The following is a 44,941-nucleotide window of genomic DNA, read 5'->3' as shown; positions in this document are numbered from 1 at the left end:
GGGGGGGGGGCGCGGCGCGCCGGCGGCCCGCCCCGCGCGCCCCCCCCGCCGGCGGCCCGCCGGGGGGGGGGCCGGGGGGCGCCGGGGGGCGGCCGCCCCCCCCCCATCGTGCCCCTCCCTCACTCACCGGGTCCCTGAGCCTGTCGAAGGGTCCCACCCCGCGTCCTCACATGGGTCCCTGAGCCTGTCGAAGGGTCCCGCCGCAAGACACCGTCAGAAGTCGCCCTCAGCGACCTGAAAACAAACCAACCCCCGCGCCCGCCACATCTCGACGACGCTGCGGCGGTCATCAACGACGCCGATGACGTCATAGTGCGGCGCGATGAACGAGTCGTAGATCTCGCCCTTCACGATGTTGTCGGCGCGCTGGTCGCCGGTGCGGCGGAGTAGCAGGCGATCGAACGGGATTCCGTTGAACGTCAACCATGCTTCGGTCGCCCGGCGTGCGGTCTCATCGCGCCCGGACACGACGAGCAACGCATCGACATCCTGGTGTGCCGCGAGCGCCTGCGCCGCCATCACGACCGGACGGTGTGGGGTGTCGATCGAGACGTTCCGCATGTCGTACGGAGAGCGGTCGCCGATGAGGGCGAGGGTGCCGTCGACATCGAAGATCCAGGTGCGGGGTAGCAGTGAACTGTTTGTCATGATGCAGTCGTCATCCGGACTAGCGGCTCGCGAAAGTTTGTTTGAAGCGCGCTCGCAGCTCGGGGTCGCACACGTAGACGTAGGTCCCACGCATCCCGCGGGTCAGTAGCACCCCGTAGATGTTCCGAATGAACACCAGCAAATCGTCGTCGGAGAAAGCGTCTTTCAAGTGACCGGTGTTCTCCTTGCCCTTCTTGTCGCGGTAGGCATCACGATCAGCGATGAACTGACCGGTCTCAGCGTCAACCCGTAGGTCAGGTCCGATGATCACACCCGCGTAGTTGAGGTCATACCCCTGCACGGTGTGGATGGAACCGACTTCTTCAAGCGAACCAGGCGAGTTGATCCAATCCTTATCGGTGCCGTTCCATCGCATGCGTTCGCCATCCAGTTCGATGTCGAAGGCCTGAGGGTTTTTCCTCGAGACCCAGTCCCATGCGTACCCAGCGACCAGACGAGAGAGCCCAAAATTCGCGTCCTTCTGACGGATTGCTGCTCGCATCGCACCGAAATCGTCGAAGAAGCGCAGATCGTAGTCTCCGAGGTCGGGCAACATCGGATGCTCTCCGCGCAGCGTTGACCGAACGAACTCGACATAGTCAGCGCCCGCCTGCACGCGCATCTGCGTCGTCAGCCGGAAGAAACGATGAGCGTTCTTTGCCGCGTCTATTTCCCTAACGAGCACCGCAGGTGAGAGATCGTGAGGTCGAACGCTCTGCTCGCCGTCAACCAAGAGAAGCTGATGCTTGCTCCGCGACTTGATCCAGTCGAGTTGGGTGTACTTCGGATGGTCCAACCCATAGAGCGCGGCGTTGATCTCGCGGAACTTCTTGTTCTGTACGCCCGACGCCTGGTTCGCGCGTTGGCCGAGCCGATGTGTCTCATCCACGAGCACTAGGTCGAACTCGGTGTTCGATTCGCCTAGCTGGAAGGGTGAGAGCACCATGCTCGCGTCTAGTTTCGGAGTCTTCTTGAACACCTTCTTCACCGACTCGCGCAACGACTGCTGAGGGACGACGAGTGCCATGCGGAGCGTGCTGAGCAACTGTCGATTCTCAGGGACAAAGAACTCAGAGAACATCGAGTCTGGTTCGACGTCATCGTGATCTTGATAGTCGCGAATGTCAGCAAGAAGCTTCATCAGGAAGATTGCGATGATCGTCTTCCCCGTTCCAGGGTTGCCCTGAACCACGAGACTGGAGCGCACATCAGTGCGCCCGAGATCCTCGAGGATGCCTTCGACGATGTCCGTGACAGCGACCGCCTGATCGTCTGTGAGCGCCTTGAACGGCGACAGCTTGAACAGGTCCGAGTTTTCAATCTGAGGGATGCTTCGCGCGAACATCCCTTGCGCACGTAGAGCTTCAAAGATGTCTCGGAACGACTCGCGGTAGAGCTCGCGGTCGTAATACTGGGCGTCGGTGAGGCCGTCGTTGCCGTTGAGGATCTCGTACTGCCCGTCGCCATGGAACCAGCGGATCAGGTGGGATTCAAGATCAAGACAAGCTGACTTGTTGAAGGTGTGGTCGATGACGACCCGGATCGATTCCAGCCCGTCATGTTTCTTCGAACCCGCGAGATGCTGCCGCATGCGCGTTGCGGTACTCACAGTTTCACCGACGTACAGACCAGGAATCCGGCGGCCTGTCGCGCCATCGATCACGTAGACGACGGGCCAGTTCGTGTGGCGGACGTCATCACGAGACCAGGAGTCCACAGCCTCGCGGTTGAAGGGGAGGTGCTCGATGCTGAAAGCTGTCACTCGTGCGGCTCCTCGGCGAGCTTGGTGTACTTGGTCATTCGTCCTTTGGCCAACTCGACCGGGTACTTAGCCTTCGTGGACTCAAGTTTGCGAAGCACGATCTCATCAAGATCGACGCCAATCTTGTTCGCCAGATGGATGCAGTAGGTGATGACGTCAGCGAGTTCGGCCTCGACCTGCTCCTGGTCGAAGCCGGGTGACCACTGGAAGCACTCGAGAAGCTCGCCAGCCTCGATCGAGATGCTTTTCGCGAGGTTCTCGGGGGAGTGGAACTGATCCCAGTCGCGTTCGGCGACTAGGTCGCGGAGGGCGGCGAGAGTCTCGTCAGATGGCATGTCGCCGACGCTACCAGTGGTCTGAGACGCAGTACTTTGATCGAGGAGGCATGAATGAGAGAGCATGCGGTAATCGCGGTCGTCGCTGCTGTCATCGAGCATGAGGGCTTGATCCTCGCCTGCCGTCGAAGGCCGGAGAAAGCGGCCGGAGGGAAGTGGGAATTTCCGGGGGGCAAGGTCGAGCGTCGTGAGTCGGAAGAAGAGGCATTGATCCGAGAGATTCGAGAAGAACTGGATGTCGAGATCGTCACTTGCGCTCGCCTTCGCACTGACGACACTTCGGTTGGAAGTCAGACGATTCGCCTGAGCTGCTTCCTTGCAAAACTCTTAGGCGAACTGCCAACACTCAGCATTGACCACGACGAGTTGCGATGGCTCGGCGCTGAAGATCTGGCGCAGCTGGACTGGGCAGCTCCCGATGTGCCCATGGTCGAGCAAATCGTCAAACGAGGCCTCAACTGAGCACGATAAACCCATCGTTGTCGCGAACAATGAGTTTGATTCCAAGCTCCAGGATCAGTTCTACCAGGTGGGGCACTGGCCGGGAAGGAAGAAGGATCGCAGGCACGGCTTTACGCCCGCTTTCCCGAGCGACCCGCGCATAGTCAAGGACCTGGCCTATGGCCGTGCGAACATAGGCGCGAGCTGGGGACTTTTTCGCTTCTACAATCCACCCGCTCTCTTCGACGTACATGTCGGGCTCGATAGAGGCCCCGGCGGACTCGAGCAGCAGTCGGCGAGGAGTTTCGCCGCGCTCGCGGACCCACTGACCGAAGTCTGCTTGAAGCTTGAACTCGATGCGCGAGGCTTCGCGTTCTCCGAGGTAAGTGGACCTCCCCAGCAGGAAAGAGGACCAATCCGGCGGACTCCACGTAGACACGCGGATAGCTGATCTAAGACGCTGTGGGCCCGCATCGAGCGCTTCGATATCCCCGTCGACCGGCACCAGGTTGAAAATGATCCCCTCGCGGGGGTTTCCATCTGAATCGGGGATGGTCTCGAGTCTGTAGGAAGGTTCCCCTGTGGTGAACTCGCCTACGTAAGTGACCATGACGCCGCGCTTGGTAAACAAGCGAAGCGGACGGCCGGATTCTGCCGAGTCTCTGATCGCGGCGTTTCCACGCTCGAACTTTTGTGGGCCGTACTGACCCTCGCCGGTGTAGGAAAACGAGCCGTCTTCTTGAAGACCTTCGTACGCATCGTATCCGTGGCGTGATCCGCTTTCCTGGCTCGTAATTACGATGATGTCTGGAATGGAGATAGGAGTGCTGATGCCTCCTTGCCGTTGTCCTCCGTACGCGTCATGGATCGCGCGTCGCCGAACAGTGTCTCCGATCTCGAGAGTCCACTGCTTGGCTTCAGAGAACGGAGTATGCCCGGAGAACCTCGCCCGAACTGACGCGGCCTGGACTTCATCGAGGTTCCAGAATGTGCCGGCGGGGAGCTTCCCGTAGGTATCTCGAAGGAACTCGCGGATGCGTTTCTGATTCAGGCCGAGCTCTAATGAGAGCACTGCCGGAGTCACCCCACTCATTTGTCGCACGCGATCCCGTCGCCATCGCGGTCAAGGTCGTAGACGTCTTCTCCAACGACGCGAAGGGGCCCGCGGACGTAGGCAGGCCCATCACCGCTCCCACCTTCACAGTCAACATCCGACGCAATCGGAACACACACGCCCGCATAGCTCCCGTGGCATTCCGCGGCGGGCTGCACCAGCGGCACCGGCGCGGGCGGGGGAGGAGGCTGACGGGTCCCGTTCGATGTGACCTCGTTCACCGGTGCAACCGTCACTGCCTCGGTGACGATGTCGCGCGACACCTCGATGCCGTCGACGTAGGTCACCTTGTATGTCGTGACCTTCGTTCCATCCGCCCCCACCGTGGTGATCGGCGCCTGGCCGACATCGATGTTGGGGTCGTCGACGGCGGTGCGCTCGAACGGGATGGCCGTCGTCTCCTCGATCTCTTCGAACGTCGTGGGTTTCGGGGTGGGGGTCGGCGTCGACTTCGCCGTCGGGGTCGCTGCGAATGGCTGGGGGGCAGCAGAGGCGCCGGGCGAGCCCGCCTCGCTCGAAGTCGACCCGGGCCCACCCAGTGCAGCGTTTGCCCCAGACCCCGCCAACATCAGCACAAGCGCGATGCCGAGCGCGGCCAACGCTGCCCCGCGAGAGCGGACGCGAAAGAGCTTCGCAGAACCTCGCACGATCCCGTAGATCGCGACGAAGAAGAGGAACAGTCCGGCGAACATCATCAGCACCCCGAGGCTCCGGGTAAGGAGCGTGATCGCGAGGATGACGCCGCCGACAATCAGCCAGGTCTTGAGCTGCGATGACTTCGCCGCGGGCACGTCGGCGACGGCCGCCGCAGGGGCCTGACCGAGTGGGGCGGTGTGCTCGCTCCACTGCGCTCCGTCCCACCACCGCTGCTGCGCGGGCTGGTGCGGGTCGGCGTACCAACCTGGGGGCATATCGGGCATCGTCGCCGTCCTTCGACTCGGGTATGCGTGAACAATACCGATATTTCGGTATCTGTATCCAGATGCATCTACTCGCCCCCGTTCCTGCCAGGATGATCGCGTGAGATCTGTGAACACGGCAAGCAAGATGGGGCGAGACATCGCCCGCGCGATCCCGGATCCGTGGGTGGATGATGAGTTGCTTCGCAAGCACCTGCGCCGGACGATCGGCCCCAAGATCAACCTGCACCGTTCCGACGAAGACAGGTCGAGTGAAGCGTGGCAGGCGTGGGTCGCAATGATGGCGGTTCTGGCGATCGTCGCGGTTGTGGTCACTGTCCTCCGGCTTTTGCCCGCCGGTATCCCGGACCTGCCCGACTGGATCGAAACCCCGCGGGTATGGCTGGCAACGTACCCGCCACTCCCGTTCATCGGAGTAACGGCGTTACTCGTCACCCTGGTCGCGCTGCTTTCCATTGGCTCACGCTCTGCATCCAAGCGCGCGAGCGCAAAGCACGACCGAACGGTGGCTGAATTGCACGACGCAGCCTTCCAAGGGGCGCTTTCAGTGCTGGAGGGACGCCGCCGCAATGTCGGTATGCCCATCGAGCCGTCGCGCCATCGGACATTCCCGCCGCCGTCCGCTCGTCCGGAAGGCGTTACCCCGCGCGGTGCGGAAGAGGTTGTCGCTCAGTGGATGCGTCACCTCGGCGAGGCGGATGCCGAACTCACGAGCTACACGGGCGACGGCGGCATGGATGTCGTCGGACAGAAGAGCTTCGCGCAGGTGAAGCACTTCTCCAAGGCTGTGGGCGTCGCGCCCATTCGCGAGCTAGCTGGCGTCGCGGCCAACGATCGCCAACGCCGCCACGCCCTTTTCTTTACGAGCGTCGGCTATGCATCCGGTGCCGTGGATTTCGCTGACAACGCGGGCATCGCGCTCTTCGTCTACGACGTGGAGAACGCCGGACTCGAAGCGATGAACGCGCGCGCCAAGACGCTCATGCACAACGGGATTTCCTGAGTCGGGTGTAACCAGTTGTGGAGCGATCTCAGGCAAGGATGAGTTGATTTAGTAGCTGCCGCATCTGTTCGGCTTCTTTGTGCGAGATCCGGAATCCGATGGTCGAACTCGACGAAGTGACAGTCACAACGGTGTTGATCATGCCGTCACGTTTGGTAGTCACCCCTGTGATGGACTTCATCGGGATCATCTGAGTGCCAGCCTTACCGTTCTTCACCCCGGTGGCAAGCATTGACAACCCGCCGGTAAAGACGCCAGCGGTCACCTTTGCGCCGGAGACTCCGCGCGCCATCAGCCATTCGATGCGGTCAGAAAAGATCGCAACGTCCGCGTTCTTTCCATTGATGTGCGACTTGAACTTCAGCAGTGCGCCATCACTCGCGAACGATTCGGTAGTTGACTGAGCCGCAAAGCTTCCGCCGGTCGCGGGAGGAGCCGGCGGAGCGGGCATCCCTGCAGGGGCTACCGGCCGATGTTGATCAGTCCACTGCGTGCCATCCCAGTACGTCTCCCATTGCTCGCCGTTGGGGTACCACCCGGGCGCGGTCGAACTCATCGCAAATCGTTCCTTCCTCAAGTGCATAACTATGCAATCGCATGCTCACGCTGAGCGTATCGTCAACCGCGCGATCAGGCTTCCATCGCCGCCTCAACCTGCCCCCGCAGATCCCCCGCCGAATACCCCGGCCACCCGTGCAACACCCCCACCCACTCCCCAGGCAGCCCCGACGCACCCCACACGGCCCCGCCCAACGCCCCGGCGATCGCGGCGACGGTGTCCGTATCCGCCCCACCCCGCACGGCCCGCTCCAACGCATCCACCAGCGACGACGCCCCAACCACAGCAGCCAACGCCCCCTGGAACGCCCGCACGACCCACCCGTTCTGCGCCATGAAGTCCCGCGGATGCGCCCCGGGCGCCAGCGCCTCATCGATCAAGGCGCCCCAGCGCGCAGCATCCGCCGCCGGCAGCAATGAGAGCTGGCCCCGCACGTCGAGCTCGCCGGTGAGGATCGCCTGCCGGATCGCCGCCGACCAGAGGATGCAGGCCGATGCGCTGTCCTGCTCCCAATGCGTGAGCTTCGAGATCGCTTCGGCGGCGGCCGCGAGTTCCGTGGCGGGCCGGTCGAGATACCCGAGCGCGAGCGGACCCGTGCGCATGAGCGCCCCATTGCCTCCGCTGCGTCCGGCGCGGTCGTGCTCGGCGCGGGACGCCGCGAGCACATCGGCCTCGGTGAACGGCTGCGGAATGCGCGCGAGCACTGCGCGGGTCTGCGCGCCGACGTCTTTCGCGGTCTGCGCCCATCCGATCCAGCGGCCGACGATCTCCTCACGCGACGCGGCATCCTCCAGTCGATCACCGCGCGCGAGCACGTCGAGGATCGGCACGGCCATGCTCGTGTCATCGGTCCACTCGCCGACGCCGTGCCCGAACTGCCCGACGCCGAACGCGGGCGTCACCGCATCGTCGAGCGCCGGACCGAACTCGTACTGCGACCCGAGCGCATCCCCGGCGGCCGAGGCGAGCACGGCGCCGACCGCGCGGTCGAGCTGAGGGGTGGTGAGGGGCATGGGTGAGGCCTTCCGGTCGGCGAAAGCGGATCTCCTCAGAACGCTACTCGGGCCCGACCGAGAACATGCGGTCGTATGTATCACGTCGCGCCATCGATGCTCTTGATCACTGAGACGCCGGAGTACCTCTCCGGCGTCAAGTCTGCAAAGGAGCAATATGCGAGTCCCTGCCTATCACTCAACCAATCCCTCGGACCCGGACGTCCATCACGTCTATGACGACTGCGTGAGCGGAAAGCAGATCCCGCTGCGCAATCGCCAGTCGGGCACGAACAACTACCGGCTGTGTGATCACTGCGCGCGTCGCTGATCTCACAGGGTGGGCCGTTGATGACGGCGGCCCATCCTACGGCAGGCAGGGGGATAGGGCCGTCGAGGCGGGACGCTTCGATAAGGGTCCCAGCGCGGTGGAGATTCGGAGCTTGCGGCCTGCCCTTTGCGAAGTAGACCGGTATTCCTCGCGCCACTTTCGGCCGGTCGCGCATAGGTGTCCACGAGCATCGATACGGTGCCGAAGACATGTGTGTTCGACGAAACGGTAGGTGACGATGTTCGGTCGGTGGCGAAAGCGGAGTGAGGACGAGAAGACGTCGCAGGCTTCGACGGTTCAGCGGCCATCGGCGGCTGAGATCGATGCGGAGTACGGCGATTACACCGCACGAATCCGCAAGGTGTTGGTGTTCGGTGCGATCCTCGGGGTCTTCGGAGCGGTGGCGTTCGGTTTCGTCGCGTGGACGACGCAGACCTCTTCCGCCGGCGAACGGTCAGGTGTCACTGACGTGGGGCCAACGGTGGTCCTCGCTGCCCTGCCTGCCTCGATCCTGCTCGCCGGCTTCAGCATCCTCGCTGCGCTGGCGATCGCGTTGCAGCTCGCGGTCCGAACCCCTTCGGTGACGGAGACGCGCCCGGCGACTGCTGTCGCCCGTCGCCGCTTCCTCTGCTCGATCGCGAACCTGGTCGTGCCGAGCTCCGTTGCGCTGGCCGCATACTCGACTCCGGCTGCGCTCGCCGGGGCGCCCGAGACCCTCGACTTCGTTCGGGTTTTCGGACCGTGGTTGTGCGCTGCATTCGTCGCGGTGATCGCGGCGGATGCGGGCGTGGCTTCCGACCCTGAGTACGACCGAGCGGAGATGGGGCGCCTCTACCGGGCCCGCGTCGCGCGCCGGGTGCTCGTCGGTCTGCGGATGGTCGGGGAGCGCCGGGACGAAGTGACTTCGCGCAGCGTTGCGTGGCAATCCTTCGTGCTGGCGGGTGCGCCGGCCGCGACAGCGATCGTGTCGTTCGCCTCGGCCCCCGAACTCTTGCCGAGGCAGGCAATTGCACTCGTCATACTCGCCCTGGTCGTCGCCGGTGTCGTCTACGCCGTCGCCACCCGCGTGTACATCAACATCATCGCGCGTGACTGGGTCACCGTCTCGGGAATCATCACCGGGACGATCTTGGTCGGCGCGGTCAGCTGGCTCCTGCTTATCGGCATCTCCGCACGATGGATGGTCGCGGAACACTCCCTGGTTCCTGCGACGACAACGGTGGCGTGGGCTTTGGTGTACGTGGCCGTTCCGGCGATCGTCGCCGCCTGGTCGTTGGTCCCATTCGACGACGGCCGTCCGAAGGCGCTCGGGCTCGTCGTTCGTCGTGCGCTCGTGAAGAAGCTGAAGAATCGGAACAGTGGCGTGCAGCGGTCCGACGGCGCCACTTTCAACGGACTCGCGCTCGTCGCGCCATGGCTGAGCCCGTTCCTTCCCTTCGGCATCGTGCTCGGCGTTATCGCCAAGCAGCAGATCCGCCGATCGCGGATCGCGCGAGGTCAGCAGGAGCAGAGGGGCGAGTGGGCGGCGAATCTGGCGATCGGCCTCAGCCTGTTCTTCATGGTCGTACTCATCGTCGCGTTGCTCTGTGTCGGTGCGATCGATACGCCGGAGTGGGATGAGTTCGTCTGGGGCTGAGGGAGGCCGAGTGTCCTCGGCGCGGGGCCCTTCGACAAGCTCAGGGACCCAGTCTCGACGTGCGGCCCCTCGGCTCCTCGCTCAGGAACCGGACGTCGCTGTCAACCCTCCGCGACCCCGTCCGTCCCACCCGCTAATCTGGCCCCACCGACAACCGATCCCAACCGGAGGGGACCCGCATGTCATCCGAAGCCACCACCACGTTCCACTCGAACGCCGATGCCGCCGCCACCGCTGCAGCCGTGCAGAAGACCCTCGCCGACACGAAGGCGAAGGTGCTCGGGCAGAGCCCCGACGGCACGCAGATCGACTTTCAGACCCGCAAGACGATGCTCAACTGGGAGCTCATCGGGCGCGCGACGGTCGTGCCGGCGGCATCCGGGTCCGACGTGCATCTCTGGCTCAACGTGCACCACAACCGCCCGCCGGCACTCATGGACGGCGTCAAGAACAAGAAGGCCGTCGACAAGCTCGCTGGTCAGATCCAGGCGAACCTCGGCTGACGGCATCCGCTGTGTCGTTCGTGCGGGTCGCCGACGGTCTTGCGATCGTCGACGAGATTCAGCGCATCCGGCGGGGTGAGCGTCGAGGACCCGACGGGCGCCCCGACGTCGAGGTCGACTGGCGCGCGCTCAGCCCCTGGATCGTCGAGAACGACCGGGTGAGGATCTTCCCGCTGGCACGGTCCGAGGGCGACGACCCCGACGAACGGATGCCGGCGCTCCGACGCGAGCTCGAGATGGCGTTCGTCCACTTCTACGGAGGAGACGGGTTCCATGCGGAATCGCCGCTCGACCCCGACGAGGGATACGGCCGCGTGCTGAGTCGGGAGAAGCTCGTGTCGTTCCCGCGTGCGGTGTGGCGGGTGCAGGACTACGCGTTCACGCTCGTGCACGCCGTCGACTTGCACGCTTCCGACGCGACGACGCTCGCACTCCACATCTTCCCCGCCGAGTGGCGCTGGCCGGTGCTCGGCAACGCCGACACCAAACGCGCGGCCTCGCATCGCCGCCGCATCGAGAAGCAGGTGCGCGACGCGAACGCGAGCTGGACCTGGCCGGAGGATGCCGGTGAGTGACCGGCATCCGTGCTGCGATCTGTACCGCGACGGCGACCGCACCGACCCGAACGACGAGCAGCGCGCGGGCCGCGTGCGGATCGTCGAGACCTCCGAGCCCGGCTGGTCGATGACGTACCGCGTCGCGTGCACGACCTGCGCCCGCCGCTTCACCGTGAAGCAGATCGACGGCCCGGCGCTGCAGTGGACCTGGGTTCCGCAGGGCGAGAAGCGCCGACGCGTGCACTGATCGGTGCGCAAGCGTGCACTGATCGGTGCCGTATTCCGGTTATGGGCGCTCAGAACCGACATTTCGCACCGATCCGTGCACCCGCACCGATCCGTGCACAAGAGGCCGCAACTCCCGCACCTACGCCCGCCGCACCCGCAGCACGAACGCCACCGCCGCCAGCGTGATCACGACCACGCCGTAACCGAAGCACACCGCCTCGAGTCCGACGACGCCCACGAGCAGCCCCGCCGCCACGGCCGGCACCCCGAACGCGAGATACGCCAGCACGTAGATCACGGCGAACGTGTCGGCGCGCTCGGTCGCGGGGATCTTCGGCGCGAGCGACGCGACCACTCCCGAGAACGCCGTGCCGAAGCCCATGCCCGTGACTCCCGCGGCGACGAGATAGAAGGGGAGCGACTGCACCGAGAGCGCCGCGAGCGACAGCGCGGTTCCGACGGCCAGGGCCGCCGTGCCGAACAGGACGGTCGTGCGCGCCGGCATCCGACGCATCGCGAACGCCGTCACCGCACCGACACCCGCGAGCAGCACGACGCCCAGCCCCTGCCACACGTGCGCCTCGCCGCCGAGCTCGCCGCGCACGATGTTCGCACCGAGCGAGAGGAACAGCCCGCCGGTCGCCCAGCCCGCGATGATCGCGGGCGCACCGCGCCAGAAATCCGAACGGATGCCGGTGGGCACCGACAACCGGAAGCTCAGCGACGCCCAGACTCCGGGCCGACGCGGTGCGGTCTCGGGGATCGCGAAGAACAGGGCGGCGAGCAGCACGTACGCGGTGGTGAGCGGCGCGAAGACGTCGAGCAGGGCCTCGCCGGTCACGTCGAGCAGCACCGCCGACACGAGTGCGCCGGACGCGAGACCGATTCCGGGGCTCAGCGAGTTCCAGAGGGCCGCGGCCTTCGGGCGCCCGGCCGGGGCGAAGTCGAGCACGGTCGCCGAGAGCGCCGAGATGAGCAGACCGCTCGCCGCGCCCTGCAGGATGCGGGCGAGGAACAGGGTGGCGACGGCATCCGCATGCCAGAACAGCACCATGCTGGCGGCGAGCAGCAGGAATCCGCCGACCGCCACCGGCCGCCGGCCGATGTGGTCGGAGAGCGAACCGGCGGTGAGGAGCGTGAGCAGCAGCGCCACCGCGTACACGGCGAACACCGCGCTGATGACGATCGCGTCGAACCCGATCTGCTGCGCGAGCACCGGGTAGAACGGCGACGGCGCGCTCGCACCCATCATCATCACGATCTGTGCGACGACCGCGAGGGGGAAGCCGAGGCGGGAGCGGATGCCGGCGCCCCTGGGTCCCTGAGCCGCACCGGGTCCCGGAGCCGCACTGGGTCCCTGAGCCTGACGAAGGGCCCCACCGCGCTGCGGCGGCACGGTGATCGACTCGGTACTGGTCATGCGGCGCTCCTCAACCGTTCGAGTTTTATCGAACCATCCGACCGTACTCGCCATCCGTCGATTGTTCAACTATTCTCGAACCATGCCTGGCGATCTTCCGCACCCGGAGCGCTCCGAGATCCAGCTGACCGACGTGCTCTTCGCGCTCAGCGACCCCGAGCGCCTCGCGATCACGCGCCAGCTCGCCGACGGTCCGCTCGACATGGCCGCCTGCCACGCCACCGACCCGAACCTGCCGAAGTCGACCAAGTCGCACTTCATGAAGGTGCTGCGCGAGGCGGGCGTCATCCGCAACGAGCCCGACGGCCGGCGTCGACGCCTGACCCTGCGCCGCGACGACCTCGACGCTCTGTTCCCCGGGCTGCTGGACTCGGTGCTCGCGAAGTAGATCGGTATTTCAGCGCCAGCTCTCGCCTGTCGGCATCTCCTGTCTTGCGGCCGCCACTAGCCTCGATGAGGCCGTGCCCGTAGATAGACAGGAACTCAGCAATGCAGTGGGGATGGAATCCGGACTCGATCGCAGCGCTCACGACGGCGCTCGCTGCAGTAGCGGCCGTCGTAGCCGGCTACTTCGCGTGGAAGGCGTACCAGGCGGAAAGTGACGCTCGGGGGCTGGCGATCAAAGCCCACGACCTCGCCGAGCGTGCCCACGACGCCCGGATCGAGCGTGAGCAACTGCTCGAGAAGGAGAAGGAGCGTGCTCAGGCGGAGATGGTTTCGGCGTGGGCGGTGGTCGTCGAGGCCGGCGGGGAGAAGTGCGTCGAGGTTCATGTGCAGAACCTCTCTCCTGCGCCGGTGTACTCCGTACGGTTGGGGTTCGAGCTCGCGGGATCTCCGAACCTCTACGCCGGCTGGGCACGAGTGCTTCCGCCGACCCCGGGTGTGCCGGAGCGGCCGAAGGTCCATGACGATGCCACGAGAGATTGGCGAATCTGGGGGAGGCGCCGGGGTCGCCATGCGGCGCCCTATGTGGAGCTGACGTTCCATGACGCCTCCGGGCGATGGTGGTATCGCGACGGACATGGTGTCCTCGCTGAGACCACTGAGAAGGATGCATGGCGATACAAGAAGTCCACAGACAAGGCCCCTTCGCCAACCTGACGCTCGTCGCGGGGGAGCAAAGAGTACGAGGGCGCCTAGGGCGGCCGCTCTCCACACCTTCTCGCGCAATCCCCTCCCCGCCACTGTCGAATGTCATGATGGATCGCATGGCCACCACCTCTCTGCTCGATCGGGCGATCTACTCCTATCCGGATGTCGATCGTCTGGTCGGTCTACGAGGAGGTACCTCCCGGCGCTGGCTCGAGGGATACGCCCGTTCGGGCAAGTTCTACGACCCCGTTCTGCGCGAGAAGCCGACAGGCGCGGAAGTCGTCACGTGGGGTGAGATGGTCGAAGCGCGTCTGCTGGCGGAGTTCCGGCAGCAGGATGTCTCGGTGCAGCGCCTTCGTCCGGCGATCGACCAGCTTCGCGAGGAGTTCGGCACCTATCCGCTCGCGCAGGCTCGACCGTTCCTCGAGGTCGAGGGGCGCGAGCTCGTGCGCATCGTGCAGGACAAGGTCGGCCTCGAGCGCCCGCTGCAACTCGTCGTCGTCCGCAATGGTCAGAGCATGATGACCGAGGCCACCGAACGATTCCGCGACGCCGTCGACTACGAGGGCGGAACGGTGCACCGCTTCCGCCCAGATCCGCGCACTCCTGACGTCATCATGGACCCCGCGCGCACGTTCGGTCAGCCGGCCATCCGCAACGTGCGCACCGATGTGCTCGCCGAGGACTACCGTGCCGGCAGCTCGCGCGAAGAGCTTGCCGACCTCTACGAACTCTCCCCGGCGCAGGTCGACGCGGCCATCCGATTCGAACTGATCGCCGGCAGCGACCGGGCGGCCTGATGGGTGCGTTCTCGCCGGTGTACTTCGCCGACGAGAATGCGCTGGGCATGGCCAAGATACTGATCCGCCAGGGGCGTGACGACATCGTCCATCCGGGGCATCCTTCTCTTCCGTCGATCCCGCTCGGCACGACCGACCTCGACTGGATGCCGCAGGTCGGCGCAGCCGGATACATCGTCGTCAGCCGAGATCGACGCATCCGCACGCGCCCGGCGGAGCTCGCCTCCTACGTGTCGTACGGCATCCGCTCGGTGTGGATCGGAGCCAAGCAGGACTTGCGCCCGCTCGACCAGGCCGACCTCTTCCTGCGGCACGAGGAACGACTGCGACGCGAGATCATCAAGCGCGGCCCGGGTCCCTGGGCGCTGGCGCTGAACGTATCCGGGCTCAGACCGATCCAGCTACCCGGCGTGAGCGCTCCCAACAGCGGATAACGAACCCGCAACACCGGCATATCGGTTCTCAGCGTTCTGTCAGGATGAGCGTATGACTACACCGAACGACACCCCCGCGGGCTGGTACGACGACGGCTCCGGACGTCAGCGCTGGTGGGACGGTCAGCAGTGGGGAAACTTCGCCGACGAGGCCAGTGCTCCGGAACCCACGGCTCCCGTCGCCCCCGCTGCCCAGGCAGATTTCTCCGCGCCCGCGCCCGCGCCCGCCTTCGCCGGAGCATCCGCTCCCGCGTACCCCGGCGCGCACACCGCCGTGGCGGAAGAGCCCAAGAAGAAGCTCAACGTGCTCGCCCTGGTCGCGGCCATCGTCGGCGCTGTCGGCTTCATCTTCGCGTGCGTGCCCGGCGCGCTGATCCTCGGCTGGATCCTGCTGCCGATCGCTTTCATCCTCAGCATCGTCGCCCTCTTCCTCAAGGGTGACAAGAAGTGGCTCGCCTTCATCGGCCTCGGGCTGTCGATCGTGGGAACCATCGTCGGCTTCGTGGTGTTCTTCGCGGTCGTCGCCAACTCGTTCGAGGTCGCCTTCGGCAGCGGAGAGACCACGGTCTCCCAGCCGGCCGAGGACGAGTCGGATGCGGATGCCGACGCCGAAGAGCCCGTCGCCGAAGAGCCGGCCGATGCGGCACAGGGCACCCGCGAGAACCCGTACCCGGTGGGGTCCACGATTGACAGCAGCGACTGGACCGTCGTCATCAACTCGATCAACCCCGACGGCAACGCCACGGTCTCCGAGGCAAACCAGTTCAACGACCCGGCTCCGGCCGGTTCGCACTACGAGATCGTCAACTACACCGTCACCTACAAGGGCGACGAGTCGGGCATCGCCGCTGAGGTTCAGCTCGCCGCCGTCACGGCGTCGGGCTCGGTCATCAACAGCTACGACGCGCTGGTCGCGCTGAACGACGGCATGGGGCTCGACGAGCTCTACGCCGGCGGCTCGGCCACCGGATCCGAGGCCTTCCTCGTTCCGGACGGCGAGACCGTCGTCTATCGCATCACGCCCGGCTTCTTCGCCGACGACGTCTTCATCAAGTAACCACCAGCCCGAGTGAGGCCCCGGTTCGCGGAAGCGGCCGGGGCCTCCTCCGTATGTCCCTCCCATTGCATCTGTCCGCGACCTCGGCGAGGCTCGAAGCATGGCCATCACTGCGACTCGGATCGACGATTACTTCACCCGCTACGCCGCAACGCTGACGAACTTCGACGCCGGCGCGTGGGCGAAGCTGTGGGCCGAGCCGGGGGTGGTCGTCGACGACGCGGCGTCGATGGTGGCCGAGTCCCGTGAGGCGCTCGTGCAGGGGCTCTCGATGTCGTTCCCCCTGCACAAGCGGCTCGGTTTCGCCGCGGCGGGGCACGAGGTGCTCGACATCACCCTCGTGACGGACAAGCTCGCGCTGGTGCACGTTCGTTTCGCGTTCCGTGACGTCGAGGGTGCTCGCCTCAGCGATATCACCAGCTACTACCTGCTGCGCGACAACGGTTTCGGGCTGCAGACGGCGGTGTGCATCGAGACGGACGCCGCCGAGAAGACCCGCGAACTCGCCACCGCCCGAGGGGTCGAACTGCCGGGGTGAGCTGCGGGCACGCGAGACCTGCTGCTACGACGCCACGCGACCCGGGGCCGCGGCATCCGCGTCGATCTCGGCCCACACGGCGTCGAGGGAAAGACCCAGAACCCCCGCGATCGCGGCGATCGTCGAGAAGGCCGGTGTCGCGACGCGGCCCGACTCGATCTTGCGCAGCGTCTCGGGGGAGACGCCGGCGTCGAGCGCCACGCCCAGCATCGACCGCTCGCCCCGTGCAGCGCGCAGCAGGGCACCGAGGCGCTCGCCGCGTTCGACCTCAGCGGGGGTGAGGGGCATCCGGACCATCATGATGCCAATACTAATCCCGGGATAGGATTGCCGGGATAGTTATTGGTCGCCACCGGAAAGCATCCCATGATCGAAATCCTCACGCCCGACGAACTCGACCGCGCCCGCGCGACCGGCGCCCTCGTCGGCGACATCCTGCACGCGCTGAAGGCCCGGGCAACCGTCGGCACCAACCTGCTCGACATCGACCGCTGGGCGAAGCAGATGATCGAGGATGCCGGCGCCGAGTCCTGCTACGTCGACTACGCCCCCTCGTTCGGCGACGGACCCTTCGGCCATTACGTCTGCACCGCCGTGAACGATGCCGTGCTGCACGGCATGCCGCACGACTACACGCTCGCCGACGGCGACCTGCTCACCCTCGACCTCGCCGTCTCGCTGCGCGGGATCGCGGCCGACGCGGCGATCAGCTTCATCGTCGGCACCACCCGCGACCCCGAGGACGAGCGCCTGATCGAGACGACGGAGCGCGCGCTCGCCGCCGGCATCGCCGCCGCTCGCCCCGGCGCCCGCATCGGCGACATCTCCCGCGCGATCGGCACGGTGCTGAAGGCCGAGGGGTACCCGATCAACATGGAGTTCGGCGGCCACGGCATCGGCTCGACGATGCACCAGGACCCGCACGTCGCCAACAACGGACGCCCCGGCCGCGGCTACGTGCTGCGCCCCGGCCTGCTGCTCGCGCTCGAGCCGTGGATCATGGCCGACACCGACGAGCTCGTGACGGATGCCGACGGCTGGACCCTCCGCAGCGCGACGGGTGCCCGAACCGCCCACACCGAGCACACGGTGGCGATAACGGAGACGGGCGCGGAGATCCTGACGCTGCCGACGCGGTAGGTGGGGTACCCCGGGCGGGGCCCTTCGACAGGCTCAGGGACCCGGTCCGGACGAGGAACTCAGCCCTGGGTCGCTGAGCCTGTCGAATCGTCGCAGGGCAGCATGACCTAGCTGCGATGCAAGGCGCGACGTGCGCGTCGCGCCGACCGCCCGGCCAGGTCGCGCAGCCCCGTGCCCGGCCCCTCGCGCTGCAGCTCGACGCCGCCGCTCGAGCCGGTCGTGAGAAGCACGGCGCTGCCGGCCAGCAGCGGCGACGATCCCGCGCGCATCAGCGCACCGGCATCCGACGTCACGGGCACGTCGAACGTCCACCCGGCCCGCCGCACCTTCGCCATCAGGCGGAGGGTCGAGGAGGGGCCGTGGTCGGCGAACACCCTCAGCGGATCGATCGCGACCGAGATGCCGGAGCGCGCACGGGGTCGCTCGCTCGCGATGCGACGTTCGTCGCCCGGCTCGTCGCCGAGGAGGAACAGTTCGATCCGGTCGTTGGTGCGCTCGCGCCCGGCGATGAGCGCCTCGGGCGGCAGGTCGGTGAGCGACTCCAGCGGCAGCGACGACAGGCGGTCGGTCTCGGTGTCGAAGACGAGCGCCTCGCGCCCGTCGCGCAGGATGCTGACGTCGATCGACAGGTGCAGTCCGCCGCCGCGCGACCAGTTCGCCGAGGTCACCGCGGCCACGCACGACAGCTCCGTCTCGAACTCCGCGAAGCGCACGAGGTCGTCGCGCAGCCCGGCGCGCAACAGGGCCGCGCGGATGCGGTGGGGGAACGACAGCCCGGCGTCCACGCCCGGGCCGAAGCGCCTCTCGACGATGGGGGTCACGACGTCGATCAGTCGGTTCCGGTATTCGGCGGGGTAGCGCAGCATCTGTCTGCCGCTCAGGCGCTTGAGGATCTTGCCGCGGAACCAGTGCCGCAGCAGGCGGTCGCGCAGGGTGCCCGGCTCGGTGTTCGCCTCGACGACGTCGAGCACGCGCTCGAGATGCGGGTAGTAGGTCTCGGGATCGATGCGCGAAGCGCTCGCGCTGCCCGGATGCTTGACCCACGCGTAGCAGGGCACGCTCGCGAGGATCGAGATCCTCGACGCCGCGAAGTACGCCTGCATCACGTAGAGGTGGTCCTCGAGGCGCACGCGGCCGTCGGGGAAGCGGATGCCGTGGGCGCGCAGGAACTCCGTGCGGAACAGTTTGTGCGGTGTGAGCATCTCGAGCAGCGGGTGCTCGCCGAGCACGGCATCCGGAACATCGCGACGGAAGATGCGGCTCGGCAGGTCGCGTCCGATGCCCACCTCCTTGCCGACGACGACGTCGGAGCCGTTCGCATCGGCATAGTCGCAGAGGGCCTGGAGGGCGGTGTCGAAGAGGTAGTCGTCCTGGTCGACGAACTGCACATAGGTGCCCTGCGCGGCCGCGACGCCCTCGTTACGCGGCGTGCCCGGCCAGCCGGAATGCGGCAGATTCAGCACACGAACATGCGGACGATCCTGGGCGACGCGGTCGAGGCGCCGCTTCGTCGCCTCATCGGAGCCGTCGTCGCAGAGCAGGATCTCGAACTGATCCGGGCGCAGGCTCTGCCGGTCGAGCGAAGCGATGAGGTCGCGGAACCCGTCGCCCGGGTTGAAGACGGGCACGATCACGCTGACCCGGATGGACGGCTTCTGGATTCCGATGAACGACGACATTGCCGCCAGTAGAACACTCGTCGCTGTGACCCGCACCGGGATTGCATTTCCCCCGGGCGTGTGGTGGGCGCGATCGGGGCGGTCTCAGGGGGTCGGTGGCCCGTCCGCTTCGGGCGGCGCGTCGGACGAGGCATCCGTCTTCTTCTTGCTCTGCGCGTCGATCGCCACCCCGATCGCGATGCCGAGCGACAGCCCGAGCCCCATACCGAGGCCGAGGTTGTCGAAGAACAGCAGGCCGGCCACGACGCCGAACGGGATGCCGAGGGCGATGCCCATGACGAGGCCGGTCTGGTTCTCCTTCGCGGACTTCTCTGACTTCTCTCCGGGATCTGTCATGCATACGACGGTACGGAGGCCGGAGGGGCGGCGCATCCCCCTTGTGGGGGACCCGGATTCCCACCCCGCACCCAGGTGAACGATATATCGTTGAGTATCGTTCACCACCCCATCTGGAGGTCACCATGAACAACGCATTCCCCTTCGGCGGAACCGGCAGCAACAGCAGCAACGCCGACAACCCGCTCGGCAACATCTTCGGCACCGGCGGCCTCGGCGGCCCCAACGGTCCGGCCGGCGCGCTCTTCGACGCCTTCGACCAACTGCGCAAGTCGTTCGACCAGCAGCGTCCGTCCGGCGGCAGCCGCATGGCCCGCGGCGATGTCCGCGCGGCGGTGCTCTCGCTGCTCGCCGAGCGCCCGATGCACGGCTACCAGATCATCAACGAGATCTCCGAGCGCAGCGGCGGCTCGTGGAAGCCGAGCGCCGGCTCCGTGTACCCGACGCTCCAGCTGCTCGCCGACGAGGGCCTGATCGAGGCCGAGGAGCAGAACGGTCGCAAGACCTACTCGCTCACCGAGGCCGGTCGCGCCGTCGCCACCGAGACGACCGAGACGAAGGCTCCGTGGGAGTCGACCTCGAAGGACGGCCACCGCAACGACCCGCGCTTCCACGCGCTGCCCAAGGCCGGCGTCGACCTCGCCGCCGCCGCCGCTCAGGTCGGCCGCAGCGGATCGCCCGAGCAGGTGCAGGCCGCGATCGACGTGCTCGACGACGCCCGCCGTAAGCTGTACAGCAGCCTCGCGCAGGACTGATCCGGCCGGGATGACGCGCTTCTGCCCGCCCGGCCTCCGGGCGGGCGTTCCCGACGGCGGAGGAAGAACACGATGACGGATGCCCCGGCGCAGAGCGCCCACCGCGCTCGCTACCGTCGCATCATCTCCTTCGCCGCTCGGGAGTTCGTGAAGATCTGGTGGTTCGAGCTCGTGCTGCCGCGCTTCGGCATGAGCGGCATCTCCGAGCGCACGCGTGCTCCGCGCATGCAGAAGTTCGCCCGCCGGTTCCACGGCCTCGCGGTCGAGCTCGGCGGCCTCATGATCAAGGTCGGCCAGTTCATGTCGTCGCGTCTCGACGTGCTGCCGCCCGAGATCACCGCCGAGCTCGCCGGCCTGCAGGACGAGGTGCCGGCCGTACCGTTCGCCGATATCCGGGTGCTCGCCGAGGCCGAGCTCGGGATCCCGCTCGGGCGTGCGTTCGCGTGGGTCGACGAGACTCCGCTCGCCGCGGCATCCCTCGGTCAGGCCCACCGGGCGAAGCTGTCGGAACAGGATGCCGCCGACACCGGGCTCGACACGGTCGTGGTGAAGGTGCAGCGTCCGGGGATCGACGGCATCGTCGCGACCGACCTCGCCGCCCTGCGCCGGGTCGGGAAGTGGCTCACGCGGGTGCGCATCGTGTCGGACCGGGTGGATGCCCCCGCCCTCGTCGAGGAGTTCGCGGCCACGAGCCTCGAGGAGATCGACTACCTGCACGAAGCGGCATCCGCCGAGCGTTTCCGGGAGGCCTTCGCCGATGACCCGCGCGTCGACGCACCGGAGATCGTGTGGGAGCGATCGACCCGCCGCGTGCTGACCCTGTCGGACGTCACGGCCATCAAGATCAACGACACCGACGCGCTGCGCGCCGCTGGCATCGACCCCGCGCAGGTCGCCGAGGTGTTCGCCGAGGTCATGTTCGACCAGGTGTTCACGCACGGCTTCGTGCACGCCGACCCGCATCCCGGCAACATGTTCGTGACGCCGCGGGCGGCGGGAGCGGATGCCGGTGACCCGCCGTGGCACCTCACCTTCATCGACTTCGGCATGATGGCCGAGGTTCCGGCGAATCTGCGCGCCGGCCTGCGCACCCTCCTGATCGCGGTGACCGCGCGGGACAGCCGCGGACTCGTCGCCGCCGCGAAGGAGATCGGGGTGCTGCTGCCCTCGGCCGACACCGGCGAGCTCGAACGGGCGCTCACCGCCCTCTTCGCACGGTTCGGCGGCATGGGCTTCGCGGAGCTGTCGAAGGTCGACCCGCGCGAGTTCGCCGACTTCGCCGATGAGTTCGGCGACATGGTGCGCCGTCTGCCGCTGCAACTGCCCGAGCACCTGCTGCTGCTGATCCGCGCGGTGTCGCTCACCTCGGGCATGTGCAGTGCGCTCGACCCGACGTTCAACGTGTGGGATGCCGCCGAGCCCTACGCCAACCGGCTGCTGCGCGACGAGAGCGGCAACCTCGTGCAGGACATGGCGCAGCGCGCCATGAAGACCGCCGGCATCACGATGCGCCTGCCCGACCGCATCGACGCGATCATCACCCGCGTCGACGACGGCAACGTCACCTTCGACACCTCCCGGCTCGAACGCCGTCTCGACCGGCTCGAGGGCATCGCCCGCCGCATCGGGTCGGGCGTGCTCTTCGCCGCGATGCTCGTGGGCGGCGCACTGCTCGTCGAGCCGGTGCCCGGTCTCGGCTTCACCCTGCTCTGGGCATCCGCTCTGCCCCTGTTGCACTCGGTGTTCTCGGGCTTCTTCCGCCGGTAGCCGCGGGGCCGCCCTGCGACGCTTCGACAGGCTCAGCGACCCAGGGCGGGTGTCTTTGAACTGGGCCCCTGAGCCTGTCGAAGGGCCCCGCCACGCCCGCGAGCGGAGGAGATTTCGCGTTCGGCAGGAGCATCCGCCGCTTTTGGTCCTGCGCAGCGCGAGTTCTCCTCCCGAGCGAATGGATGCTGCCGCCCTGCGACGCTTCGACAGGCTCAGCGACCCAGGCCGGGGTGGGGCCGACGGAACCAGGCCAGGTCGGGTGGTGTCTCGAAACTGGGTCCCTGAGCTTGTCGAAGGGTCCCGCCCCGCGCAAGCCCCCGTCCCGGTGAACGCGCCGTGGGAGAATGGTTTCTCATGGAGACCCCCGAAGAGAAGCCTCCCCGCACCACCGCCACCAATATCGTCCCCAAGGCCACCGAGACGGGCCGCAAGATCGTCCGCGACATGTCGGCCGTTCCGCCGCGCGGACTGCACCCGGCGCTGATCCCTGGCGTCTCGGTCGAAGAGACCGGGCGCACCTATCGCACCGACCACCTCGTGTTCGGCGTCGCGCTCCTCGCGACCGTCGCGTTCATCGCCTGGGGCGTGTTCGCCGGCGACAACCTGTCGGGCACGGCGAGCAGTGTGCTCGCGTGGGTGGTCGAGTACTTCGGCTTCTTCTTCACGACGATCGCCACCGTGATCCTCGTGTTCATGCTGTTCGTCGGCTTCAGCCGGTACGGGCGCATCCCGCTCGGCCGCGACGACGAAGAGCCCGAGTTCTCGATGTTCTCGTGGATCTCGATGCTGTTCGCCGCCGGCATGGGCATCGGTCTGGTGTTCTGGGGCGCCGCCGAGCCGCTCACGTTCTTCGAGACGCCGCCGCCCGGCACCGTCGAGGCCAACACCCTCGAGGCGATGCACACCGCGCAGGCCCAGGTGCTCTACCACTGGGGTCCGCAGGCCTGGGCGTTCTACGCGCTCGTCGGCGGCGCGATCGCCTACGGTGCATTCCGCCGCGGTCGCACCCCGCTGATCTCCTCGATCTTCGCGCCACTGCTCGGTGAGGGCCGCACGACCGGTCCCCTCGGCCGCACGATCGACATCTTCTCGATCATCGTCACGCTCTTCGGCACGGCCGCCTCGCTCGGACTCGGCGCCCTGCAGATCGGCCACGGCGTCGAGCTCGTCACCGGCATCGGAGAGGTCGGCAACGGCATCCTGATCGCGGTCATCGCCGTGCTCACCGCCTGCTTCATCGCCTCGGCCGTCTCGGGCGTCTCGAAGGGCATCCGCGCGCTCTCCAACACCAACGCCGTGATGGCACTGGTGCTCGCGTTCTTCGTGTTCTTCGTCGGACCGTCGATGCTCATCCTCAACGTCATCCCCTCGGTGGCCGTGCAGTTCCTCGGAGACCTGCCCACCATGATCGCCCGCTCGGCGTCGCAGGGTGCAGAGGTCGAGACGTTCCTCTCGGGCTGGACGATCTTCTACTGGGCCTGGTGGATCTCGTGGTCGCCGTTCGTCGGCATGTTCATCGCGAAGATCTCGCGCGGCCGCACGCTGCGCCAGTTCGTGGCGGTCGTGATCGTCGTGCCCTCGGCCATCTCGCTCATCTGGTTCGCGATCTTCGGCACCACGGCGATCAGCCAGCAGATGGACGGCGCCGGGCTCGTGGTCGATCCGCCCGAAGAGGTGCTGTTCGGCGTGCTCGAGAACCTGCCGTTCCCGCTGATCACGAGCATCCTGCTGATCCTGTTGATCTCGATCTTCTTCATCACCGGCGCCGACTCGGCCTCGCTCGTGATGGGCACGCTGTCGCAGCAGGGTCGTCCGGAGCCCGCGCGCTGGGTCACGGTCACCTGGGGTGCCCTCGTCGGCGCGATCGCCGCGGTCGTGCTCGTGTCGGGTGACGAGGGGAGCGGGCTGCAATCGCTGCAGAACGTCACCATCATCGCCGCGCTGCCGTTCGCGGTGATCATGGCGTTCATGATGGTCGCGTTCATGATCGACCTGCGCCGCGACCCCATGATCCTGCGCGAGCGGTATGCCCGTGCGGCGGTGCGCCACAGCGTCATGGCCGGGCTCGAGGAGTACGGCGACGACTTCGCCCTCGTGCCCGTCGAGTACGACCACTCGGGTGACGACCTCGCCTGGATCGACGAGGAGACCGTCGACGAGACGCTCTCCGAGGTCTACGAGGCGGCGACCGAGGCGATCGACATCATCCCGCAGGGAGACGTCGACGCCGCGGTGGATGCCGCCGTCGACCCCGAGCAGACGGATGCTCCGGAGCGGCCGCGCGCCGACTGATCGGTGTGCGCGGGGGCCCTTCGTCTCGTCGCTTCGCTCCTCGCTCAGGAACCGGTTCCGGTTCCTGAGCGAGCGCAGCGAGACGAAGGGCCGACCCGGCGAAACCTCAGCCGAGGCGGGTCAGGCGCACGACGAGCAGGCCGACCGAGGTGATCAGCACGAAGTAGCTGAGCACGAGTCCGAGGATCGCGGCGAGCAAGAACCGCCCGCGGTCACGCAGGGCGCGGTGCCCGACGAACACCGTCGCTCCGGCGACGACGATCGAGACGAGATAGCCGATGACGCCGCTCGTGAACGTGAGGAACACGATCAGCGCCACGATCCCCGCGGCCAGCGCGATGAGGTGACGGTACGGGTTCGGTTCGGCCTCGGTCATGCCCCCGAGCCTATCCAGACGACGGGCGCGCTACTCCTCCGCACCCTCCGCCGTGGCGGTGATGCGGGCGGCCATGCCGGCGAAGATCGCGCCGTGGAACGGCAGCACGGCGAGCCAGTACAGGCGTCCGCTCAACCCGCGCGGGAAGAACACCGCCCGCTGCTCGTACCGGGCGCCCGTCCCCTCCGGCAGCGCGCGCAGTTCGAGCCAGGCCGAGCCCGGCACCTTCATCTCGGCGCGCAGCCGCAGCAGCCCTCCGCTGGCGGGTGAGGCATCCGTCGTCGTGCCCGGCGCCTCGACGGCCTCGACGCGCCAGAAATCGATCGCGTCGCCGACCCGGGCGTCGGTGCGGCTGCGGCGTCCGCGGCGCAGGCCGACCCCGCCGACGAGACGGTCCATGAGACCGCGCACCGCCCACAGGAACGGCGACGAGTACCAGCCGTTCGACCCGCCGATGCCCAGGATCACGCGCCACAGCTGATCGACGGATGCCGTCGTCTCGAGCGACCGTGCATCCGTGAACACCGTGCGCCCGGCCCAGTCGGGGTCGCTCGGCAGCGGGTCGCTCGGAGCGCCCGAGACCTCGGCATCCTGCCAGCTCGTCTCGATCGTGTCGTTGTTCGACCGGCCGATCGCGAGCGCGACGGCCCGGCGATACGGGGTCAGGCCGCCCGTCGGCCGTGGGATGAGGTCGTCGACGTCGCGGTTCTTCACGACGCACTCGTTCTGCAGCGAGGCGACGAGCGGGCGCGCGATCGAGCGCGGCACCGGCGTCACGAGGTTCACCCAGTGCGAGGCGAGTCCCGGGGTGAGCACGGGGAGGGCGGCGATCGCGCGCTGGGGGAGTCCGGCCTCCACCGCGTAGCCGTTCATCATCTGTCCGTAGCGCAACACGTCGGGGCCGCCGATGTCGACCGCCCGGTTCACGCTCTCGTCGACCCGGGCGGCGCCGAGCAGATAGTGCAGCACGTCTCGGATCGCGATCGGCTGGATGTGATTGCGCACCCACTTCGGGGCGGGCATGTACGGCAGCACCTCGGTGAGGTGTCGGATCATCTCGAACGACGCCGAGCCCGACCCGATCACGACCCCGGCCTGCAGCACGAGCGTCGGCACCCCCGATTCGAGGAACACCTCGCCCACCCGCACGCGCGAACGCAGGTGCGGCGACAGCTTCACGTCGTCGGGATGCAGTCCGCCGAGGTACACGATGCGGCGGGCCCCGGCCGTCGCCGCGGCGTCCGCCACCGTCTGCGCCGCGCGCTCGTCGGCCTCTTCGAAGTCCTTGCCGGCGCCCATCGAGTGGATCAGGTAGTAGACGACATCGACGTCGCGCATGGCCTCGGCCACGGCATCCGCATCGTCGGCCGAGCCCTCGACGATCTCGCAGTCCGGACCCCAGGGGAAGGATGCCGCGCGGGCCGCGTCGCGCGCCAGAACCCGCACGCGGTACCCGGCGTTGAGCAGGCGCGGGGTGAGGCGTCCGCCGATGTACCCGGTCGCCCCGAGGACCAGGGCGACGGGGGCGCTGCCGTCGTCTCGGGGGATCGCGCGCAGGTCGTCTTCGCGTCCGGTGGGCTGGGTGAGCTCGGTCATGTCCCGAGCGTAAGTCGGATCACCGGAGATTTCACTAGGCTGGCGTTTCACTAGTCAAACTAGTAATCTTTCTTCCGAGGAAGGTGATTCGATGTCCCCGGCAGTGGAGAAGACCCGCACGATCGGCACCCGACGCGCCCTCCGCCGGACGCCCGGGATGATCCGCGCAGACGGCGTCGACCTCGCCCCGTTGTCGGCCCGGCAGGCAGTCGGCCGCATGTCCGGCATCACCGCTCCCGTCGAGCGCCGATCCTTCTGGCGCGCCGCCGGGATCGTCGGCGGCGTCTCGCTCGTCGCCGCGGCATCCGCTCCGCTCATGGCCGGACTGCTGCTCTCCGGATGACCCGGCATCCCCGGATGCCCCCAACAGACCATCGCGAACCACCGAGAAGAAAGGAGCCCCCCATGGGACTCGACGACAAGATCAAGAACGCCGCGGAGGACATCGCCGGTAAGGCGAAGGAGGCTGCGGGCAAGGTGACCGGCAACGAGAAGCTCGAGGCCGAGGGCAAGGCCGATCAGGCCAAGGCCGACGTGAAGAAGGCCGGCGAGAACGTCAAGGACGCCTTCAACAACTGAGCGAGCCGCAGGAACTTCGGGGAGACGGTGGGTGTACCGTCTCCCCGAACTCTGTCCCGGGGCATTCGCCTCGCGACGGGAAGAAAGTGAGAACGACATGTCCGATCCCGTGAAGAGCGAATCCCTCTGGCAGCGGCTGCTCCGCCGCTTCCGACCGGCGCCCACCGAACCGCGTCGGCTCACGGTCGACGACGTGACGGTGGTCGACCGGCCCATGCTCCGACGGGCGGTCGCCGGAACCGTGGTCGGCAACCTCATGGAGTGGTACGACATCGGCGTCTACGGCTACCTGGCGGTGATCATCGGACGGGCGTTCCTGCCGGATGCCTCGGCCGGGGCGCAGTCGCTCTTCTCGCTCGGCGTGTTCGCCGTGACCTTCGTCGCGCGCCCGCTCGGCGGCATCGTGCTCGGCCAGCTCGGTGACCGGATGGGGCGCCAGCGGGTGCTCGCCTTCACGCTCATCATGATGGCCGCCGCGACGTTCCTCATCGGCGTGCTGCCCGACTTCTCGGTCATCGGGGTCTGGGCGCCCATCCTGCTGATCGTGCTCAAGCTCGCGCAGGGCTTCTCCACCGGCGGCGAGTACGCCGGCGCGACGACCTTCATCACCGAGTACGCGCCCGACAAGCGTCGCGGGTTCTACGCCTCGCTGCTCGACCTCGGCTCGTACATGGGCTTCGCGATCGGCGCGGCGTTCGTCTCGATCCTCCAGCTCACGCTGTCGGCCGACGTCATGCAGGGCTTCGCCTGGCGCATCCCGTTCCTGGTCGCGCTGCCGCTGGGACTCATCGCCATCTACTTCCGACTCAAGATCGAAGACACCCCCGCTTTCCAGGAAGCGCAGGATGCCGCGGCCCACGCCGCCGACGAAGCGCAGGCCGCGGCCGATGCGCCCAAGGGCGTCATCGCCCTCATCCGCGCGTACTGGCGCGAGCTGCTCACGGCGTTCGTGCTCGTCGCCGCGGCGAACACCGTCGGCTATGCGCTCACCTCGTACATGCCCACGTACCTCACCGGAACCCTCGGCTACGACGAGGTGCACGGCACGCTGCTGACGCTCCCGGTGCTCGTGGCGATGGCCCTCTGCATCCCGCTCACCGGTCGGCTCTCCGACCGCATCGGCCGCAAGAAGGTGCTGTTCATCGGCTCGACCTCGGCGATCGTGCTCGCGGTGCCCGCGTTCCTGTTCATGATGCACGGCGAGATCTGGTCGACCGTGCTGGGCCTCGTGCTGCTCGCGTTCCCGGTGACGTTCTACGTCGCCAATCTCGCTTCGTCGCTGCCGGCGCTCTTTCCCACGTCGTCGCGCTACGGCGGCATGGGCATCTCGTACAACCTGGCGGTGGCGCTGTTCGCCGGTACCGCGCCGGTCGTGATGGAGGCGCTCGTGCAGATGACGGGTTCGTCGCTCGCGCCAGCGTTCTACGTGATCGGCACGTCGATCGCCGGGTTCATCGCGGTGGTCGTGCTCAAGGAGTCGGCGCGCCGACCGCTGCCCGGCGCGATGCCGAGCGTGCAGACCGAGCAGGAAGCCATCGAGCTCGTCGAGGGTCAGGACGACAACCCCGACCTCGACCTCGACGAGCTTTTCCCCGAGCGGGTCGAGCAGGCGGCGGGTGACGCGGGTGACGACGACGGCGCAGAGCCGGCCGAGCCCGAGAAGGTCTGAGGCGGGCGGGCGGGTTACTCGCCCGCCTGCCCCTCTTCCTGCGACTCCTCGTGATCGCGGATCACGTCGCGCAGTTCCTGATCGAGATCGGATGCCTCTTCGATCGCCGAGGTCATCCCGGCGAGGAAGCGGGTGACCACCGCGCGCTCCTTGTCGGACATCTCGTCGACGAGCGACAGCATCCGCCGGTGCATCGCACCGAGGGTGTGGCGCACCTCGTCGTCGCTGCTGACCGTGGGGACGACGATGCCCGCGCGCCGGTCGGTCGGGTGCGCCTCGCGGCGGACGTGCCCGCCCTTCTCGAGGCGGTCGATGAGGGTCGTGGTGGATGCCGTCGAGATGTCGAGCATGCGGGCGATGTCGATCGAGCGCACGATGCGTCCGGCGCGCTGCTCGCGCAGCAGGAAGCGCAGCGCGACGAGATCGGTCTCGTTCATGCGCATGGACGAGCGCGTGCGGGCACGCATCGCGGTCTCGGCCGAGCGGTAGCGGCGCAGCAGGTTGAGCACATCGACCGTGCTGGCGGACTCGGCATCCGGGTACCAGTAGCCCGAGCGCGTGAACTCCTCGGAACTCTCCATCACGCCACCCCTTCGTTCTCGGCGCTCACGCTCTGCGACTCGCGCTCGAGCATCTCGATCGTGCCGTCCTCGACCTCGGCGGGCACGATCTGCAGCACGCCACCGGTGATCGCGTCGTGCTCGGCGGCCGCGACCTGCTCCAGCCGCCACACCGGCACGGCGGGAAAGCGCTCGCGCAGGCGCTCGACCATGTCGGAATACAGGATGTATCCCGCTTCGTCGAGGGTGAATCGCTCAGCCATGGCATCCTTTCCGGCGGGCGGTATTCCATCTTCTCACCCGATGGACGCCCTGATCGCCATTGAAAACCGCTAGGCCACCTCGTTACGTGAGCGTCTTGTAGCATGGATGGGTCAGGGGGTGACACTTGGTGAACGAAACGACGACGATCACATCCGATCTCGTGCACTGCGTCGACGAGTTCCGTCGGGTCGATGCGCAGTTCGCGCGACGCCTCGCTGCGGTGCGCGCTCCGAACGACACCGACCGCGTCGCCATGCGTTTCATCGCGGACGCGCCGGCCGACGCCCCGGTGACGCCGGGTGATCTCGCGGCGCACCTGAGCGTGAGCACGGCGGCCATCACGAGCGTGATCCGCCGTCTGCAGGAGCGCGGTCAGATCGTGGTCGCCCCGCACCCAGCCGATGCCCGGTCGAAGGTGCTGCGCCCCTCTCTGCGCGACATCAACTCGCCCGTCGACGACCTCACCCGCCGCATCGAGGCGATCGCCGAGGAGTTCACCCCGGAGCAGACCGACGTGGTCGCCCGCTTCCTGCGTCGGCTCACCGAGGAGATCGACGACCTTCCGTAGGTTCGCGTCGACCGTTATATCGGTCGATGTTCGTTCTGCTTTGAAAGTAACTAGGTAACCTAGTAATGTAAATCTCACGCAGTCTCGACCACGAGGAGAGCAGCATGGGACACCTGACCTACGGAAACACCAACGCGCCGATCGACGTGGACGACGCCCTGCTCGTTCACCTCCGTGCCGTCACCGTCACGAAGCTCCGGCGCAACGAGTCATTCGCCCTCACCGTTCCGACCTTCGACGGCACGGTCCAGACGCTCTGGATCCACGCCTCCATCCCCCTCCGGTTCTCGTTCGACGGCGACCCCCAGCTGCACCGGCCGCTGCTCGCGAAGATGATGGAGGCCGCGAACTCCGCGAACGGTCTCGACCTCTCGCGCGAAGAGTACGCCTCGTCGCTCGAGCAGGCCCGCGAACTCCAGACTGTGAGCGCCTGACATGCCCCATCGAGATCGCAAGGCGTCGCGCGCGTCACTCGCGAAACCGCGCCGCCGGTTCACTGTTGCTCTGCCTCCCCGTGGCCTCTGGGTCGAAGTCGAGCGAGGATTCCACGTCGGCAACGAGCGCGGGGTGTTCCTCGGCTCGGTGAAGGCCGCCGACCCCGAACCCGGTTACCACGCCTTCGGCCCGACCTCCGAGCACATCGGGTGGTTCGACCAGCTCGAAGCGGCGAAGGTCGCCGTGATCGCGGCCACCGGAGTGGGCTCGCTGGCCCACTGACGGCTGGGCGCCCTTCGTCTCGCTGCGCTCGCTCAGGAACCGGTAGGAAACCCGGTCCCCGAGCGAGGAGCGCAGCGACGAGACGACGGGCCCGCCCCGCGGCATCCGCTTACTGGGCGGTGTAACCGCCGTCGACGAGGTGGTAGCTGCCGGTGACGAAGCTCGCTGCGTCGCTGGCGAGGAAGGCGATGAGGTTCGCGACCTCGTCGGCCTGGCCGAGGCGGCCGATCGGGTGCTTGCTCACGAGGTACGCCTTCGCCTCTTCGCCCATGGTCGCCAGCAGCGGGGTGTCGATGAAGCCGGGGCCGACCGAGTTCACGCGCACGCCCTGCGCCGAGTACTCGAGAGCGGCCGACTTCGTCATGCCGACGACCGCGTGCTTCGCGGCGACGTAGGCGGGGGAGTTGGCGAAGCCGACGCTGCCGAGGATCGACGCGACGTTGACGACCGAACCGCCGCCGTTGGCGAGGATCGCGGGCAGCTGCGCCTTCATGTTGCGGAAGACGGCGTTGAGGTTGATCGAGATGACCTTGTCCCAGGCCTCGTCGGAGTACTCGGCGGTGGGGGCGGATGCTCCGCCGATACCCGCGTTGTTCACGCCGATACGCAGCGGGGCGAGGGAGTTCGCGAGCTCGACCGAGGAGGCGATCCAGGCCGGGTCGGTCGCGTCGCCGACGGATGCCTCGGCGACGCCGCCCGCGGCACGGATCTCTTCGACGACCGCGTTCGCGTGCTCGGCGTTCAGGTCGTTGACGACGACCGCGGCGCCGTTCTTCGCGAGGAGGAGGGCGGTGGCCTTGCCGATTCCGCTGCCTGCTCCCGTGACGATCGCCGAGCGGTCCGAAACGTCGTACTGAGCCATGGGTGGGCTTCTTCCCGGGCGGGCACTGCTTCCGGGAGATCTTCTCGGACGGTCCGTCCTTCTCTCCAGCCTACGCCCGTTCCGAGTGGGTGGATTCGCGTGAATGGACTTTTCGGGTGGTGTTCGGCATCCGTTCGGGAGGAGTTCTCATGGATGGGAGGAGGAATCTCCCGCATCCGTCCTCCCGACGCGGAGATCTCCTCCCGAACGGGTGCGGGGCGGTCCCTTCGTCTCGCTTCGCGCGCTCGGGAACCGAGGAAGCGGTCAGCGGATGCGGGCGATCTGCAGCTGGATGCGCGCGGTGTCGGGGGTGTGTGCGAGGAGCGTGTCGGCGACGCGGCGCGCGGTGGCGACGCTGCTGTCGTCGGTCGAGGTGGCGATGCGCGTCGAGACGACCGAGGTGCCATCGGGTTCGGTCGAGACGAGGATGTCGGCCACCGGGCCGTCGGAATCCTTCGCGGATGCCGCCGCGACGACCTCCGGCAGGCGGGCGAGCAGCGGCCGCGCCGTGAAGATGTTCGTGACGCCGGGAACGGTGCGCACGTGGCGGGCGAGGTCGACGGGTTCGTCGGGCGTGGTGGTGCTCATGACACATCCTTGATGTCGGTGTGGATGTCTTCGACGGAGATGTTGACGGCGACGACGTTCAGGCCGGTGTGCTTCGCGAGGGCGGCGTAGGCGACCTCGCGGAGCTCGTCGGTCAGGTGCTGGATCGACGTGCCGAAGCGCACGGATGCCGTCAGGTTGATCTCGACGGGAGCGCCGAGCGTCTCGGCGTCGCCGACGATCTCGGTGCGGCTGATGAAGACGCCCTCGATCGCGTCTCCGCTGTCACGCAGAAGCGCGCGCACGGCCCCCTCGGTGACCGTGATCTGCACACGCGGATCGGGGTGGCTGATGGGCAGGCTGCGGCCGGCGCGCAGTTCTTCCTGGATGGAGGTGAAGATGCGCTCGAACCAGGACTCGGGAGGCGCGGGCAGCTCGGCGGCATCCGCATCGATGAGGTCGCGCGACAGGCGCCCCACGCGTTCGAGCGCCTCGAGCGCGTTGAGGCAGTCCGGGCAGCTCTCGATGTGCGGGTCGCGCGGCGTGCGGTCGCGGTCGAGGTAGTCCGAGAGCTGATCGATGGTCGTGCCGCAGTCGAGCGCGTCATCGTGATCGTGCGCGGTCATCGCCAGCCTCCCATCTGGATCGTGATGCTCGAACGGGCACGGGAGAGGAGTCCTCTGACCGTGCTGGGTGAGGTTTCCATTTCCTCTGCAATCTCGGTGTAGCTGAGCTCTGCGACCTGGCGCAGCAGCCAGCACCGTCGTTGATCTTCGGGCAGCGTATCGAGAGCTTTCGACAGGGCCGCGAGCTGGGCGTTGCGGATCGCGATCTGCTCGGGTTGGGTGCTCTCGGTATGAGGGGCATCGTAGCCGGTGAGCGTGGCATCCGTGGGGCGTCTGCGGATGAAGGCGAAGGCCTCGCGGCTGGCGATGCGCATGAGCCACGACTTCACGGCATCCGGATCCCGCAGGGAGTCGAGCTGGCGCCACGCCGTGACGAGGGCGTTCTGCACGACGTCGTCGGCCTCGCTCAGAGAGCCGACGATCCGCGACACGTACGCCCGCATGGAACCCGCGTACCGCCGCACGATCTCGCGGAAGGCGGAGGAGTCGCCGTCGACGGATCGATGCACGAGGACGCGATCCGAGACGACCGTCAGATCGCCGCTGCGCGGGCCTGTCGAGCGGGCCATCGGACCTCCACCAGAACTTTCTGAAACTTTTTTGTGACGAATCGCGTGATCCGCGCCTCTTACTTGTGAGCGACGTTATCGCTCCCGATCCGGATCCCCCAGGGGTTGTGGTCGGCCGTCGAAAGAGATAGGACACGTCATGGCAACGCAGGACCAGAAGAACACGTCGACCAGCCCCGCCGAGAAGGAGCTGCCCGACACCACCGGCACCCCGACGCCGGCCGCCGTCGCTCCCCGCGTGGACCGTTCCGCCGGGTTCTCGACCTCTCGCATCCCCGCGGATGTCGACGCCGCCGGTACGACCACGATCGCCGAGGGCGTGGTGGCCAAGGTCGCCGGTATCGCCGCTCGTGAGGTGCCCGGTGTCTACGCACTGGGTGGCGGCGGAGCACGCGCCTTCGGCGCGATCCGCGACGTGATCAACGCGACCGACCTCGCACAGGGCGTCAAGGTCGAGGTCGGAGAGACCCAGGCCGCGGCCGACCTCACCATCGTCGTCGAGTACCCCGCACCCATCCAGACCGTCGCGAACAACGTCCGCGCCGCCGTCGCCGGGGCGATCACCCGTCTCGTCGGCCTCGAGGTCGTCGAGGTCAACGTCGAGGTCAACGACGTGCACGTGCCCGGTGACGACAACACCCACGAGAACGAGGAGTCGCGCGTCTCATGAGCCCCACCACCACCGGCGCCCTGATCGGCGCACTTCTCGCCCTCGCCGCCCTGCTCTTCGGCTTCTGGGGATTCCTCCTCATGGCCGTCTTCGCAGGGATCGGAGCGATCGTCGGACGCATCGCCTCCGGCAAGCTCGACGTCCGCGGTCTCGCCGACGTCATCACGGGGCGGCGAACCTCCTGATGCGCGTCGACCAGAACGTCATCGCCGGTGGCCGCCCCGCGGGGCAGGCCACCGGCGGGGAGTCCGTCCCGGGCCGCGTCGAGGTGAAGGAACGCGTCTATCGCACGGTCGCGGAACAGGCATCCGCATCGGTGATCGGCGTCTCCCGCAGTGACGTGAAGGCCGACGTCGTCGCGCGAGGTGCAGGGTTCGCCCTGCGCATCTCGTCACCGCTTCCCGTGCCCGATCTCGACGACACCGCCGCGATCGCCCAGACCACCCCGGTGCTCGACCGGGCCCGCGAGCTGCAGGAGCACCTGCAGCGGGAGCTGACCGGCCTCTTCGGCCACGAGGTCACGCGCGTCGCCCTCACCATCACCGGCGCCATCATTCCCGAAAGGAGACGAGTGCGATGAGCACCCCCGCACTTCGCCGCGTCATCCGACGCGAGACCCACTCGCCGCGCACCGTCGCGATGTTCGTCGCGGTCGTCCTCCTCATCCTCGCCCTCGCCTACGTCGCCCTCGAGATCGTGTTGAGCCTCGCCGCTCAGCCCGCGCTCCTCGTCGGCCCGGCGGCGGCCGCGGGCTGGCTGGTCGGCCTGCCGACGCAGCCCGCCGGTCTCGTCATCGCCGGCAGCGTCGGGCTCGCGCTCATCGGACTGGTGTTCGTCATCCTGGCGATCACCCCGGGGCGACTGTCGAAGCACACCCTCGATGCGGGTGACCGCGCGGTCGTCGTCGACAACGGCGTGATCGCGAGCGCCCTCGCCCAGCATCTCTCCGAGGAGACCGGGATCGCGCGCGACGCCATCACCGTCGGCGTCGGCCACCGCAGCATCGACGTGACCGTGCGCCCCGGCGCCGGAGTGCCCCTCGAGCAGAGCGAGGTTCTCGCCCTCGCCGAGTCCGAGCTGCATACGTATCGGCTGACCCGCAGCATCCGCACCCGCGTTCGCATCGAGCGCGCGACCGAGAAGGACGCCGACCTGTGAACGCCACCAACCGTGCGCTGAACCGCACCCTGCTGCTCCTCATCGGCCTGATCTTCCTGGCCCTCGGTGCCGTCGGCATCGCCCTCCTGAGCTGGCCGACCGCGGCCGACGTCTGGACGGATGCCGGCAAGAACGCCGAGACCTGGCTCGATCAGGCGGGCGCCGCGACCGCGATCGCCGGCGGGGCCGCCTCGTGGCTCGGTGTCGGAGCCGTCGTCGCGATCGTCGTCGTGATCGCGCTGCTGATCCTCGCCCTCACGAGCGTCTCGGGCCGTCGGTCGAAGACGGCGCTGCGCTCCTCCGGCGCGCAGAACCCGCTCGGACGCGTCACCGTCACGGAGTCGTTCGTGTCGGATGCCGTCAAGAAGTCGCTCGCGGGCCGCGACGAGATCCTCTCGGCGAGCGTGACCGCCAACGACGTGCGCCACGAGCCGGTGCTGCACGTGGCGGTCACCCCGCGACAGAACACGGATCCGCGCGAGCTGGTCGATCACCTCGACCGGCTGCTCACAAACCTCGCCACACTCACCGGCCGCGAGACCGCCGCCTACGTGTCGATCCACACCAGCCTGCGCGCCCGTCTCGCCCACGATCAGAGGCGGTTGTCGTGACGGCATCCGCCCGCTGACCGGACTCACAGACTCGCCGTCGGTCGCGCACCGGCCGACGGGAGGACGGCGGGGGCAGGACCCCGCCGCCAGAACCACCATCACGAAGGGAAACATCATGGGACTCGACGACAAGATCAAGAACGCCGCAGAGGACATCGCCGGTAAGGCGAAGGAGGCTGCGGGCAAGGTGACCGGCAACGAGAAGCTCGAGGCCGAGGGCAAGGCAGATCAGGCCAAGGCCGACGTGAAGAAGGCCGGCGAGAACGTCAAGGACGCGTTCAAGGGCTGACATGATTCCCAGCCGCGCGCTGGGTGAGACCTGCTGGGGACAGTGGGAGGGGGCGGGGCCATTCGACGGCCCCGCCCCTGTTTTCGTGTGCGGCCCTTCGTCTCGCTCGCTCCCTCAGGAACCGGGTTCCGGCGGTGAGCGCACCGAAGACTGTTGCGGATCGAGAATGCTAGCTAAGCTAGAGATCATGGAAAAGCACGAGAGGCTGCGGTGGGTCGGCCTGGTCTTCATCAGCATCGCGGTGTCGCTGATCATCGTCGACTCGACGATCGTGAACGTCGCGATCCCGGCGATCGTCGACGACCTCGGCATCACCTCCACCGAGGTGCAGTGGGTGCAGGAGTCCTACACCCTCGTCTTCGCCGCCCTGCTGCTGGTGTTCGGCAGTCTCGCCGACCGGTTCGGGCGACGGCGGATGCTGCTCATCGGCGTCGTGGTCTTCGCGGGGTCGTCGGTGCTGGCGTCGCTCGCCTCGGACGGCGGTGCGCTGATCCTCGCCCGACTCGCCCAGGGGGTCGGTGGAGCGATGATCCTGCCGACCACGCTGTCGATCATCAACGCCACCTTCCGCGGCCGTGAGCGCGGGATCGCCTTCGCGGTGTGGGGGTCGACCATCGGAGGCATGGCCGCCGTCGGGCCGCTGCTCGGCGGATGGCTGACGACCGCGTTCTCGTGGCGGTGGGCCTTCGGCATCAACATCCCGCTCGGCGTACTGATCATCATCGGCGTCGCACTCACCGTCGCCGAAACGCGCAGCGATCGTGCCGAGCGCATCGACGGGGTGGGGGCCCTGCTCTCGGTCGTCACGATGGGCAGCCTCGTCTTCGGTCTGATCGAGGGGCGCACCTACGGTTGGTGGGGCGTCGAGCAGCGGCCCGAGATCGGCGACTGGACCTGGCCCTTCGACATCTCGCCCATCCCGTTCGCGTTCGCGCTGGCGCTGGTCGGGCTCGTCGCCTTCATCGCCTGGGGCGTGCATCGTGAGCGCGCCGGTCGCTCGACCCTCCTCGCCCTGCGGCTCTTCTCGATCACGTCATTCCGCAACGGCAACATCGCCGCCGCGGTCGTCTCGCTCGGCGAGTTCGGGATCATCCTCGCCCTGCCGCTGTGGCTGCAGTTCGTGCTCGGCTTCGACGCGCTGCAGACGGGTCTTCTGCTGCTCTCGCTCGCCGGCGGTTCGTTCCTCGCGAGCGGCATCGCGGGGGCGACGAGCGGTCGGATCACGCCGGTATGGATCGTTCGCATCGGACTCCTCGCCGAGATCGTCGGTGTCGCCGGCGTCGGCTTCGCGATCGGTCCGGATGCCTCGTGGGTTCCGCTCATCCCTCTCCTGTTCGTCTACGGGGTGGGCGTCGGGCTCGCGACCGCCCAGCTCACCGGCGTCGTGCTGGCCGATGTTCCGGTGGCCGACAGCGGCGCCGCCTCCGGCACGCAGTCGACCTCGCGACAGCTCGGGGCGGCGCTCGGAGTGGCGATCCTCGGAACCGTTCTCTTCACCAGCACGGCCGGCATCCTCGCTGCTTCCCTCGACGACCAGGGAGTGCCGGCGGCGCAGCGCGATCAGGTGGTCTCGTCGGTGGTCGACAGTGCGGGCGCGGCGATCAGCGGACTGGCGGCGAACCCCGAGACGGCGGATGCCGCGGATGCCGCGCGCGAGGCCTTCTCGGACGGCACGCGCTACGCGGCGTGGACCGCCGCGGGCTTCCTCGCCCTCGGTCTCCTCGCGACGGTGTCGCTCGGGGGTGCGGCGGCGCGCCCGTCGGAGCGCGAGGAGAGCGGACGCGAGGCCGAGGACCCCCGATAGGTTCCCGGCCCTCGGTGCGACGTCTCCCGGTGCGACGGCGCGCCGCACCGGGAGTGACCTCGAGTCTCGATGCTGATTAGCGTCGTCGTATGCATCGACCGTTCATGAAGACGCCCGAGCAGCTCGAGTCCCTGGAAGGGCAGCAGTATCTCGTGCTGCGTCCGACGGGGGAGTTGGCGGATCGCTACAGCGCGGAACAGACCGACGCTCTGGCGCTGAGTCGACTCCCGCATCCGCACACCGGCCACGTCACGCTGCGGGGCTTCTACGAGCCGGAGCGCCGTGCAGAGCTGACCGCACTCGTGCGCGCCTGGGCGATCGAGCAGGACCCGATCGAGATCAGCGGCGAGGCCATCGACGCCTTTCCGGAACCCTGGCAGATCCTCATCCTCCGCCTGGCTCGCACCGACTCGCTCCTCTCCGCCTATGCGACTCTGACCGACAGGCTCGATGCGACGGATTTCCGGCGGCTCGGCGAACTGCCGCTCGACGAGTGGACGTTCCACATGTCCGTCGTCTACGGCGCGACGCTGTCGGGCCCGGAGTGGAAGGCGCTCGAGTCTGCGCGAGTCGCGGAGTTCGCACGCCCCGTGCGTGAGACGGCCACCCAGGTCGAGCTGGTCTCGTACTCGAACGGCGTGGAACACACCGAGGTGATCCCGCTCGGGCGCTGAGGACGGGTCCGGGGGTCGGAACCTACCCCTCGGTTTAGTTCTGTTTAGTGCCTGGTCGACATCGGCAATGTCTTTTTCGCGCGATTATTCGCTCCTTCTGTGTGCGCAGAGCACACTCTTGACGCACGCTTACAAAACCGGTTTACTTGGGTCGAGCGATCCTCCGCGATCGCCCACCACAGCAGGTAGCCGACCCGAGGCGACCGAACGAAGGAGTTTCTCGCAATGAAGCGTTATGCAGGTGTTCTCGCCCTCGCCGCCCTCGCGCTGCCCCTCGCGGCATGCGGCTCGTCCGGCGGCGACGCAGCCCCCGACGGCGGGGAGCTGACCTCCGGCCCGATCTCGATCTGGTACTCGACGAACGAGCAGGAGATCGAGTGGGCCGAAGCCGTGGTCGAGGCGTGGAACGCCGACCACCCCGACGAGCAGGTCACCGCCGCGGCCATTCCGTCGGGCAAGTCGTCGGAAGACGCGATCGGTGCCGCCATCACCGCCGGCAACACCCCGTGCCTCGTCTACAACACGGCGCCGGCCGCGGTTCCCGCCTTCCAGAAGCAGGGCGGTCTGGTCAACATCTCGAAGACGTTCGACGACGGCGAGTCCTTCATCACCGAGCGCTCCGGCGATGCGGCCGACGGCTTCCGCTCTCCCGACGGCGACCTGTACCAGGTGCCGTGGAAGGCCAACCCCTTCATGCTCTACTACAACAAGGACGTCTTCGCCGCGGCCGGACTCGATCCCGAGAACCCCGAGCTCGCGACCTACGACGACGTGCTCGCCGCCGCCGCGGCCGTGAAGGAGAGCGGCGCCGCCGACTACTCGCTGTACCCGCCGGCATCCGGCGACTACACGAACTCGCTCTTCGACTTCTACCCGTTCTTCCTCGCGAACTCGGGAGGCACCCAGCTCGTGAGCGACGGCGCCGCCGCCTTCACGAGCGAGGAGGGCCTCGAGACGCTCGAGTTCTGGAAGACCATGTACGGCGAGGGCTACTCCTCGGCCGAGGCCTACAGCGGTGACGCCTGGGCCGGTCCCTTCGCCGACGGAGTGTCGGCCATGGGCATCGCCGGGCCCTGGGGGGCCGGAGCGTTCGACGGCAAGGTCGAGTACGGCGTCGTGCCGCTGCCGACCGCCGCGGGCACGGCCGCCGCAGACACCTACACCTTCGGCGACTCGAAGAACGTCGGCCTCTACACGTCCTGCGAGAACAAGCAGACCGCGTGGGACTTCGTGAAGTTCTCGATGGATGCCGAGAACGACCTGGCCCTCCTCGAGACCACGGGGCAGTTCCCGACCCGCACCGATGTCGATGCGATCGCCGCCGACTACCTCGCGACGAACCCCGTGCTGGCGACCTTCGCCGCCTCGGTGCCCCTCACGGTCGACGTGCCGAACGTCGCGGATGCCACCGAGATGTGGCAGACGTTCCGCGACGCCTGGGGTCAGGCCGTGCAGGCGGGAGAGGGCGACCTCGAAGAGACCTTCTCGACCGCCGCGGACAAGATCGACGCCCTGATCGCCCAGGGCTGATCGATCTCGACCGGCTCCCCAGCCGGTCACCACCCCGGGGTGCGCGTGTCATGGCGCGCACCCCGGGACTCTTCGCTCCGCCGTCGTGCCGGAGCCCCGCCGCCGCACCCGCAACGGTGCCCGGCAACGCAGAAACCCGGCAAAGGAGCCCCGCCATGAAGCGCATCGCCGCGTTCATCGCCTTCACCCTCGCTCTCGTCCTCGGATCGTCCGCGCTCGCGGCTCCGGCATCCGCCGCCCCGGAGGACGACGTCGCGACCGTCATCGATCGCCTCGAGGAGTACTACCTCGGGCAGGGCGACGAGATCATCATCGCCAACGGCATCTACCTCGCCCGCACGTCGGAGGCGCTCGACTACGTCGCGTCGCAGAACGCCGACGGCTCGTGGTCCGACGTGAACTACGCCGATCGCACTAGCTCGGCCAACGGCAGCGTGTGGTCGGCGTACACCGCGCTCTACCGGATGCTCGCGATGACGCAGGCGTACAAGGACCCGAACGCCGAGGGCTTCGGAGACCCCCGCCTCGTCGACGCGGTCGGTCGGGCGCTGCTGCACTGGGATCGCGTGAACCCGGGCAACACCAACTGGTGGGAGACCGAGATCGGCGAGTCGATCGCGATGGGGCGCATCTCGATGTTCCTCGGCTCGGCGCTGAGCCCCGAAGCGTTCGACGTCGCGCTGAAGCACAACACCGGCAAGCTCGACCCGGTCGGCGCGAACGGCGCATGGCGCACCTCGAACTACATCTTCGAGGCGCTGTCGACCCGCGACATCGCGAAGGTCAAGGAGGGGTTCGCGACCATCGTCGCCACGATCGCGGTCGATCACTCCGGCACCGTGCAGGAGGCCGTGCAACCCGACGCCAGCTTCTGGGCGCACGGCGCGCAGCTCTACAGCGAGGGCTACGGCATGGTGCTCTTCACCTACGCCGCACTGTGGTCGGATGTCGCCCGCGGCACCGGTCTCGCCTTCACGCGCGACCAGCTCGACTCGATCGCGTTCTACTTCATCAGCGGAACGCGCTGGCTGATCCGCGGCGAGATCGGCATGCTCTACCTCAACTACCGTCCGCCGAAGACGGTGAACGACATCACCAGCCATGCCTCCGAGTTCATCGAACCGCTGCAGCGGATGGCGCGCACCGACGCCCTGTACGCCACCGCGTACCAGGCAGTGCTCGACGGCGTGCTCGGCAAGACCGAGACGAACGGCGTCACCGGCAACAAGTACTTCTGGCGCTCCGAGTTCTCCTCGCACCTGCGCGACGGATACGGCATCTTCACGCGCCTCAACTCGTCGCGCACCTTCGGCGCCGAGCTGCGCACCTCGTACCGCGACGAACTCGGCAACCCCGTCTACTGGAACGCGATGGGCTCGACGGCGATCCAGGTGAACAACCGCGAGTACCTCGATCTCGGACCCGCCTTCGACTGGTGGCACTACCCCGGGGTGACCGCTCCGAACGTCAAGCGCACCGAGCGCGGCTTCGAGAACCGCGGCCGCAACGGCGACGGCGGAAGCTTCACCGGCGGCACCTCGAACGGCGAGTTCGGAGCGAGCGTGCTCACCCTCGACACCGCGGGGACCGCGGCGCAGAAGAGCTACTTCTCGTTCGACGAGGGCATGGTGGCGCTCGGCGCCGGCATCGCGTCGACCAGCGACGCGGCCGTGCACACGACCATCAACCAGGCAGCCGCGAAGCCGAACGCGAGCGTGGGCGGCCGGCCCGTGGCCGGCGGCGCCGACCACCAGGGCGTCGGGTCGGCCACGTGGGCGTACAACGACGAGGTCGGGTACGTGTTCGCCGCGGGCCAGGACGTGAAGGTCTCGAACAAGACGCAGTCCGGCAGCTGGGAGGGCGAGGAGGCGATCAGCCGCGATGCGTTCTCCCTGTACGTCGACCACGGGGCGAAGCCCGCGGCCGGCACCTACGACTACACAGTCCTGCCCGCCGCCACTCCCGCGGAGGTCGAGGCGTACGCGGCGAAGCCCACGATCCGCACCCTGCGCAACGACACCGCGGTGCAGGCCGTGCGCAGCAGCGACGCGGGAATCACGATGGCCACCTTCTTCGCACCGGGATCCCTCGACCTCGGCGACGGCCGCACCCTGACGGTCGACCAGCCGTCGATCGTGCTGCTCGACGAGCGGGGTGAGACCCCGGTCGTGAGCGTCTCGAACCCCGACCGTGCCGGCCTGTCGGTCGGTGTCACCCTGGCCGGGGGCGGGGCCGAGAAGCACGCGGTGTTCCGACTCGGTTCGGGCGAGAACCTCGGTAAGACGGTGACCGCGCCGCTCGTCGACGGGACCCTCCCGGCGTCTTCGCCGTTCGCCGCCAGCAGCACCGCCGACGGCTCGTCCGTCGACGCCCTGGGCGATCGGGACGCCGCGTCGGTGTGGCGCTCGGCCGCCGGGGGGACGCAGTGGGCCGCGGCCGCGCTGCCCCGTGGATCGTGGGTGACGAAGGTCACGATCGACTGGGCGGATGCTCACGCCACCGACTACGTGGTGCAGACCTCGCCGAACGGCGTCGACTGGACCGACCGCGCGAACATCTCCGGCGGCGACGGCGGCCTCGACGAGGTGCCGATCACCCCCACCGCTGCCGAGCACGTCCGTGTGCTCCTCCTCGGCGGAGAGGGTGCGGGCTACGGCGTCCGGGAGCTCACCGTGGCGTCGAGCGTGAATCTCGCTATCGACAGTGCCACCCGGGCGTCCGGCTACGCCGGATACAACCTCGTGTTCTCCCTCGCGGACGGCGACCCCGACACGCGCTGGCGGGGCAACAACGCCGACAGCGCCTGGGCGCAGATCGACCTCGGATCCTCGAAGCCGGTCTCCACGGTGAGGTTGTCGTGGGAGGCGGCGTTCGCCAAGACCTACAAGATCCAGCTCTCCGACGACGGAAGGTCGTGGCGCGACGCGTACACGACTCCGTCGGGCGGCAGCGACGGGGGGATCGACGTCATCACGCTCGACGGGCAGACCGCGCGCTACGTGCGCATGCAGACGCTCACCCGAGCGCTCAACTACGGACCCTCGCTCTGGGAGTTCGAGGTGTTCTCCGACCGCCTGGTCGTCGAGGCCCCGGCCGTGCCCGCCGCCAACGCGAACCTCGCCCTGGGCCGACCGACCACCGTCGACAGCGTGCACCAGAACAACGCCACGATCACCGGGCCCAAGGCCACCGACGGCTCGAAGTCGACCAAATGGTCGTCGGCGCGCGCGGTCGCCGAGCACTGGCTCCAGGTCGATCTCGGGAGTGTGCGCTCGGTCTCGCGCGCCGTGGTGGCATGGGAGGCCGGTACGTCGAACGACTACCGGATCGAGGGTTCGGTCGACGGTGCGACGTGGATGCCGCTGGCCCGCGTCCAGACTGCGCAGCCCACGCTCACCCACACGCACGATTTCGCGCCCGCCGAGGTGCGGTACGTGCGCCTCGCGGGTCTCCCCTCGACGCAGTACGGACTCAACATCTGGGAGTTCGAGCTCTACGGCGGATACACCTTCGAGTGCACGGGACCGGTGACGGCGCCACGAGACTCGACGGCGGTCGTCGCCGCCACCGTGTCGCCGGTGACCCCCGACGACGTCTTCACCGCGATCTCGATGGACGAGTCCGTCGTCACCGTCGCGGGAGACGCGCGGGTGTCGCCCGACGGGCGGGTCGAGGTCGACCTCCAGGCCCGCGAACCCGGACGCACGACGGTCGGCATCCGTCATCAGGGCGGTACCGAGATCGCGTGGTGCGGGGTGACGGTCGACGCCGACACCTCGTGGCTGCAGGCGCAGATCGATGCGGCGAACGCCCTCGACAGCACCGCCTACACCCCCGAGAGCTGGGCGCCGCTGCTCCCGGCGCTCGAGGCGGCGAAGCAGGTGCGCGGCACGCCCGGCGCTCCCCAGGAGGATGCGGATGCCGCGGCCGCTGCTCTCGAGGCGGCGCTCGCCGGCCTCGTGCGGCTCGACGCCGTGTCGAGCGCTCCGCGCGATGTCGTGGCGACGGCCTCACGGGATGTCGTGACCGTGCAGTGGTCGGCTCCCGAGCGTCTCGGCGGATCGCCCGTCACCGCCTACGAGGTCACGGTGGGCGATCACGTGGTGCAGGTGGAGGACGGTGCGCTGACGGCATCCGTCGCCGACCTCGCCCCCGGCGACTACAGCGTCACCGTGCGTGCGCAGAACGCCGGCGGGTGGTCGGAGCCCTCGGCGCCGGTGACCGTCACGGTCGATCCCGACGTCGTGGCGCCCGTGGTGACGGTCGAGGGCTCACCGAAGGTCGGCGGCCGCATCGACGTGACGGGCAGCGGCTTCGAGCCGGGCGTCGAGTACGTCATCCAGCTGCGATCGACTCCCGCCGACCTCGGTGTCGTCATCGCGGACGACGACGGGGCGTTCGCCTTCCGCGGCGTCGTGCCCGAGGGCACCGATCCCGGCGAGCACACGATCGTCGTGATGCAGGCGGATGCCGACATCGCCTCGACTCCGGTGCTGATCCTCGCCACCGACGAGCCGGGGGTCCCCGGTGGACCGGGCACCCCCGGCACCCCCGGCGGCGGCACTCCCGGGGGCGGCACTCCCGGCGGAGGAGCCGACGGACCCGGTGGCCTGCCGGCGACGGGCGGCGACCTGACGTGGTTGCCCTGGACGCTCGCCATCGTGTTGCTGCTGCTCGGATCGGGCGCGGCGGCGATGAAGGTGCGGCGGCAGACACGCGACTGAGGCAGAGCAGACGAAGGGCCGTCTCCCCGCGGGGGACGGCCCTTCGTCTCGTCGCTGCGCTCCTCGCTCAGGAACCGCGGGACACGACGAAGGCCGCCTCCCGGGGAGACGACGAAGGCCGCCGAGGTCTCGAAGCAGACCATCTACCGCTGGTGGCCGTCGAAGGCTGCGATCCTCGGTGAGGCGCTGCTCGAGGGGTCGGTGCCCGGC

51 protein-coding genes are annotated in these 44,941 nt (G+C 68.0%); 32 read left to right on the top strand and 19 right to left on the bottom strand.

Translation table 11 applies throughout. From position 1 onward, the window contains the following. Positions 1-213: 213 nt before the first annotated feature. Genes ACI2JZ_RS05695 through ACI2JZ_RS05685 form a run of 3 tightly spaced genes read right to left on the bottom strand, consistent with a single transcriptional unit; the run spans position 214 to position 2,745 of the window. Positions 214-648 carry a polynucleotide kinase gene (locus ACI2JZ_RS05695; protein ID WP_404596820.1) on the bottom strand — a complete coding sequence of 145 codons (435 nt, stop codon included), beginning with the start codon at positions 646-648 and terminating at the stop codon, positions 214-216. Positions 649-667: 19 nt separating this feature from the next. Continuing rightward, positions 668-2,410, bottom strand: a complete 1,743-nt coding sequence (locus ACI2JZ_RS05690) for a DNA/RNA helicase domain-containing protein (protein ID WP_404596819.1) — start codon at positions 2,408-2,410, stop codon at positions 668-670. After that, entirely contained in the window at positions 2,407-2,745 is a 339-nt protein-coding gene (locus ACI2JZ_RS05685) for a nucleotide pyrophosphohydrolase (RefSeq protein ID WP_404596818.1), read from the bottom strand. The genes ACI2JZ_RS05690 and ACI2JZ_RS05685 overlap by 4 nt, the downstream gene beginning before the upstream one ends. Positions 2,746-2,799: 54 nt before the next feature. On the opposite strand from ACI2JZ_RS05685, the gene ACI2JZ_RS05680 reads away from it, so the two are divergent. Continuing rightward, a complete protein-coding gene (locus ACI2JZ_RS05680) occupies positions 2,800-3,207 on the top strand; it encodes a (deoxy)nucleoside triphosphate pyrophosphohydrolase (protein WP_404596817.1) in 408 nt (135 codons plus the stop codon). On the opposite strand, the gene ACI2JZ_RS05675 is transcribed toward ACI2JZ_RS05680, so the two are convergent. Together ACI2JZ_RS05675 and ACI2JZ_RS05670 are read right to left on the bottom strand one after the other, a co-directional pair. Next, entirely contained in the window at positions 3,200-4,279 is a 1,080-nt protein-coding gene (locus ACI2JZ_RS05675) for a hypothetical protein (RefSeq protein WP_404596816.1), read from the bottom strand. The two genes, ACI2JZ_RS05680 and ACI2JZ_RS05675, sit on opposite strands and share 8 nt — an antisense overlap. Continuing rightward, complete coding sequence (locus tag ACI2JZ_RS05670; protein WP_404596815.1) at positions 4,276-5,220, bottom strand: G5 domain-containing protein; 945 nt, start codon at positions 5,218-5,220, stop codon at positions 4,276-4,278. Before ACI2JZ_RS05670 ends, ACI2JZ_RS05675 begins: the two co-directional genes overlap by 4 nt. Before the next feature lie 100 nt (positions 5,221-5,320). Between ACI2JZ_RS05670 and ACI2JZ_RS05665 the strand changes: the two genes are divergently transcribed. Beyond that, positions 5,321-6,223 carry a restriction endonuclease gene (locus tag ACI2JZ_RS05665; protein ID WP_404596814.1) on the top strand — a complete coding sequence of 301 codons (903 nt, stop codon included), beginning with the start codon at positions 5,321-5,323 and terminating at the stop codon, positions 6,221-6,223. 28 nt (positions 6,224-6,251) lie between these two features. On the opposite strand, the gene ACI2JZ_RS05660 is transcribed toward ACI2JZ_RS05665, so the two are convergent. Together ACI2JZ_RS05660 and ACI2JZ_RS05655 are read right to left on the bottom strand one after the other, a co-directional pair. Continuing rightward, positions 6,252-6,779 carry a DUF2510 domain-containing protein gene (locus ACI2JZ_RS05660; protein ID WP_404596813.1) on the bottom strand — a complete coding sequence of 176 codons (528 nt, stop codon included), beginning with the start codon at positions 6,777-6,779 and terminating at the stop codon, positions 6,252-6,254. 74 nt (positions 6,780-6,853) lie between these two features. Continuing rightward, entirely contained in the window at positions 6,854-7,795 is a 942-nt protein-coding gene (locus tag ACI2JZ_RS05655; protein ID WP_404596812.1) for an ADP-ribosylglycohydrolase family protein, read from the bottom strand. Between the two features lie 542 nt (positions 7,796-8,337). On the opposite strand from ACI2JZ_RS05655, the gene ACI2JZ_RS05650 reads away from it, so the two are divergent. The 4 genes from ACI2JZ_RS05650 (at position 8,338) to ACI2JZ_RS05635 (ending at position 11,048) form a co-directional block, all read left to right on the top strand. Continuing rightward, positions 8,338-9,741, top strand: a complete 1,404-nt coding sequence (locus ACI2JZ_RS05650) for a hypothetical protein (RefSeq protein WP_404596811.1) — start codon at positions 8,338-8,340, stop codon at positions 9,739-9,741. Positions 9,742-9,920: 179 nt separating this feature from the next. Further along, the gene (locus ACI2JZ_RS05645) at positions 9,921-10,244 is read left to right on the top strand and encodes a hypothetical protein (protein ID WP_404596810.1); all 324 of its coding nucleotides are present in this window, start codon (positions 9,921-9,923) and stop codon (positions 10,242-10,244) included. Positions 10,245-10,255: 11 nt separating this feature from the next. Next, positions 10,256-10,819 carry a hypothetical protein gene (locus ACI2JZ_RS05640; RefSeq protein WP_404596809.1) on the top strand — a complete coding sequence of 188 codons (564 nt, stop codon included), beginning with the start codon at positions 10,256-10,258 and terminating at the stop codon, positions 10,817-10,819. After that, entirely contained in the window at positions 10,812-11,048 is a 237-nt protein-coding gene (locus ACI2JZ_RS05635; protein ID WP_404596808.1) for a hypothetical protein, read from the top strand. The genes ACI2JZ_RS05640 and ACI2JZ_RS05635 overlap by 8 nt, the downstream gene beginning before the upstream one ends. A 120-nt stretch (positions 11,049-11,168) precedes the next feature. On the opposite strand, the gene ACI2JZ_RS05630 is transcribed toward ACI2JZ_RS05635, so the two are convergent. Next, complete coding sequence (locus ACI2JZ_RS05630; RefSeq protein ID WP_404596807.1) at positions 11,169-12,449, bottom strand: MFS transporter; 1,281 nt, start codon at positions 12,447-12,449, stop codon at positions 11,169-11,171. Between the two features lie 82 nt (positions 12,450-12,531). On the opposite strand from ACI2JZ_RS05630, the gene ACI2JZ_RS05625 reads away from it, so the two are divergent. The 6 genes from ACI2JZ_RS05625 (at position 12,532) to ACI2JZ_RS05600 (ending at position 16,370) form a co-directional block, all read left to right on the top strand. After that, entirely contained in the window at positions 12,532-12,837 is a 306-nt protein-coding gene (locus tag ACI2JZ_RS05625; RefSeq protein WP_247623814.1) for a helix-turn-helix transcriptional regulator, read from the top strand. A 101-nt stretch (positions 12,838-12,938) separates the two neighbouring features. Then, the gene (locus ACI2JZ_RS05620; RefSeq protein ID WP_404596806.1) at positions 12,939-13,550 is read left to right on the top strand and encodes a hypothetical protein; all 612 of its coding nucleotides are present in this window, start codon (positions 12,939-12,941) and stop codon (positions 13,548-13,550) included. Between the two features lie 107 nt (positions 13,551-13,657). Further along, on the top strand, positions 13,658-14,341 hold the full coding sequence (locus ACI2JZ_RS05615) for a DUF433 domain-containing protein (protein WP_404596805.1): 684 nt from the start codon (positions 13,658-13,660) through the stop codon (positions 14,339-14,341). Further along, positions 14,341-14,775 (top strand): hypothetical protein, encoded by a 435-nt coding sequence (locus ACI2JZ_RS05610; protein ID WP_404596804.1) that lies wholly within the window; start codon positions 14,341-14,343, stop codon positions 14,773-14,775. The genes ACI2JZ_RS05615 and ACI2JZ_RS05610 overlap by 1 nt, the downstream gene beginning before the upstream one ends. Before the next feature lie 52 nt (positions 14,776-14,827). After that, positions 14,828-15,832 (top strand): DUF2510 domain-containing protein, encoded by a 1,005-nt coding sequence (locus ACI2JZ_RS05605; protein ID WP_404596803.1) that lies wholly within the window; start codon positions 14,828-14,830, stop codon positions 15,830-15,832. Positions 15,833-15,932: 100 nt separating this feature from the next. Continuing rightward, positions 15,933-16,370, top strand: coding sequence for a hypothetical protein (locus ACI2JZ_RS05600; protein ID WP_404596802.1), 438 nt, complete (start codon positions 15,933-15,935; stop codon positions 16,368-16,370). 24 nt (positions 16,371-16,394) lie between these two features. Here the strand turns inward: ACI2JZ_RS05600 and ACI2JZ_RS05595 are convergent, their stop codons facing one another. Beyond that, positions 16,395-16,667, bottom strand: a complete 273-nt coding sequence (locus ACI2JZ_RS05595; protein WP_404597425.1) for a helix-turn-helix domain-containing protein — start codon at positions 16,665-16,667, stop codon at positions 16,395-16,397. 69 nt (positions 16,668-16,736) lie between these two features. Here ACI2JZ_RS05595 and map point away from each other — a divergent pair, with 69 nt between their 5' ends. After that, a complete protein-coding gene (gene map / locus ACI2JZ_RS05590; protein WP_404596801.1) occupies positions 16,737-17,510 on the top strand; it encodes a type I methionyl aminopeptidase in 774 nt (257 codons plus the stop codon). Positions 17,511-17,617: 107 nt separating this feature from the next. Here map and ACI2JZ_RS05585 read toward each other — a convergent pair whose 3' ends face one another. Together ACI2JZ_RS05585 and ACI2JZ_RS05580 are read right to left on the bottom strand one after the other, a co-directional pair. Further along, positions 17,618-19,189, bottom strand: coding sequence for a glycosyltransferase family 2 protein (locus tag ACI2JZ_RS05585; RefSeq protein ID WP_404596800.1), 1,572 nt, complete (start codon positions 19,187-19,189; stop codon positions 17,618-17,620). A gap of 84 nt (positions 19,190-19,273) precedes the next feature. Continuing rightward, entirely contained in the window at positions 19,274-19,525 is a 252-nt protein-coding gene (locus ACI2JZ_RS05580) for a hypothetical protein (protein ID WP_404596799.1), read from the bottom strand. Positions 19,526-19,650: 125 nt separating this feature from the next. Here ACI2JZ_RS05580 and ACI2JZ_RS05575 point away from each other — a divergent pair, with 125 nt between their 5' ends. From ACI2JZ_RS05575 to ACI2JZ_RS05565, 3 genes are all read left to right on the top strand, one after another. After that, positions 19,651-20,280: a PadR family transcriptional regulator gene (locus tag ACI2JZ_RS05575; RefSeq protein ID WP_404596798.1), complete on the top strand. Its 630-nt coding sequence runs from the start codon at positions 19,651-19,653 to the stop codon at positions 20,278-20,280. Between the two features lie 72 nt (positions 20,281-20,352). Then, the gene (locus ACI2JZ_RS05570) at positions 20,353-22,047 is read left to right on the top strand and encodes an ABC1 kinase family protein (protein WP_404596797.1); all 1,695 of its coding nucleotides are present in this window, start codon (positions 20,353-20,355) and stop codon (positions 22,045-22,047) included. A 354-nt stretch (positions 22,048-22,401) separates the two neighbouring features. Continuing rightward, positions 22,402-24,339 carry a BCCT family transporter gene (locus tag ACI2JZ_RS05565; protein WP_404596796.1) on the top strand — a complete coding sequence of 646 codons (1,938 nt, stop codon included), beginning with the start codon at positions 22,402-22,404 and terminating at the stop codon, positions 24,337-24,339. Positions 24,340-24,445: 106 nt separating this feature from the next. Here the strand turns inward: ACI2JZ_RS05565 and ACI2JZ_RS05560 are convergent, their stop codons facing one another. Then, positions 24,446-24,715 (bottom strand): hypothetical protein, encoded by a 270-nt coding sequence (locus ACI2JZ_RS05560; protein WP_404596795.1) that lies wholly within the window; start codon positions 24,713-24,715, stop codon positions 24,446-24,448. A 30-nt stretch (positions 24,716-24,745) separates the two neighbouring features. Further along, the gene (locus ACI2JZ_RS05555; protein ID WP_404596794.1) at positions 24,746-26,311 is read right to left on the bottom strand and encodes an SDR family oxidoreductase; all 1,566 of its coding nucleotides are present in this window, start codon (positions 26,309-26,311) and stop codon (positions 24,746-24,748) included. 91 nt (positions 26,312-26,402) lie between these two features. Between ACI2JZ_RS05555 and ACI2JZ_RS05550 the strand changes: the two genes are divergently transcribed. From ACI2JZ_RS05550 to ACI2JZ_RS05540, 3 genes are all read left to right on the top strand, one after another. Continuing rightward, a complete protein-coding gene (locus ACI2JZ_RS05550) occupies positions 26,403-26,654 on the top strand; it encodes a hypothetical protein (protein ID WP_404596793.1) in 252 nt (83 codons plus the stop codon). Positions 26,655-26,716: 62 nt separating this feature from the next. Beyond that, positions 26,717-26,890 carry a CsbD family protein gene (locus ACI2JZ_RS05545; protein WP_247623802.1) on the top strand — a complete coding sequence of 58 codons (174 nt, stop codon included), beginning with the start codon at positions 26,717-26,719 and terminating at the stop codon, positions 26,888-26,890. A 97-nt stretch (positions 26,891-26,987) separates the two neighbouring features. Next, positions 26,988-28,559: an MFS transporter gene (locus ACI2JZ_RS05540; protein ID WP_404596792.1), complete on the top strand. Its 1,572-nt coding sequence runs from the start codon at positions 26,988-26,990 to the stop codon at positions 28,557-28,559. Positions 28,560-28,573: 14 nt separating this feature from the next. On the opposite strand, the gene ACI2JZ_RS05535 is transcribed toward ACI2JZ_RS05540, so the two are convergent. Further along, positions 28,574-29,140 carry a MarR family winged helix-turn-helix transcriptional regulator gene (locus ACI2JZ_RS05535; protein ID WP_404596791.1) on the bottom strand — a complete coding sequence of 189 codons (567 nt, stop codon included), beginning with the start codon at positions 29,138-29,140 and terminating at the stop codon, positions 28,574-28,576. Continuing rightward, complete coding sequence (locus ACI2JZ_RS05530; RefSeq protein WP_247633205.1) at positions 29,140-29,382, bottom strand: hypothetical protein; 243 nt, start codon at positions 29,380-29,382, stop codon at positions 29,140-29,142. The genes ACI2JZ_RS05535 and ACI2JZ_RS05530 overlap by 1 nt, the downstream gene beginning before the upstream one ends. Before the next feature lie 128 nt (positions 29,383-29,510). Here ACI2JZ_RS05530 and ACI2JZ_RS05525 point away from each other — a divergent pair, with 128 nt between their 5' ends. The 3 genes from ACI2JZ_RS05525 to ACI2JZ_RS05515 all read left to right on the top strand — a co-directional run bounded on the left by ACI2JZ_RS05525 (position 29,511) and on the right by ACI2JZ_RS05515 (position 30,668). Then, positions 29,511-29,951, top strand: coding sequence for a MarR family transcriptional regulator (locus ACI2JZ_RS05525; protein ID WP_336641228.1), 441 nt, complete (start codon positions 29,511-29,513; stop codon positions 29,949-29,951). 104 nt (positions 29,952-30,055) lie between these two features. Beyond that, on the top strand, positions 30,056-30,385 hold the full coding sequence (locus ACI2JZ_RS05520) for a hypothetical protein (RefSeq protein WP_247623797.1): 330 nt from the start codon (positions 30,056-30,058) through the stop codon (positions 30,383-30,385). 1 nt (position 30,386) lies between these two features. Then, positions 30,387-30,668 (top strand): hypothetical protein, encoded by a 282-nt coding sequence (locus tag ACI2JZ_RS05515; protein WP_404596790.1) that lies wholly within the window; start codon positions 30,387-30,389, stop codon positions 30,666-30,668. Positions 30,669-30,777: 109 nt separating this feature from the next. Here the strand turns inward: ACI2JZ_RS05515 and ACI2JZ_RS05510 are convergent, their stop codons facing one another. The 4 genes from ACI2JZ_RS05510 to ACI2JZ_RS05495 all read right to left on the bottom strand — a co-directional run bounded on the left by ACI2JZ_RS05510 (position 30,778) and on the right by ACI2JZ_RS05495 (position 33,271). After that, positions 30,778-31,530 carry an SDR family NAD(P)-dependent oxidoreductase gene (locus ACI2JZ_RS05510; RefSeq protein ID WP_247633201.1) on the bottom strand — a complete coding sequence of 251 codons (753 nt, stop codon included), beginning with the start codon at positions 31,528-31,530 and terminating at the stop codon, positions 30,778-30,780. Between the two features lie 264 nt (positions 31,531-31,794). Further along, positions 31,795-32,118, bottom strand: a complete 324-nt coding sequence (locus ACI2JZ_RS05505; RefSeq protein ID WP_247623792.1) for a hypothetical protein — start codon at positions 32,116-32,118, stop codon at positions 31,795-31,797. Next, positions 32,115-32,702: an Asp23/Gls24 family envelope stress response protein gene (locus ACI2JZ_RS05500; protein ID WP_404596789.1), complete on the bottom strand. Its 588-nt coding sequence runs from the start codon at positions 32,700-32,702 to the stop codon at positions 32,115-32,117. The genes ACI2JZ_RS05505 and ACI2JZ_RS05500 overlap by 4 nt, the downstream gene beginning before the upstream one ends. Next, on the bottom strand, positions 32,699-33,271 hold the full coding sequence (locus tag ACI2JZ_RS05495) for an RNA polymerase sigma factor (RefSeq protein WP_247623790.1): 573 nt from the start codon (positions 33,269-33,271) through the stop codon (positions 32,699-32,701). The genes ACI2JZ_RS05500 and ACI2JZ_RS05495 overlap by 4 nt, the downstream gene beginning before the upstream one ends. A gap of 139 nt (positions 33,272-33,410) precedes the next feature. Between ACI2JZ_RS05495 and ACI2JZ_RS05490 the strand changes: the two genes are divergently transcribed. The 10 genes from ACI2JZ_RS05490 (at position 33,411) to ACI2JZ_RS05445 (ending at position 44,731) form a co-directional block, all read left to right on the top strand. After that, positions 33,411-33,941 carry an Asp23/Gls24 family envelope stress response protein gene (locus tag ACI2JZ_RS05490; protein ID WP_247623789.1) on the top strand — a complete coding sequence of 177 codons (531 nt, stop codon included), beginning with the start codon at positions 33,411-33,413 and terminating at the stop codon, positions 33,939-33,941. After that, the gene (locus ACI2JZ_RS05485) at positions 33,938-34,126 is read left to right on the top strand and encodes a DUF2273 domain-containing protein (RefSeq protein WP_247633199.1); all 189 of its coding nucleotides are present in this window, start codon (positions 33,938-33,940) and stop codon (positions 34,124-34,126) included. The genes ACI2JZ_RS05490 and ACI2JZ_RS05485 overlap by 4 nt, the downstream gene beginning before the upstream one ends. Continuing rightward, positions 34,126-34,521 carry a hypothetical protein gene (locus tag ACI2JZ_RS05480; RefSeq protein ID WP_247623787.1) on the top strand — a complete coding sequence of 132 codons (396 nt, stop codon included), beginning with the start codon at positions 34,126-34,128 and terminating at the stop codon, positions 34,519-34,521. The genes ACI2JZ_RS05485 and ACI2JZ_RS05480 overlap by 1 nt, the downstream gene beginning before the upstream one ends. Beyond that, a complete protein-coding gene (locus ACI2JZ_RS05475) occupies positions 34,518-35,099 on the top strand; it encodes a DUF6286 domain-containing protein (RefSeq protein WP_404596788.1) in 582 nt (193 codons plus the stop codon). The genes ACI2JZ_RS05480 and ACI2JZ_RS05475 overlap by 4 nt, the downstream gene beginning before the upstream one ends. Next, complete coding sequence (locus tag ACI2JZ_RS05470) at positions 35,096-35,710, top strand: hypothetical protein (protein WP_404596787.1); 615 nt, start codon at positions 35,096-35,098, stop codon at positions 35,708-35,710. Before ACI2JZ_RS05475 ends, ACI2JZ_RS05470 begins: the two co-directional genes overlap by 4 nt. A gap of 115 nt (positions 35,711-35,825) precedes the next feature. Then, the gene (locus tag ACI2JZ_RS05465) at positions 35,826-35,999 is read left to right on the top strand and encodes a CsbD family protein (RefSeq protein WP_247623784.1); all 174 of its coding nucleotides are present in this window, start codon (positions 35,826-35,828) and stop codon (positions 35,997-35,999) included. A gap of 187 nt (positions 36,000-36,186) precedes the next feature. Further along, positions 36,187-37,803 carry a DHA2 family efflux MFS transporter permease subunit gene (locus ACI2JZ_RS05460; protein WP_404596786.1) on the top strand — a complete coding sequence of 539 codons (1,617 nt, stop codon included), beginning with the start codon at positions 36,187-36,189 and terminating at the stop codon, positions 37,801-37,803. An 89-nt stretch (positions 37,804-37,892) separates the two neighbouring features. Next, entirely contained in the window at positions 37,893-38,477 is a 585-nt protein-coding gene (locus tag ACI2JZ_RS05455) for a 2'-5' RNA ligase family protein (RefSeq protein ID WP_404596785.1), read from the top strand. A gap of 225 nt (positions 38,478-38,702) precedes the next feature. Further along, positions 38,703-40,007 (top strand): sugar ABC transporter substrate-binding protein, encoded by a 1,305-nt coding sequence (locus ACI2JZ_RS05450; protein ID WP_336641217.1) that lies wholly within the window; start codon positions 38,703-38,705, stop codon positions 40,005-40,007. A 155-nt stretch (positions 40,008-40,162) separates the two neighbouring features. Then, a complete protein-coding gene (locus tag ACI2JZ_RS05445; RefSeq protein ID WP_404596784.1) occupies positions 40,163-44,731 on the top strand; it encodes a discoidin domain-containing protein in 4,569 nt (1,522 codons plus the stop codon). Positions 44,732-44,941 lie beyond the last annotated feature (210 nt).

The organism is Microbacterium sp. NPDC087868 (assembly GCF_044900755.1).
Lineage (GTDB): Bacteria > Actinomycetota > Actinomycetes > Actinomycetales > Microbacteriaceae > Microbacterium > Microbacterium galbinum.
This window is presented reverse-complemented; position numbering and strand designations above follow the sequence as displayed.

Excerpts from the sequence above, each read along its gene's own strand:
- ACI2JZ_RS05580 (WP_404596799.1), bottom strand. The coding sequence starts at position 19,525 with ATGACAGATCCCGGAGAGAAGTCAGAGAAGTCCGCGAAGGAGAACCAG.
- ACI2JZ_RS05680 (WP_404596817.1), top strand. The coding sequence starts at position 2,800 with ATGAGAGAGCATGCGGTAATCGCGGTCGTCGCTGCTGTCATCGAGCAT.
- ACI2JZ_RS05555 (WP_404596794.1), bottom strand. The coding sequence starts at position 26,311 with ATGACCGAGCTCACCCAGCCCACCGGACGCGAAGACGACCTGCGCGCG.
- ACI2JZ_RS05480 (WP_247623787.1), top strand. The coding sequence starts at position 34,126 with ATGCGCGTCGACCAGAACGTCATCGCCGGTGGCCGCCCCGCGGGGCAG.
- ACI2JZ_RS05445 (WP_404596784.1), top strand. The coding sequence starts at position 40,163 with ATGAAGCGCATCGCCGCGTTCATCGCCTTCACCCTCGCTCTCGTCCTC.
- ACI2JZ_RS05465 (WP_247623784.1), top strand. The coding sequence starts at position 35,826 with ATGGGACTCGACGACAAGATCAAGAACGCCGCAGAGGACATCGCCGGT.
- ACI2JZ_RS05530 (WP_247633205.1), bottom strand. The coding sequence starts at position 29,382 with ATGGCTGAGCGATTCACCCTCGACGAAGCGGGATACATCCTGTATTCC.
- ACI2JZ_RS05595 (WP_404597425.1), bottom strand. The coding sequence starts at position 16,667 with ATGGTCCGGATGCCCCTCACCCCCGCTGAGGTCGAACGCGGCGAGCGC.
- ACI2JZ_RS05500 (WP_404596789.1), bottom strand. The coding sequence starts at position 32,702 with ATGACCGCGCACGATCACGATGACGCGCTCGACTGCGGCACGACCATC.
- ACI2JZ_RS05675 (WP_404596816.1), bottom strand. The coding sequence starts at position 4,279 with ATGAGTGGGGTGACTCCGGCAGTGCTCTCATTAGAGCTCGGCCTGAAT.
- ACI2JZ_RS05585 (WP_404596800.1), bottom strand. The coding sequence starts at position 19,189 with ATGTCGTCGTTCATCGGAATCCAGAAGCCGTCCATCCGGGTCAGCGTG.
- ACI2JZ_RS05450 (WP_336641217.1), top strand. The coding sequence starts at position 38,703 with ATGAAGCGTTATGCAGGTGTTCTCGCCCTCGCCGCCCTCGCGCTGCCC.
- ACI2JZ_RS05620 (WP_404596806.1), top strand. The coding sequence starts at position 12,939 with ATGCAGTGGGGATGGAATCCGGACTCGATCGCAGCGCTCACGACGGCG.
- ACI2JZ_RS05490 (WP_247623789.1), top strand. The coding sequence starts at position 33,411 with ATGGCAACGCAGGACCAGAAGAACACGTCGACCAGCCCCGCCGAGAAG.
- ACI2JZ_RS05515 (WP_404596790.1), top strand. The coding sequence starts at position 30,387 with ATGCCCCATCGAGATCGCAAGGCGTCGCGCGCGTCACTCGCGAAACCG.
- ACI2JZ_RS05510 (WP_247633201.1), bottom strand. The coding sequence starts at position 31,530 with ATGGCTCAGTACGACGTTTCGGACCGCTCGGCGATCGTCACGGGAGCA.
- ACI2JZ_RS05535 (WP_404596791.1), bottom strand. The coding sequence starts at position 29,140 with ATGGAGAGTTCCGAGGAGTTCACGCGCTCGGGCTACTGGTACCCGGAT.
- ACI2JZ_RS05600 (WP_404596802.1), top strand. The coding sequence starts at position 15,933 with ATGGCCATCACTGCGACTCGGATCGACGATTACTTCACCCGCTACGCC.
- ACI2JZ_RS05645 (WP_404596810.1), top strand. The coding sequence starts at position 9,921 with ATGTCATCCGAAGCCACCACCACGTTCCACTCGAACGCCGATGCCGCC.
- ACI2JZ_RS05660 (WP_404596813.1), bottom strand. The coding sequence starts at position 6,779 with ATGAGTTCGACCGCGCCCGGGTGGTACCCCAACGGCGAGCAATGGGAG.
- ACI2JZ_RS05570 (WP_404596797.1), top strand. The coding sequence starts at position 20,353 with ATGACGGATGCCCCGGCGCAGAGCGCCCACCGCGCTCGCTACCGTCGC.
- ACI2JZ_RS05695 (WP_404596820.1), bottom strand. The coding sequence starts at position 648 with ATGACAAACAGTTCACTGCTACCCCGCACCTGGATCTTCGATGTCGAC.
- map (WP_404596801.1), top strand. The coding sequence starts at position 16,737 with ATGATCGAAATCCTCACGCCCGACGAACTCGACCGCGCCCGCGCGACC.
- ACI2JZ_RS05575 (WP_404596798.1), top strand. The coding sequence starts at position 19,651 with ATGAACAACGCATTCCCCTTCGGCGGAACCGGCAGCAACAGCAGCAAC.
- ACI2JZ_RS05485 (WP_247633199.1), top strand. The coding sequence starts at position 33,938 with ATGAGCCCCACCACCACCGGCGCCCTGATCGGCGCACTTCTCGCCCTC.
- ACI2JZ_RS05455 (WP_404596785.1), top strand. The coding sequence starts at position 37,893 with ATGCATCGACCGTTCATGAAGACGCCCGAGCAGCTCGAGTCCCTGGAA.
- ACI2JZ_RS05630 (WP_404596807.1), bottom strand. The coding sequence starts at position 12,449 with ATGACCAGTACCGAGTCGATCACCGTGCCGCCGCAGCGCGGTGGGGCC.
- ACI2JZ_RS05545 (WP_247623802.1), top strand. The coding sequence starts at position 26,717 with ATGGGACTCGACGACAAGATCAAGAACGCCGCGGAGGACATCGCCGGT.
- ACI2JZ_RS05505 (WP_247623792.1), bottom strand. The coding sequence starts at position 32,118 with ATGAGCACCACCACGCCCGACGAACCCGTCGACCTCGCCCGCCACGTG.
- ACI2JZ_RS05460 (WP_404596786.1), top strand. The coding sequence starts at position 36,187 with ATGGAAAAGCACGAGAGGCTGCGGTGGGTCGGCCTGGTCTTCATCAGC.
- ACI2JZ_RS05475 (WP_404596788.1), top strand. The coding sequence starts at position 34,518 with ATGAGCACCCCCGCACTTCGCCGCGTCATCCGACGCGAGACCCACTCG.
- ACI2JZ_RS05615 (WP_404596805.1), top strand. The coding sequence starts at position 13,658 with ATGGCCACCACCTCTCTGCTCGATCGGGCGATCTACTCCTATCCGGAT.
- ACI2JZ_RS05625 (WP_247623814.1), top strand. The coding sequence starts at position 12,532 with ATGCCTGGCGATCTTCCGCACCCGGAGCGCTCCGAGATCCAGCTGACC.
- ACI2JZ_RS05670 (WP_404596815.1), bottom strand. The coding sequence starts at position 5,220 with ATGCCCGATATGCCCCCAGGTTGGTACGCCGACCCGCACCAGCCCGCG.
- ACI2JZ_RS05655 (WP_404596812.1), bottom strand. The coding sequence starts at position 7,795 with ATGCCCCTCACCACCCCTCAGCTCGACCGCGCGGTCGGCGCCGTGCTC.
- ACI2JZ_RS05520 (WP_247623797.1), top strand. The coding sequence starts at position 30,056 with ATGGGACACCTGACCTACGGAAACACCAACGCGCCGATCGACGTGGAC.
- ACI2JZ_RS05565 (WP_404596796.1), top strand. The coding sequence starts at position 22,402 with ATGGAGACCCCCGAAGAGAAGCCTCCCCGCACCACCGCCACCAATATC.
- ACI2JZ_RS05560 (WP_404596795.1), bottom strand. The coding sequence starts at position 24,715 with ATGACCGAGGCCGAACCGAACCCGTACCGTCACCTCATCGCGCTGGCC.
- ACI2JZ_RS05605 (WP_404596803.1), top strand. The coding sequence starts at position 14,828 with ATGACTACACCGAACGACACCCCCGCGGGCTGGTACGACGACGGCTCC.
- ACI2JZ_RS05540 (WP_404596792.1), top strand. The coding sequence starts at position 26,988 with ATGTCCGATCCCGTGAAGAGCGAATCCCTCTGGCAGCGGCTGCTCCGC.
- ACI2JZ_RS05610 (WP_404596804.1), top strand. The coding sequence starts at position 14,341 with ATGGGTGCGTTCTCGCCGGTGTACTTCGCCGACGAGAATGCGCTGGGC.
- ACI2JZ_RS05550 (WP_404596793.1), top strand. The coding sequence starts at position 26,403 with ATGTCCCCGGCAGTGGAGAAGACCCGCACGATCGGCACCCGACGCGCC.
- ACI2JZ_RS05685 (WP_404596818.1), bottom strand. The coding sequence starts at position 2,745 with ATGCCATCTGACGAGACTCTCGCCGCCCTCCGCGACCTAGTCGCCGAA.
- ACI2JZ_RS05495 (WP_247623790.1), bottom strand. The coding sequence starts at position 33,271 with ATGGCCCGCTCGACAGGCCCGCGCAGCGGCGATCTGACGGTCGTCTCG.